This window comes from Kitasatospora sp. NPDC059722 (assembly GCF_042733235.1).
Classification (GTDB): Bacteria; Actinomycetota; Actinomycetes; order Streptomycetales; family Streptomycetaceae; genus Kitasatospora.
Window position 1 is genome coordinate 1 of sequence record NZ_JBHWGD010000033.1, and the last position, 54,018, is coordinate 54,018.

General features: G+C 71.9%; 41 protein-coding genes. 20 read left to right on the forward strand and 21 right to left on the reverse strand.

Translation table 11 applies throughout. The features are described from left to right. Positions 1 to 289: 289 nt before the first annotated feature. On the reverse strand, positions 290 to 505 hold the full coding sequence (locus ACFV4F_RS21510; protein WP_380504670.1) for an e9imm peptide: 216 nt from the start codon (positions 503 to 505) through the stop codon (positions 290 to 292). 1,004 nt (positions 506 to 1,509) lie between these two features. On the opposite strand from ACFV4F_RS21510, the gene ACFV4F_RS21515 reads away from it, so the two are divergent. The 6 genes from ACFV4F_RS21515 to ACFV4F_RS21540 all read left to right on the forward strand — a co-directional run bounded on the left by ACFV4F_RS21515 (position 1,510) and on the right by ACFV4F_RS21540 (position 8,114). Continuing rightward, positions 1,510 to 2,889 (forward strand): MFS transporter, encoded by a 1,380-nt coding sequence (locus ACFV4F_RS21515; RefSeq protein WP_380504582.1) that lies wholly within the window; start codon positions 1,510 to 1,512, stop codon positions 2,887 to 2,889. A 55-nt stretch (positions 2,890 to 2,944) separates the two neighbouring features. Then, a complete protein-coding gene (locus ACFV4F_RS21520) occupies positions 2,945 to 4,882 on the forward strand; it encodes a helix-turn-helix domain-containing protein (RefSeq protein ID WP_380504585.1) in 1,938 nt (645 codons plus the stop codon). A gap of 104 nt (positions 4,883 to 4,986) precedes the next feature. Then, positions 4,987 to 5,784 (forward strand): lipoyl(octanoyl) transferase LipB, encoded by a 798-nt coding sequence (lipB, locus tag ACFV4F_RS21525; protein ID WP_380446950.1) that lies wholly within the window; start codon positions 4,987 to 4,989, stop codon positions 5,782 to 5,784. Between the two features lie 165 nt (positions 5,785 to 5,949). Next, a complete protein-coding gene (gene lipA, locus ACFV4F_RS21530) occupies positions 5,950 to 6,903 on the forward strand; it encodes a lipoyl synthase (protein ID WP_363655648.1) in 954 nt (317 codons plus the stop codon). A 212-nt stretch (positions 6,904 to 7,115) separates the two neighbouring features. Next, positions 7,116 to 7,307 carry a hypothetical protein gene (locus ACFV4F_RS21535; protein ID WP_380446952.1) on the forward strand — a complete coding sequence of 64 codons (192 nt, stop codon included), beginning with the start codon at positions 7,116 to 7,118 and terminating at the stop codon, positions 7,305 to 7,307. Positions 7,308 to 7,415: 108 nt separating this feature from the next. Beyond that, complete coding sequence (locus ACFV4F_RS21540; RefSeq protein WP_380446955.1) at positions 7,416 to 8,114, forward strand: DUF4191 domain-containing protein; 699 nt, start codon at positions 7,416 to 7,418, stop codon at positions 8,112 to 8,114. A 125-nt stretch (positions 8,115 to 8,239) separates the two neighbouring features. Here ACFV4F_RS21540 and ACFV4F_RS21545 read toward each other — a convergent pair whose 3' ends face one another. Next, complete coding sequence (locus ACFV4F_RS21545; protein ID WP_380504588.1) at positions 8,240 to 8,707, reverse strand: RDD family protein; 468 nt, start codon at positions 8,705 to 8,707, stop codon at positions 8,240 to 8,242. 275 nt (positions 8,708 to 8,982) lie between these two features. Between ACFV4F_RS21545 and glnA the strand changes: the two genes are divergently transcribed. Further along, positions 8,983 to 10,395 carry a type I glutamate--ammonia ligase gene (gene glnA, locus ACFV4F_RS21550; protein ID WP_380446960.1) on the forward strand — a complete coding sequence of 471 codons (1,413 nt, stop codon included), beginning with the start codon at positions 8,983 to 8,985 and terminating at the stop codon, positions 10,393 to 10,395. Here the strand turns inward: glnA and ACFV4F_RS21555 are convergent. Further along, the gene (locus tag ACFV4F_RS21555) at positions 10,319 to 11,479 is read right to left on the reverse strand and encodes a hypothetical protein (protein WP_380504591.1); all 1,161 of its coding nucleotides are present in this window, start codon (positions 11,477 to 11,479) and stop codon (positions 10,319 to 10,321) included. The two genes, glnA and ACFV4F_RS21555, sit on opposite strands and share 77 nt — an antisense overlap. 191 nt (positions 11,480 to 11,670) lie before the next feature. On the opposite strand from ACFV4F_RS21555, the gene ACFV4F_RS21560 reads away from it, so the two are divergent. Beyond that, positions 11,671 to 13,083: a hypothetical protein gene (locus tag ACFV4F_RS21560; RefSeq protein ID WP_380504594.1), complete on the forward strand. Its 1,413-nt coding sequence runs from the start codon at positions 11,671 to 11,673 to the stop codon at positions 13,081 to 13,083. Between the two features lie 93 nt (positions 13,084 to 13,176). After that, positions 13,177 to 13,404, forward strand: coding sequence for a hypothetical protein (locus ACFV4F_RS21565; RefSeq protein WP_380504597.1), 228 nt, complete (start codon positions 13,177 to 13,179; stop codon positions 13,402 to 13,404). Positions 13,405 to 13,480: 76 nt separating this feature from the next. On the opposite strand, the gene ACFV4F_RS21570 is transcribed toward ACFV4F_RS21565, so the two are convergent. The 3 genes from ACFV4F_RS21570 to ACFV4F_RS21580 all read right to left on the reverse strand — a co-directional run bounded on the left by ACFV4F_RS21570 (position 13,481) and on the right by ACFV4F_RS21580 (position 17,618). Continuing rightward, on the reverse strand, positions 13,481 to 14,845 hold the full coding sequence (locus ACFV4F_RS21570; RefSeq protein WP_380504598.1) for a hypothetical protein: 1,365 nt from the start codon (positions 14,843 to 14,845) through the stop codon (positions 13,481 to 13,483). Between the two features lie 265 nt (positions 14,846 to 15,110). Continuing rightward, positions 15,111 to 16,148 carry a PP2C family protein-serine/threonine phosphatase gene (locus ACFV4F_RS21575; protein ID WP_380446964.1) on the reverse strand — a complete coding sequence of 346 codons (1,038 nt, stop codon included), beginning with the start codon at positions 16,146 to 16,148 and terminating at the stop codon, positions 15,111 to 15,113. Between the two features lie 252 nt (positions 16,149 to 16,400). Next, positions 16,401 to 17,618 carry a cytochrome P450 gene (locus ACFV4F_RS21580; RefSeq protein WP_380504601.1) on the reverse strand — a complete coding sequence of 406 codons (1,218 nt, stop codon included), beginning with the start codon at positions 17,616 to 17,618 and terminating at the stop codon, positions 16,401 to 16,403. Positions 17,619 to 17,853: 235 nt separating this feature from the next. Between ACFV4F_RS21580 and ACFV4F_RS21585 the strand changes: the two genes are divergently transcribed. After that, complete coding sequence (locus tag ACFV4F_RS21585; protein WP_380446968.1) at positions 17,854 to 18,210, forward strand: arsenate reductase family protein; 357 nt, start codon at positions 17,854 to 17,856, stop codon at positions 18,208 to 18,210. Positions 18,211 to 18,232: 22 nt separating this feature from the next. On the opposite strand, the gene ACFV4F_RS21590 is transcribed toward ACFV4F_RS21585, so the two are convergent. Then, a complete protein-coding gene (locus tag ACFV4F_RS21590; RefSeq protein ID WP_380446970.1) occupies positions 18,233 to 18,703 on the reverse strand; it encodes a pyridoxamine 5'-phosphate oxidase family protein in 471 nt (156 codons plus the stop codon). A 95-nt stretch (positions 18,704 to 18,798) separates the two neighbouring features. On the opposite strand from ACFV4F_RS21590, the gene ACFV4F_RS21595 reads away from it, so the two are divergent. Both ACFV4F_RS21595 and ACFV4F_RS21600 read left to right on the forward strand, forming a co-directional pair. Then, positions 18,799 to 19,347, forward strand: a complete 549-nt coding sequence (locus tag ACFV4F_RS21595; protein WP_380446972.1) for a DUF1697 domain-containing protein — start codon at positions 18,799 to 18,801, stop codon at positions 19,345 to 19,347. Positions 19,348 to 19,467: 120 nt separating this feature from the next. Then, positions 19,468 to 20,013 carry an FHA domain-containing protein gene (locus ACFV4F_RS21600; RefSeq protein ID WP_380446975.1) on the forward strand — a complete coding sequence of 182 codons (546 nt, stop codon included), beginning with the start codon at positions 19,468 to 19,470 and terminating at the stop codon, positions 20,011 to 20,013. 90 nt (positions 20,014 to 20,103) lie between these two features. Here ACFV4F_RS21600 and ACFV4F_RS21605 read toward each other — a convergent pair whose 3' ends face one another. Then, the gene (locus ACFV4F_RS21605; RefSeq protein WP_380504604.1) at positions 20,104 to 21,066 is read right to left on the reverse strand and encodes a DUF1152 domain-containing protein; all 963 of its coding nucleotides are present in this window, start codon (positions 21,064 to 21,066) and stop codon (positions 20,104 to 20,106) included. A 64-nt stretch (positions 21,067 to 21,130) separates the two neighbouring features. Here ACFV4F_RS21605 and ACFV4F_RS21610 point away from each other — a divergent pair, with 64 nt between their 5' ends. Continuing rightward, positions 21,131 to 21,748: a DUF6891 domain-containing protein gene (locus tag ACFV4F_RS21610; protein WP_380504607.1), complete on the forward strand. Its 618-nt coding sequence runs from the start codon at positions 21,131 to 21,133 to the stop codon at positions 21,746 to 21,748. Between the two features lie 183 nt (positions 21,749 to 21,931). Here ACFV4F_RS21610 and ACFV4F_RS21615 read toward each other — a convergent pair whose 3' ends face one another. After that, positions 21,932 to 22,666 (reverse strand): hemerythrin domain-containing protein, encoded by a 735-nt coding sequence (locus tag ACFV4F_RS21615; RefSeq protein WP_380504610.1) that lies wholly within the window; start codon positions 22,664 to 22,666, stop codon positions 21,932 to 21,934. A 241-nt stretch (positions 22,667 to 22,907) separates the two neighbouring features. Further along, positions 22,908 to 23,966, reverse strand: a complete 1,059-nt coding sequence (locus tag ACFV4F_RS21620; RefSeq protein WP_380504613.1) for an alpha/beta hydrolase — start codon at positions 23,964 to 23,966, stop codon at positions 22,908 to 22,910. Positions 23,967 to 24,345: 379 nt separating this feature from the next. On the opposite strand from ACFV4F_RS21620, the gene ACFV4F_RS21625 reads away from it, so the two are divergent. Continuing rightward, complete coding sequence (locus ACFV4F_RS21625; RefSeq protein WP_380504616.1) at positions 24,346 to 25,125, forward strand: SDR family oxidoreductase; 780 nt, start codon at positions 24,346 to 24,348, stop codon at positions 25,123 to 25,125. A gap of 29 nt (positions 25,126 to 25,154) precedes the next feature. On the opposite strand, the gene ACFV4F_RS21630 is transcribed toward ACFV4F_RS21625, so the two are convergent. The 4 genes from ACFV4F_RS21630 to pulA form a co-directional block, all read right to left on the reverse strand. Beyond that, the gene (locus ACFV4F_RS21630; RefSeq protein ID WP_380504619.1) at positions 25,155 to 25,376 is read right to left on the reverse strand and encodes a hypothetical protein; all 222 of its coding nucleotides are present in this window, start codon (positions 25,374 to 25,376) and stop codon (positions 25,155 to 25,157) included. A gap of 113 nt (positions 25,377 to 25,489) precedes the next feature. Next, a complete protein-coding gene (locus tag ACFV4F_RS21635) occupies positions 25,490 to 27,253 on the reverse strand; it encodes a carbohydrate-binding module family 20 domain-containing protein (RefSeq protein WP_380504622.1) in 1,764 nt (587 codons plus the stop codon). 217 nt (positions 27,254 to 27,470) lie between these two features. Next, on the reverse strand, positions 27,471 to 29,807 hold the full coding sequence (locus tag ACFV4F_RS21640; protein ID WP_380504625.1) for a M4 family metallopeptidase: 2,337 nt from the start codon (positions 29,805 to 29,807) through the stop codon (positions 27,471 to 27,473). 603 nt (positions 29,808 to 30,410) lie between these two features. Then, positions 30,411 to 35,912 (reverse strand): pullulanase-type alpha-1,6-glucosidase, encoded by a 5,502-nt coding sequence (gene pulA, locus ACFV4F_RS21645; protein WP_380504628.1) that lies wholly within the window; start codon positions 35,910 to 35,912, stop codon positions 30,411 to 30,413. Positions 35,913 to 36,239: 327 nt separating this feature from the next. Here pulA and ACFV4F_RS21650 point away from each other — a divergent pair, with 327 nt between their 5' ends. Next, positions 36,240 to 37,202, forward strand: coding sequence for a phosphatase PAP2 family protein (locus ACFV4F_RS21650; protein WP_380504631.1), 963 nt, complete (start codon positions 36,240 to 36,242; stop codon positions 37,200 to 37,202). 75 nt (positions 37,203 to 37,277) lie between these two features. On the opposite strand, the gene ACFV4F_RS21655 is transcribed toward ACFV4F_RS21650, so the two are convergent. Both ACFV4F_RS21655 and ACFV4F_RS21660 read right to left on the reverse strand, forming a co-directional pair. After that, complete coding sequence (locus ACFV4F_RS21655) at positions 37,278 to 40,325, reverse strand: bifunctional [glutamine synthetase] adenylyltransferase/[glutamine synthetase]-adenylyl-L-tyrosine phosphorylase (RefSeq protein WP_380443465.1); 3,048 nt, start codon at positions 40,323 to 40,325, stop codon at positions 37,278 to 37,280. A 117-nt stretch (positions 40,326 to 40,442) separates the two neighbouring features. Then, the gene (locus ACFV4F_RS21660; RefSeq protein WP_380443457.1) at positions 40,443 to 41,669 is read right to left on the reverse strand and encodes a glycosyltransferase; all 1,227 of its coding nucleotides are present in this window, start codon (positions 41,667 to 41,669) and stop codon (positions 40,443 to 40,445) included. A gap of 336 nt (positions 41,670 to 42,005) precedes the next feature. Between ACFV4F_RS21660 and ACFV4F_RS21665 the strand changes: the two genes are divergently transcribed. Next, a complete protein-coding gene (locus ACFV4F_RS21665; protein ID WP_380504634.1) occupies positions 42,006 to 42,803 on the forward strand; it encodes a beta-glucanase in 798 nt (265 codons plus the stop codon). Between the two features lie 25 nt (positions 42,804 to 42,828). Here the strand turns inward: ACFV4F_RS21665 and ACFV4F_RS21670 are convergent, their stop codons facing one another. Beyond that, entirely contained in the window at positions 42,829 to 43,545 is a 717-nt protein-coding gene (locus tag ACFV4F_RS21670) for a class E sortase (RefSeq protein ID WP_380499258.1), read from the reverse strand. A 178-nt stretch (positions 43,546 to 43,723) separates the two neighbouring features. Beyond that, a complete protein-coding gene (locus tag ACFV4F_RS21675; RefSeq protein WP_380443451.1) occupies positions 43,724 to 45,085 on the reverse strand; it encodes a glutamine synthetase family protein in 1,362 nt (453 codons plus the stop codon). A gap of 164 nt (positions 45,086 to 45,249) precedes the next feature. Here ACFV4F_RS21675 and ACFV4F_RS21680 point away from each other — a divergent pair, with 164 nt between their 5' ends. Then, on the forward strand, positions 45,250 to 47,004 hold the full coding sequence (locus ACFV4F_RS21680; RefSeq protein WP_380499257.1) for an NAD+ synthase: 1,755 nt from the start codon (positions 45,250 to 45,252) through the stop codon (positions 47,002 to 47,004). A gap of 3 nt (positions 47,005 to 47,007) precedes the next feature. Here the strand turns inward: ACFV4F_RS21680 and ACFV4F_RS21685 are convergent, their stop codons facing one another. From ACFV4F_RS21685 to ACFV4F_RS21695, 3 genes are all read right to left on the reverse strand, one after another. Beyond that, positions 47,008 to 48,072 (reverse strand): endonuclease/exonuclease/phosphatase family protein, encoded by a 1,065-nt coding sequence (locus ACFV4F_RS21685; RefSeq protein WP_380443447.1) that lies wholly within the window; start codon positions 48,070 to 48,072, stop codon positions 47,008 to 47,010. Between the two features lie 212 nt (positions 48,073 to 48,284). Then, on the reverse strand, positions 48,285 to 48,917 hold the full coding sequence (locus ACFV4F_RS21690) for a TetR/AcrR family transcriptional regulator (RefSeq protein WP_380443445.1): 633 nt from the start codon (positions 48,915 to 48,917) through the stop codon (positions 48,285 to 48,287). Between the two features lie 162 nt (positions 48,918 to 49,079). Beyond that, positions 49,080 to 50,690, reverse strand: coding sequence for an MFS transporter (locus ACFV4F_RS21695; protein ID WP_380443443.1), 1,611 nt, complete (start codon positions 50,688 to 50,690; stop codon positions 49,080 to 49,082). 262 nt (positions 50,691 to 50,952) lie between these two features. Between ACFV4F_RS21695 and panB the strand changes: the two genes are divergently transcribed. The 3 genes from panB (at position 50,953) to ACFV4F_RS21710 (ending at position 53,870) form a co-directional block, all read left to right on the forward strand. Beyond that, positions 50,953 to 51,822 carry a 3-methyl-2-oxobutanoate hydroxymethyltransferase gene (gene panB / locus ACFV4F_RS21700; RefSeq protein WP_380499252.1) on the forward strand — a complete coding sequence of 290 codons (870 nt, stop codon included), beginning with the start codon at positions 50,953 to 50,955 and terminating at the stop codon, positions 51,820 to 51,822. Positions 51,823 to 51,999: 177 nt separating this feature from the next. Next, positions 52,000 to 53,043, forward strand: a complete 1,044-nt coding sequence (locus ACFV4F_RS21705; RefSeq protein ID WP_380504638.1) for an ATP-binding cassette domain-containing protein — start codon at positions 52,000 to 52,002, stop codon at positions 53,041 to 53,043. After that, positions 53,040 to 53,870 carry an ABC transporter permease gene (locus ACFV4F_RS21710; protein ID WP_380443437.1) on the forward strand — a complete coding sequence of 277 codons (831 nt, stop codon included), beginning with the start codon at positions 53,040 to 53,042 and terminating at the stop codon, positions 53,868 to 53,870. The genes ACFV4F_RS21705 and ACFV4F_RS21710 overlap by 4 nt, the downstream gene beginning before the upstream one ends. Positions 53,871 to 54,018 lie beyond the last annotated feature (148 nt).

Sequence of the window (54,018 nt, forward strand, 5' to 3'; positions counted from 1 at the left end):
GGCCGGGGGGCCCGGGCGCGGCCCCCCCCCCCCCACGCTTAGACACAGGGCGGCCGACCCCCCCCGTGGGGCGGATGCGGCCTGGCCCCCGCGCCACCGGAACGAATTTCTCGCCGCTTTGGGGCTTCCCCTCAACGCGCAACCTCTTCTTCCACATGGGAAGTCGGCTCCGCCGACTTCCTGCGCAGAAGGGGCGAACACCACCCGGTGCCGAGGTAGATCCGCGTTTCTTGTATCGCGCTGAGGCCGCTCCGGCGCGCGCTTGCGCTCGGCGGAGCGGTCGTCATTCTCACAGTGCGAACGGCCTGTAGGCGAGGGCTAATTCGACAACCTCAGCCGTTGTCGGCTCCGGCCCGTCGGGCCAGTAGATCAAGTTGCTGACATAGCCACTCGGACAGCCAAGACCCCTGTCCAGCGCCTCAAGTGCGCGGTCGATCTCGGCGTCGTCGGCGCAGTCCCCATCCATGATCTTCTGCACCATCGCAACGGCCGACTCACGAGTCATCACCGCTCCAGCCACCCCCTCCAGGATAGTGAGACCTTAGCGAGCTATGTGATCGACCGGACAAGCCCCGAACCATGCTCGCCGCCTCCCCCAAGTGCGCAACTCCCCCTTCCGCGCAGGAAGTCGGCTGGGCCGACTTCCTGCGCAGAGCGCGAGGCATCGACGTGAACGTCTACTTGAGGCTGGGCCTGCGCTTCACGCGCGGGCCCAGATCGTTTTTGGCCAGCAACGGCGCTGCTTCGGTCCTGCCGAAGCGGCGCCGAGACAAGGCGACAGAAGTAGGAAGACGGGCTGGTGAGCTCAAGTCCGAACCTCTGCGCAGGAAGTCGACCAGTCCGACCTCCTACGCAGAAAGGGCGGACACCCACCGGTGCCACTTCGGCGAAGCGACACTGGCACGAACCGCGCCTCGCCCGTCTGAGGCTTCCCTTCAACGCGCAGCCTCTTCTTCCGCATGGGAAGTCGGCTCCGCCGACTTCTTGCGCAACATCATGAGTAGATCGAAAACGGTCTGGGCCTGCGCGGGAAGCGCAGGCCCAGACCGTTTCTGGTCGGCAACGAGACAAGGCAGCCGGGCAGGAGTAGCGGGAAGGCTGGTGAACGTCCTCTTGGCGGACAGCACTAAGCCAGCACCGCCCTTCGGGCTCAGACCCCTTTCTGCATGGGAAGTCGGCTCCGCCGACTTCCTGCGCGCAGCGTGGGCCGTCGGCCCGGCCCGATCTTCGTCGGCAACCTCGCTGGAACGTTTCTTCTCCTCCCGGCCCTGCGACTTCCGGTGCTGCTTCGGCGGGCACCGAAGCAGCACCGGAACGGGCAACAGGAGCGGGAGCAGGGGGTGGGGGTGCGGGGCGAGGGGTGGGCAGCGGTCCTCTCGGGCTGGGCTGGTTATGGGGTGGAGGGCTGCAAGATGCCGGTGGACTATGTGGGTTGGGCACATGGGCCTCGGGCGCCGGGCTTCCTACGTTGTGGCGACATCGTCGTCCCCGGACCGGAAGTGGTGACCCATGGCAGCATCGGTTGAGAGGCGCTCACTCCCTCGGGTAGTGGCGGCGAGTCTGATCGGGACCACCATTGAGTGGTACGACTACTTCCTGTACGGAACAGCGGCTGCGCTCGTGTTCGGGAAGGTGTTCTTCCCCAACAGCGATCCGCTGACGGGCACGCTCCTCGCGTTCCTCACGTACGCGATCGGGTTCGCCGCGCGGCCGCTCGGGGCGCTGGTGTTCGGGCACTTCGGGGACCGGGTCGGGCGCAAGCGGCTCCTCGTCGTGAGCCTTCTGCTCATGGGCGGATCCACCACCCTCATCGGGGTGCTGCCCACGTACAGCAGCATCGGTGCCGCCGCGCCCGTGCTGCTGACGGTGCTTCGGCTGGTGCAGGGGTTCGCCCTCGGCGGGGAGTGGGGCGGGGCCGTCCTGCTGGTGTCGGAGCACGGGGACCAGCGCCGGCGCGGCTTCTGGGCCTCGTGGCCGCAGGGCGGCGCGCCGGCCGGAAACCTGCTGGCGGCCGGGGTGCTGTCGCTGATGACGGCGGTGCAGTCGGACACCGCGTTCCTCGCCTGGGGCTGGCGGGTGCCGTTCCTGCTGTCGGCCGTGCTGGTGGGCGTGGGCATGTGGATCCGGCTCGCGGTCGACGAATCACCGCTCTTCCAGGCCGCGTTGGCCGCGCAGAAGAACCGCAAGACCGTCGAACAGCCGCCGCTGGTCGCCGTCCTGCGGCACCACTGGCGGGAGGTCCTCGTCGCGATGGGGGCTCGCATGGCGGAGAACATCTCGTACTACGTCATGACCACCTTCGTCCTCGCCTACGCCGTCAGCCACGCGCACTTCTCCAAGCAGACCGCGCTCAACGCCGTACTGATCGGCTCGGCCATCCAGTTCGCCCTGATCCCGCTGTTCGGCGCGCTGTCGGACCGCGTCGGCCGCAAGCCGGTGTACCTGGTGGGTGCGGTCGGCGTCGGGGTCTGGGCGTTCGTCTTCTTCGGCCTGGTGGACACGAAGTCGTTCCCCGCCCTCGTCGTAGCCGTCACGGTCGGCCTGGTCTTCCACAGCGCGATGTACGCGCCCCAGGCCGCCTTCTTCTCCGAGATGTTCGCCACCCGGATGCGCTACTCGGGCGCCTCGATCGGGGCCCAGTTCTCGTCCGTCGCCGCAGGGGCGCCGGCTCCCCTCATCGCCACCGCGCTCCTCAAGGACTACGGCAGCCCCACGCCGATCGCGGTGTACGTGGCTGCGGCGGCGGCACTCACGGTGCTCGCCGTCCTCTGCGCACGCGAGACGAAGGGACAGGACCTGGCAGAGACCGGCGCCGAGACCGACGCCGAGACCGACGCCGAGGCCCCGGCGGCCGATACCACCCCGGTCGGCAAGCCCGCCACCGCGTGACGGCTCAGCCGCTACTATCGCGCTCCCGCCCCACTGCCGATTGGCGGCACGCACCATGAACGACCCCCAGACCGGCGCCGCGCCCGCCCTGCGGCAGTTGCTCGACCTGCTCGGATCCGGCGCCGCCACCGAGGACTTCGCCGAGGTGCTGGCCGACGCCCGCCGCCGGGGGGCGCCGGCCGCGGTGCTGCAGGAGATCGACGACGCCACCTGGCAGGCCCTGCGGGTGCACCGCACGCTGCGCCAGCACCGGCGCCGCGAGGCCGAGTTGACGGCGCTGTTCGACACCGCCGGCGACCTCGCGGCGTCGCGCGACCTGGACACCGTGCTGCAGGCGATCGTCCGCCGCGCCCGCCTGCTGCTCGGCACCGACACCGCCTACCTGACCCTCCCGGACGAGGCCGCCGGCGACACCTACATGCGCGTCACCGACGGCTCGGTGTCCGTCCTCTTCCAGACCCTGCGGCTCAGCCTCGGCGACGGCCTCGGCGGCCTGGTCGCGCAGACCGCCCGCCCGTACGCGACCCCCGACTACCGCACCGACGACCGCTTCCACCACACCGGCACCATCGACGCGGGCGTACTCGACGAGGGCCTGGTCGCGATCATCGGTGTGCCGCTGCTGCTCGGCGGGCAGGTCATCGGCGTCCTCTTCGCCGCCGACCGTTCGCCGCGCGCCTTCTCCCCCGACGAGGTCGCGCTGCTCTGCTCGCTGGCCGCGCACGCCGCGATCGCCCTGGACACCGCCAAGTCGCTGGCCGACACCCGCGCCGCGCTCGCCGAACTGGGCGCCGCCAACGAACTCGTCCGCGCCCACTCCGCCGCCGTCCAGCGCGCCGAACAGGCCCACGACCGGCTCACCGACCTCGTCCTGCGCGGCGCCGAGGTGCCGGACGTCGCCGCCGCCGTCGCGGCCCTGCTGGACGGCGAGATAGCGGTCCTGGACGCCGAGGGCGAGCCGCTGGCCGGCCGCGTCGCGTCCGCCGCCGGGCTGGCCGAGGCGGTCGCGGCCTCGCGCGCCGAGGGCCGGTCCGTCCGCCACGGCGGCCTGTGGGTGTGCGCCGTCCTCGCCGGGCAGGACGCGCTCGGCGCGATGGTCCTGCGCGGCCGGCCCGGCCTCGACGACGCCGACCGCCGGCTGTTCGAGCGGGCCGGCGTGGTCACCGCGCTCCTCCTGCTGCTGCGCCGCTCCGTCGCCGAGACCGAGAACCGCGTCCGCGGCGAACTGCTCACCGACCTCCTGACCGCCCCCGACCGCGACCCCGCCGGGCTCACCGCGCGCGGCCGGCGGCTCGGCGTCGACCTCGGCCGCCCGCACCTCGTCCTGGTCGCCGAACCCGCCGAACCCGCCAGGGCCGCCGGGGCCGCCGGAGCCGCCGGGAGCGCCGCCACCACCGACCGCGGCCGGCTCGCGGGCGCGGCCGGGCGCTACCTGTTCGGTTCCCGGGGCATCGCCGCCGAGAACGGCGAGACCGTCGTCCTGCTGGTGCCCGACGGCGGCGACCCCGAGGAGACCGCCCGGCAGGCCGCCGAACGGCTGGCCCGGCTGGCCGGCTTCCCGGTGACCGTCGGCGCGGGCCGCCCGGCCGCGGGCCCGCCGGCGATCGCCGCCTCGTACGCCGAGGGCCTGCGCTGCCTGCGGGCGCTGCGGGTGCTCGGCCGCGCGGGCGAGGGCGCGTCGGCGCGGGCGCTGGGCTTCCTCGGGGTGCTGCTCGGCGACGGGCACGACGTGGACGGCTTCGTCGGCGCGACGCTCGGCCCGCTGCTCGACTACGACGCCCGGCGCGGCACCGAGCTGGTCCGCACCCTCCGCGCGTACTTCGACTGCGGGGGCAGCCTGACGCGGGCCAAGGACGAGCTGCACGTCCACGTGAACACGGTGGTCCAGCGGCTGGACCGGGTCGAGGCGCTGCTCGGGCGGGACTGGAACGTGCCGGAGCGGTCGCTGGAGCTGCAGTTGGCGCTGCGGCTGCAACTGCTGGCGGAGGCGTGAGTCCACGGTGAGGGGTGGGGGGGGCGGACGGCTGACAGGTCCGATCGGGCTTGGGCGTACAGTGGCGAGGTTGGTCTCGAACGCCCGGCAAGGAGCGGCAAACGGTGAGCGAGAACGTACGTTTCGTTTCGTTGGGCATAGGCGAGCGCACGGTGCCCTACCAGGAAGCCTGGGAGGAGCAGCAGCGCCTGCACGCGCTGCGGGTCGCGGACGAGATCCCCGACACCGTGCTGCTGCTGGAGCACCAGTCCGTCTACACGATGGGCAAGCGCACCAACCCGGCCGACCTCCCGCTGGACGGCACGCCGGTGGTCGAGGTCAACCGCGGCGGGGAGATCACCTGGCACGGCCCCGGCCAGCTGGTCGGCTACCCGATCGTCAAGCTGCCCGACCCGATCGACGTCATCGCCTACGTCCGCCGGCTGGAGGAGGCGCTGATCCGCGCCGCCGCCGAGTTCGGCGTGGGGACCACCCGGGTCGAGGGCCGCAGCGGCGTCTGGGTGCTCGGCGACACCATCCCGGACGCGGTCGTGGACCCGTCCCAGGTGGTCGACATCGGCAAGCTCACCCTGCGGCTGGGCCTGCCGCTGGGCATCGACCCGCGGCTGGCCGGCCCCGAGTACGCGCCGTCCAACGCCGGGCAGCGCGGCGACGACCGCAAGCTCGCCGCGATCGGCGTGCGCGTCGCGCGCGGCGTCACGATGCACGGCTTCTCGCTGAACTGCGCCCAGGACATGACCTTCTTCGACAAGATCGTGCCGTGCGGCATCCGGGACGCGGGTGTGACCTCGCTCTCCAACGAGCTCGGCCGCGAGCTGTCCGTCGGCGCGGCGCTGCCGGTGGTCCAGCGGCACCTGGCGGACGTGCTCGCCGAGCTGCCGGAGCCCGCGCTCAGTCGCTGAGGCTCCCGGCCACGGCCCCCGACGACCCGGGACGACCGGTGATCGCCGGGGAATCTACTGGCCGGTAGCTCTGTTGCCCTGCGATTGCAGGGCGGCACGCCCGGCGAAGCCCGTACAACCACAGGCGTACCCTGGGGGTACCCCGTCTAGTTCTAGGAGTCGCACGTGTCCGCTGTCGCACCCGACGGCAGGAAGCTGCTCCGCCTGGAGGTCCGCAACAGCGAGACCCCCATCGAGCGGAAGCCCGAGTGGATCAAGACCCGCGCGAAGATGGGCCCGGAGTACAACGCCCTCCAGTCGCTGGTGAAGAAGGAGGGGCTGCACACGGTCTGCCAGGAGGCCGGCTGCCCCAACATCTTCGAGTGCTGGGAGGACCGCGAGGCGACCTTCCTCATCGGCGGTGACCAGTGCACCCGCCGCTGCGACTTCTGCCAGATCGACACCGGCAAGCCCGCCGAGTTCGACCGGGACGAGCCGCGCCGCGTCGCCGAGTCCATCGTCACCATGGACCTCAACTACGCGACCATCACCGGCGTCGCCCGCGACGACCTGGAGGACGGCGGCGCCTGGCTGTACGCCGAGACCGTGCGCCAGGTGCACGCGATGACCGCCGACCGCGAGGCCGGCCGCACCGGCGTCGAGCTGTTGATCCCCGACTTCAACGCGGTGCCCGAGCAGCTGGCCGAGGTCTTCTCCTCCCGCCCCGAGGTGCTCGCGCACAACGTCGAGACGGTCCCGCGCATCTTCAAGCGGATCCGCCCGGCGTTCCGCTACGAGCGCTCGCTGGACGTCATCACCCAGGCCCGCGCGGCCGGGCTGGTGACCAAGTCCAACCTGATCCTGGGCATGGGTGAGACCCGCGAGGAGGTCAGCCAGGCGCTGGCCGACCTGGTCGGCGCCGGGTGCGAGCTCATCACCATCACCCAGTACCTGCGGCCCTCGCTGCGCCACCACCCGGTCGAGCGCTGGGTGAAGCCGCACGAGTTCGTCGAGCTCCAGCAGGAGGCCGAGGAGCTGGGCTTCGCCGGGGTCATGTCGGGCCCGCTGGTGCGCTCCTCGTACCGGGCCGGCCGGCTGTACCGGCAGGCGCTGGAGCGGCGCGAGCAGGCGTCGGTCTGAGAGCAGTCCTGAGCAGTCCTGAGCCATCGGAAGGGCGGAGCTTCGGCTCCGCCCTTCCGTTTTCACCAGGTTTTGACCGCCGGATCACGGACTGGTAACACGGGGTGGTGACGATGGACCCGACGAGGCCGTTCGGTCCTTGGCCGTTCGGTCCGTCGTCGTTCGGTCCTTCGTCGTTCGGTCCTTCTCAGCCACGAGGGGAGTTGCCCGGGATGCGCATGCGGATCCGGTCGGTCGGAGTTGCAGTGCGGTTCGCCGAGAGCGTCCTGATGGCCGGCGGGCAGCAGCACGCCCGGCGCAACGCCTGGGCGGCGGTCTGCGAGAACCGCCGGCACGCGGCGGACCGGCACCACGACGCCGCGGCGCCCGCCGGTGGTGCGGCGGCACAGCCGGCCCGGAGCTGACGGAAGCGGGCGTTTCGTCGCTGTCAGCGACGACTGCCCGGCACACGGGTCACGGTTCGGTGCGAACGGGTACCCGGGCTTGGAGTTCCCGTACCCGTGGCACGTACCATGAGCGTTATGGCGAGGGAAACATCCGAGAACCCCGGGCGGCTGAAGCAGATCCGCCAGGCGTACATCATGACCAAGAAGGTCGACACCAAGATCGGCCTGATCATCGCCGGCGTCGGCCTGCTGACCTTCGGCGTGTTCCTCGCCATCGGCTTCGCAATCGACCACCCCGTCTATCTGGGCATCCTGGGCTTCATCGTGGCCTTCCTGGCCATGGCGATCGTCTTCGGGCGCCGGGCCGAGCGCGCCGCGTTCGGGCAGATGGAGGGGCAGCCGGGCGCCGTCGCGGCGGTGCTGAACAACATCAAGCGTGGCTGGAGCTCCAACTCCACCCCGGTTGCCGTCACCCGCAACCAGGACGCGGTCTACCGCGCCGTGGGCCGGGCCGGCATCGCGCTGATCGGCGAGGGCAACCCGAACCGGGTCCGCCAACTGCTGGCGTCCGAGAAGAAGAAGATGGCCCGTGTCGTCGGCGACGTGCCGGTGCACGACATCGTCGTGGGCAACGGCGAGGGTGAGATCCCGCTGAAGAAGCTGCAGATCCACCTCATGCGCCTGCCCCGCGCCATCACCCCGGCCCAGGTCACCGAGACCAACGACCGCCTGCGCGCGCTGGGCGACCTGCTCTCCAAGGCGCCGATCCCCAAGGGCCCGATGCCCAAGGGCGCCCGGATGCCCAAGGGCGGCCAGGTCCGCTGATCCCCTCCCCCGTCGACACGAACGGCCCCGCCACTCCTCTGGAGCGGCGGGGCCGTTCGGCGTTCGCGAGCCTCGGCGTTCGCGGGCCTCGGCGTTCGCGGGCCTTGACCAGATCCGGGCCTCGGCTAGATCCGGACCTCGACGGTGCCGACCGCCTTGTCGTGCAGGCCGCGGGTGTCACGGTCCCACACCAGCGGCGGCACCAGGAGGCAGAGCAGCAGCGTGCGCAGCAGCACCTGCGGGATCGTCGCGCGGCGGCCGTCCTGCCGGACCACCCGCAGTCCGAACAGCCGCTTGCCGACCGTCGTGCCGGAGGTGGCGAGCAGCAGTGCGGTGACGCCGAAGAACAGCGGCGTCGTCCACAGGTTGGCCGAGGACGCGGTGCCCTTGCCGAGCAGTCCGTAGGCGACCAGGGAGACCAGCCAGCCGTCCACGAACAGGGCGCCGATCCGGCGGCCGGGGCCGGCCATCGAGCCGGGGCCCTCCTTGGGCAGTCCGAGGCGCTCGCCGCGGTAGCCGAAGTCGGCGCCCATCTTCTCGGCGGCCGCCTTCGGGCCGTCGATCCACGATCCCAACGCTTCTCTGGTGTCCACGAATCCACACTAACCGGGCGGTCGCCGCGCGCCGCCACCGGCTCCCCCGTCGTCCGCGAGCCTTCCCCGACCGAGTGAATCCCGGTGACCGGGCTTACCGAATGGTCCAGACCACTTATCGGAAGACCTGCAGGCCGGTGGGGTGTTTTGCCCTGGACCGTACGACTTTGCCGCCCGTTCGGCGGGTGTGGTTAACATCTAGGAAACGAGCGGGTCACCGGTCGGAAACGGACCGTTCCTAGGGTGAGCCGCATTCGCACGCCGAGGAGGATGCTTTGTTCAACAACGCCGCCGAAGTGAAGCAGTTCATCCAGGACAACGACGTCAAGTTCGTCGATGTCCGCTTCTGCGATCTGCCGGGCGTCATGCAGCACTTCTCCGTACCTGCGGCGACCTTCGACCCGTCCGAGACCCTGATGTTCGACGGTTCGTCGATCCGCGGCTTCCAGGCCATCCACGAGTCCGACATGGCCCTCGTCGCGGACCTCGCCACGGCCAGGCTCGACCCGTTCCGGGCCGAGAAGCACCTCAACATCAACTTCTTCATCCAGGACCCGGTCACCGGCGAGGCCTACAGCCGCGACCCGCGCAACGTCGCCAAGAAGGCGGAGGCCTACCTCGCCTCCTCCGGCATCGCCGACACCGCGTTCTTCGGGCCCGAGGCCGAGTTCTACGTCTTCGACTCGGTGCGGTTCGACACCAGCGCGAACGCGTCCTTCTACCACATCGACTCCGAGGCCGGCGCCTGGAACACCGGTGCGGCCGAGGGCGACGTGCGCGGCTACAAGGTCAAGTACAAGGGCGGCTACTTCCCCACCCCGCCGGTCGACCACTTCGCCGACCTGCGCGCCGAGATGTCGCTGGAGCTGGCCAAGTCCGGCCTGGAGGTCGAGCGCCAGCACCACGAGGTCGGCACCGCCGGCCAGGCCGAGATCAACTACAAGTTCAACACCCTGCTGCACGCGGCCGACGACCTGATGCTGTTCAAGTACATCATCAAGAACGTCGCGTGGCGCAACGGCAAGACGGCCACCTTCATGCCGAAGCCGATCTTCGGCGACAACGGCTCGGGCATGCACGTCCACCAGTCGCTGTGGACCGAGGGCTCGCCGCTCTTCTACGACGAGCAGGGCTACGCCGGACTCTCCGACACCGCCCGCTACTACATCGGCGGCCTGCTGCGGCACGCGCCGTCGCTGCTGGCGTTCACCAACCCCTCGGTGAACTCCTACCACCGCCTCGTCCCGGGCTTCGAGGCGCCGGTCAACCTGGTCTACTCCCAGCGCAACCGCTCGGCCGCGATCCGCATCCCGATCACCGGCTCCAACGCCAAGGCCAAGCGCATCGAGTTCCGCGCGCCCGACCCTTCCTCCAACCCGTACCTGGCCTTCTCGGCGATGCTGATGGCCGGCCTCGACGGCATCCGCAACAAGATCGAGCCGCTGGAGCCCGTCGACAAGGACCTCTACGAGCTCGCCCCCGAGGAGCACGCGAACGTCCCGCAGGTGCCCTCCTCCCTCCCGGCGGTCCTGGAGGCCCTGGAAGCCGACCACGAGTACCTCCTCGCGGGCAACGTCTTCACGCCCGACCTGATCGAGACGTGGATCGACTTCAAGCGCACCAACGAGATCGCCCCGATCGCCCTCCGCCCGCACCCGCACGAGTTCGAGCTGTACTACGACCTGTAAGAGGCACGTCCCGCCCGCGGGAACGCAGTTCGATCTCCCTCTGTTTCCGCAGGTCAGAACCTCGCTGACCTGCGGAAACGCGTATGTAAGGGCGAGCATCGAGGGCTGACGGGTATCGGGATTTCTCCGCAGAAGGTTCGGGAACGCGCCAGAGGATGGGAAAGCGATCCGCGTCCGGCAGGCTGAGCGGGCCGGGTGGGCCTATCTGCTTGATCAGATAGCCGAAGACCATGTGGTGGGCCTCCTCGGACACGTCGTCCCAGGTGTCCGGGGTCACGATCATGACCTCTCTCATCAGGCTCAGATCCGACTCGTTCTCAAGCATCTCCGCCCGGTCCTCCCGGTCCATCGTCTCGTCGGCCCGCATCGCGCGAATCGACTCCGCGAGGAGATTGGGCTCCGCCCGCAAGCGGCGGCGCACTTCCCGGCAGCCGTACTGGAAGGCCGCGTACGCGTCCATCGCCTCCCGGTCCATGTCCTGGTAGCCGAACGGCGTGCCTTCGACGGCTCCGATGTAGTCGCCCTTCAGTGTGTGCAGCAAGACCCTCAGCGCGTGTTCGGCCCCGTCCTCCTCGATGAACTTCTCCATCGCCCGGATCCACACGTCCTCGGAGATGATCGGTTCGTGCGGGGCGGCGAGCCCGGGGGCGATCTGGATGGCGCTGAACGGGTTGACCAGGATGCCCATGAGCATCTCGGGCGTCCATCTGCCGTCCTCACCGCCCCAGCCACTGTTGGCCAGTTCCTGAAACGACTTCCGGGCGCCTTTCTCCCCTTCGCGGACTGCCCGCCACAGCAGCAGGAACCTCCCGACCTCGGCTTCCTCGTCCCGAGGGGGGCTGCACAGGCCCGCCAGCACCATGACGATGTCGTGCACCGTCTCCCAGCGCGGCACCTGCTTTCCATTGATCGCGGACCGCACGGTCTCGTGGCTGGGTCCGGACAGCGGGTCCTCCCGCTCGCGGATCAGCGTGCTCACCTTCCGGAAACTCAGCTGACCTGCCGCCCGGTGCAGTTCCTGCAACGCGTCGACCAGTTCCCGATGCCAGCCCTCCGGCCGGGATTCGTCCGGGGTGTCTGCCACTTCGATCCTCCTGTTTCGGGGCCGGTGAACGGGCTCCGGTCAAGGGTGTCAGGTTTCGCCGCCGCAGCGTACGACGCAGTCAGCTTTCGTCAAGTTCGGCGCCCAATATTCCACTTGGTGACTAACGACTGAACGCCCAGGTGAGCATGGTGAGGACACCAGCGGAGCACGACACCCGAGGAGTTCGCCCCGTGCACATCCCTGCCTACGCACACGGCACGATCCGTGCCGCCCTACCCGCCGTACCGACGGGCCGGCAGATGGCGAGCCTGGACTGCTGCGTCTGCGGCGCCCCGTTCGGCCGGGATCTCGGGGCGGTGCCGCTCTGCCCCGCTCCGGAGGCCGGTCCGTCCGGGTGCCGCCCGTGTCTGAGCCGACTGGTCACCCTGGCGCGAGAGACCCGGGACGCCGGCCTGGCACGGAACGCCGAGCAGGTCCGCAAGGATTCCGAGGCCTGGGAATCGGTCCGCGACCACTACTTAACCCGGCTCGACGCGGTCCGGCGGGCCGCGGAGGAAGTCGCCGAGTTGGCAGGGAACGAGGAGGTCCCGCCGTTGCGGATCGCCTGGCTGTCGATATCGCTGGAGTCGGCCCACACCTGGATCCCCGACGCCCCGGAGCCCCCCGCCTCGGTCGACCGGGAGGACCACCTACTGACGAACGCGAGGATGCTGATGGGCAGCGCCATGATCACGGCCCGCGGGATCGTGGCTGACAGGCTCGTCTACCACCTGGTCAATGAGGCGCAGCCCGAGGAACCGGAGATGTGCGAGGAACTGGAGTGCCCCGAGGACTGCTCGGGGCGGCATGACTCGTCGCACATCGACTGCGGACCGGACGCCATTTTCGAGGACCTCCTGAAGTACGGCGTCTTCGTCGAGGAGCCCGGCCCGGCTCCCCTGTCCCCGCGGCTCGCCGCACTCTTCGCACCGCGGCCCGAGGAGCCGCCTCCGTTGTTCCCGAGGTTGGAGGAGCAGGCCTCAGCAGCGCTCCCTCGTCTCGGAATTGATCCCAGCGACCCGGAGGTCCTGCTGAGCGCGGCGGCTGCCGGGCTGGCCGCCGAAGCCCTGTTGAACGAACCACTCGACACAATCCGTGCGGCACCCGGCGGGCCGGACGCCGGCGATGTCTTCGCGCAGGGCGTCGACTTGTACCGTCGGGCCCGCAAGGCGCTCGTCGCCGCCCGTGACGGCGGGCCTGAACGACTGGGTGCATTCACGGCCGTCGCCTCGGACCTGGACCTCCCGTGGGCAGGCGGCTCCCGTTTCACGCTGCGAGCCGCGTCCGGACCGGTGGCCGACTTCGTCCGGAACATCGAGGAACAGGTCTGGATCACAGAGGAGTTGATGCGTCGGCAGGGCTGGCGCGACGCCCTCCTGCACCGGGCGTTCACAGCTGCCTTCAAGGCCACACACCACTTCGGCATGCCCGGCTGGCCCGCCGTCGTCGACGCCGCGATGAAGCGTCTTGCCTCGCTGGACCGACTGTCCGCACCCCCGGAGCTCGCCGATCTCGGTGACGTGGAGATCGCACTGCTCCAGGAACCGGACCGGTTGGGAGTGAACGTGCTCGGGTGGCTCGCCCGTCATGCCCTCCTCGGCTAGCGGCCGGCCGCCTCGCCGGCCGCGGAACCAGTCGTGCCGGCAGAAGGTGCGGAGTGTCGACATGTCCAGCACCACTACCACGAGGGGAGCACGGTGAGCTGGGATCAGGTGACTCTGCTCGTTCTCGCGTCGTCCGGCTGCGTCACCTTGCTGCTGACGCAGATCAGCGAGGTGCTGTCGAAAGCGCCTCCGATCATCCGTGCTTGGCGGCGGGTCCAGGACGAGCTGCGCCGCAGCGGCCACGACCGTTCGACTGCCGACCGGCCCGACCCGGAGGAACCCTCGGAGGAGGGAGAAGAAGAGAGGGAAACCGTGGAGTAGGGCCACTCCCGTATGTGCAGGCCGGCGATCCGTCGGCCTGCACATACGTCGTTCCGGGGTCCGGCGGCTGGGCGGTTCAGACCTTCCTGCCCAGCGTGTCGGTCTCGGCCAGGATCGTTCCGGTGACGGCGAGGTTGCCCTTGATCGTCATCCCGCCCATACCCGTGCCCGCCGAGACGTAGTTGAGCTCGTCGATGTGGACGTAGATGCCGTTGTGGAGCTCGAGCACGCCCTCGATGTCGCCGCCTCCGGAGACCGACAGCCCGTTGTACACCTGAACCCCGCTGTCGGTGGCTTCCAGCGCGCGCTCGCCTTCGTCGCTGACCTCCAAGCCGCCTTGGACGACGAGGCGGCCCTTCACCCGCCCCTGGCCGGCGAGCAGGTCGTCCAGGTCGGCCTTCCCGGCCTTGACGGTGCCCAGGTCGTTCTGTCCGTCCCGGACCCGGATTCCGGCCTTCGGGAAGTCGATCCAGCCGTCGTCGGAATCCCGGCCGTGCACCGACCCGGTGTTCACGCGCTCCACGTCCGCCGTACCGGCCGTGACGGTCCCCCGAGCGCCGGTCCCGTTCCGGATCTCCACCCCTTCCGGGGAGAAGTCGACGCGGCTCCTGCTCGGCGTCCCCTCGACCCACGGAGTGCGCGTCCCGCCGTCGAACTCGGGGACGAGCGCATGGACCGTGGTGGTGAGGAAGTAGCCCTGCGACTGTTGCCCGGCACCGGCCGTCCCGGCGATGAGGACGTAGGTGGTGCCTCGCTTCGGCGGGGTGGGCGGCGACCAGGTGTAGGACTGCTGAGTCACCTGCGGTCCCTTGGCCGCCGACTGGACGAGCAGCTCGTTCCCCTGCGGATCGCGGATCCAGTAGTCGAGGTTGTCCGGCCCGTCCCACCGCAGAACGACGTTCCGGCCCGCGTCCACGTCCACCAAGGAGTTGCTCTCCGGGCGGAAGTTGCGCGGGATCCTCGGAGCCTGCTTCACCACTCCGAGAGTGGTGGTGAAATTCGCCCGCCGGATGGGGATGTTGTCGTCACCGCCGCCGGACCGCTCGTGGATCTTCAGGCGGACCGGTCCCGCCAGGTCGGAAACGGGGATGTTCTCCAGGACCAGGACCAGCGACTCCTCGTCGGGCAGGGTCAGCCTCCCCCCGGAGGGGGCATGCGCTCTGAAGCGGCCGAGGGTGCCGTCCCAGCCGAAGGTCGGGTCTTCCTCCCGCCAGACCGTGTAGTCCTTCTCGATGCTCGCACTGATCGCCGTCGGATCACCCGTCAGGTCGTCGCGGCCGCTGCCCACCGGTATCTCCACGTCGATGAAGTCCCACTTCACCTCGGACTGATGGGTGTTGGAGACGATCACGTACACCGTTCCCACCGACGGTGCCCCCGGCAGCGACGCTTGCAGCGAGGTCGGATCCGTGACGACGGCGTAGTGCAGCAAAGAGGGCACGATGAGGACTCCCTACCTCGGCGTTTCACACGATGCGGACGAAAGACACGCAGTGGAGGCTCGGTGTTGGCGGGTGCACGATCGGTGCGGTGACAGCATCGCGCGGGACGCTGGAAGTTCCGGGGCAGGCGCACGGCGCCGACACCAACAGGATTGTACGGATGGGCAGTTGAGGATCCACGATCCTGTATGACTGGCTCGAACACGGCTCCTGGTGACCGAAAGCCGAAGCAGAGGACACGCGCGGTACGGAGCCCGGCCCGGGTCAGGTGGGCTCGGGGGTGAGGGCCAGGAGGGCGAGGTCGTCGGCGAGGAGGCCGGCGTACTCGTGGACGTCCTGGGCGAGGAAGGCGACCACGCGGTCCGGGGACGTCGTGCCGAGGGCGGCGAGGCGTGGGGCCAGGGGGTAGAACGTGCCGGTGGCGTCGCGGGCCTCGCTGACGCCGTCGGTGTAGAGCAGGACGGTGCTGCCCGGCGGCAGGGCCACGGCGGTGGGCTTGCCGTGCTCGTCGGCGGGCGCCAGGTTGCCGAGGCCGAGCGGGAGTTCGTCGGGGCAGGCGATCGGGGTGATGGTGCGGCCGGCGAGCAGCAGCGGGGTGGTGTGGCCGCGGTTGACGATCTCCACGCAGTCGGAGCCCGGGCGGTACTGCAGCAGGACGGCGGTGGCGAACAGTTCGTCGTCGCCGCGGTCGGCGGCGTCACGGAGCACCGCGCGGTCCAGCTGGTCGGCGATCTCGACCAGGTCGGGGGTGTCGTGCGCGGTGGCCCGGAAGGCGCCCAGCACGTCCGCCACCGTCCGTACCGCGCCGAGGCCCTTGCCGCGGACGTCGCCGAGCAGCACCCGCACGCCGAAGCGGGTGTCGCACACCTCGTACAGGTCGCCGCCGACCAGCACCTCGGCCTGGGCCGGGCGGTAGAGGCCGGCCACCCGCAGGCCGCCGGCGCGCTCCGGGACCGGGCGCAGCACGGTGCGCTGGAGCGTCTCGGCGACGGTGCGGGCGTGCAGCAGGTTGCGGTTCTGCCGGATCCGCTGCCAGGACAGGGCGGTGCCCATCACTCCGGAGAGCAGCGTCGCGATGTACACCCAGACGTGGTGCTGTTCGTCGATGTGGCCGGCCCGCAGGGCGAGGACGAGCTGCAGGGCGACCGAGCCGACGGTGGTCGCGGCGGTCACCGCCGGGCCGTAGCTGAACGCCGCGACGACGGGCAGCGCGGTGAGCAGGAACCCGGCGGCGACGGCGTCCGGGACGATCGCCTCGGTGAGGAGGTCCAGGACGAGCAGCAGGACGGGGAGCCAGGGCACCCAACGCGGCACCCTGGATTCCACGGCCGCCCGGAACGGCGGGCGGGGCGCTGCGGGCACGGCGGGAACCTCCTGGACCACCGGGCGGAATGACCCGGTTCGTCCCTCCATGCTCCACCACGGTGGACCCCGCCACGAATGGTCGAACGTCCCGGATGCGTGCGGTCAGGGGCGGGCGGCGGAGGGTGACGGGCGGAGGGCCGGTCGGCGCAGGGCCGGTCGGCGGCGGAGGGTGACCGGCCCCGGCGGGGGTCAGCGGACGGTGACCGGGAGCGTCTCGTAGCCGCGCAGGACCAGGCGGTCGCGGCGGGTGGGCACGCCGCCCGGGGCGAGCCGGGGGAAGCGGTCGAGCACGGCCGCGACCGCGATCTCGGACTCCAGGCGGGCCAGCCGGGAGCCCAGGCAGAAGTGCGGCCCGGCGCCGAAGCTGAGCGGCTGGCTGCCGGTGCGGGTCGGGTCGAAGACCTCCGGGCGGTCGTAGCGGGCCGGGTCGTGGTTGGCGGCGCCGATCATGACGAGCACCGTGCTGCCGGGCGGCGCGGGCAGGTCGTCGACGGTGAGGCCCTCGGCGAGCGCGATCCGCGAGGTCAGCTGGACCGGTGCGTCGTAGCGCAGCACCTCCTCGGTGAAGGCGGCCGGGGAGAGCGCGCCGGTCCGCAGGGCGGCGGCCGTGCCGGGGTGGCGGAAGAGCAGGGCGAGGCCGTTGCCGAGCAGGTTGGTGGTGGTCTCGAAGCCGGCCACCAGGAGGAGCACCAGGTTGGCCAGCAGCTCGCGGCCGGTCAGGCGCGCGGGGTCGTCCGCGGCGATCCGGGCGAGGTCGGTGACGAGGTCGTCCTGGGGGTGGCGCAGGCGCTCGGCGACCAGCCCGGTGAAGTACCCGGCCAGCTCGTCGGCGGCCTCGTCGGCGACGTCGAGCTCGGCCGGGTCCTGGACGAACTCCAGGGCGACGGTGAGGTCCGCGGCGAGGCCGCGGAAGAGGTGGCGGTCGCCCTCGGGGACGCCGAGCAGTTCGCAGATCACGCCGACCGGGAGCCGGTGGGCGAAGGCGTCCATGAAGTCGACCGGCGAGCCCTCCGCACCGGTCCCGGCCATCTCGTCGAGCAGCCCGGCGACCGCGGCCTCGACGGCCGGCCGCAGCGCGGCGACCCGGCGGGCGGTGAACACCGAGGCGATCAGCGAGCGGACCCGCGCGTGGTCGGGCGCCTCGCGCTCCAGGATCGAGCGGCCGAACAGGTCCAGCGAGGAGTGCTCGGCGAACTCGGGGGCCAGGCCGGCCTGCATCTCGGGGGTGGCGACGCCGAAGCCGGGGGTGCGCAGCACCCGGTCGGCGGTGCCGTGGCCGAGCGCCAGCAGGAATCCGGGCCCGGCCGGGGCGGCACCGCCCAGCTCGTGCGCCCGCGCGTACAGCGGGTACGGATCGGCCCTGCCCTCGCTGGTCAGAAGGTGCTCGACGATCGCCGCGCCGTCCATCCGCTGCTCCCCTCCCCGGCCGGTGTCCCGGGCCCGGACCGCTGTCTCCGGTTCGTGAACCACCGCCAGGTGCCCGGGAGTTCCCGGGGCACGGCCGGTTCGGGTCCGCGGCCCGGACCGGGAGCGCGGCCGGTTCGGGTCCGCTGTCCGGGCCGGGAGCGCGGCCGGTTCGGGTCCGCGGTCCGGGCCGGAGCGCGGTCCGTCGGGCACGGCGGCGCTCGGTAGGGTGGGCGGCATGGAGATCTGGATCAACCCCCGCTGCGGCAAGTGCCGGTCGGCGCTGACCGAGCTGGAGGCCGCCGGGGCCAAGTACACCGTGCGGCGCTACCTGGAGGACCCGCCGAGCGCGGCCGAGCTGGAGGCGGTGCTGGAGCGGCTCGGCCTGGAGCCGTGGGACATCACGCGCATCGACGAGCAGGTCGCCAAGGACCTCGGGATGAAGCAGTGGACCAAGGAGCCCGGCGACCGGGCGCGCTGGATCGCGGCGATGGCCGAGCACCCGATCCTCATCCAGCGCCCGATCATCACCGCGGACGACGGCCACGCCGTCGTGGCCCGGACCCCCGAGGCGGTCAAGTCCGTCCTGCCGTAGCGCGGCCCGGCGCCCGGGCCGGTCAGTGGAGCATGGTGCGCTCCACCGGCCGGCCGGGGTGCCAGCTGAAGACCCACAGGTGGCCGTCGGCCAGGCCGGTGTGCACCACCTGCTCCAGGTCGAGCCGGAACGCGTGGAACGGGCCGGGCGGCGGCTCGGGCAGATCGGCGACGTAGGCGGTGAGCTCGGCCTCGTCGGTCAGCTCCACGGCGCGGCCGGACAGCTTGGAGTCGCCGCCCGCCATGGTCTCGTCGCCCGGGTGCGAGTGCAGCGCGAAGCGGCCGTCGCGCTGGAGGTCGCGGGCCTTCATCGAGCCGTACATCGACCCGAGCATCGCGTCGGCGCCGATGAAGTCGACCTCGCTGCCGCTCACCCGGGGCGATCCGTCCTTGCGCAGCGTCGCCAGGACGTGGTGCTTGTTGGCCTCGAACCGGGCCCGTACCAGGGGCGCGATGTCGGGGGCCTCCTGCTCGAAATCCTGCCAGGTAGCCATGGCGCCAGTCTGGCACCGGGTGCTGACAACCGCCCCGCCCGCCGCCCCCCGCCCGCCGCGAAGGCCTTGTCGGTGGGCGGTGCCAGACTGGCCGGGTGACCACCACGACCACGTACATCGCGTTCCTGCGGGCCATCAACGTCGGCGGCCGCACCGTGAAGATGGAGCGGCTGCGGGCGCTCTTCACCGAGCTCGGGCTGGCCGGCGTCCGCTCGTACATCCAGACCGGCAACGTGTTCTTCACGACGGACGAGCCGGACCGCGCCGCCCTCACCCGGCGCATCGAGCGGCACCTGGCGGAGTCGCTCGGCTACCCCGTCCCGGTGATGCTGCGCACGGTCGACGAGGTGGCCGCCCTGCTGGCGGCCGAGCCGTTCCGGGGCGTCGAGGTGACGCCGGACGTCCGGCTGGTGATCGCCTTCCTCTCCGAGCCGCTGCCCGCGGACCTCGCCGCGCCGCACACCTCGCCGAAGGGCGACTACGACGTGCTCGGGGCGGACGCCGGCGCCGCGTACGTCGTGGTGCACCTGAAGGACGGCAGGTGGGTCACCAACGACCTGTTCGACAAGCGCTACCAGGGCTCGGTCACCTCCCGCTTCCTGCACACCACGGAGAAGATCCTGGCCGCCGCCAGGAAATCCTGACCGGACCGCGGAACCGCCGGCCGCCCGGTGGTGTCCTGCTTCCCGGGGGGAGGCGGGAACACCGGGCGGCTGGCGGCCGGAACCTGGACAGCCGGGCACGGCGCCGCCGACAATCGGGACATGACGCAGCCTGAGATCCGGACGCACGCCGTCCGGCCGTCCGAGGACGAACGGGACCGGGCCCTCGGGGTGCTGCGCGACGGCGCGGGCAGCGGCCGGCTCTCGCACGACACCTTCCTCGGCCGGATGGAGGTCGTCCTCCAGGCCACCAGCCGCGCCGAGTTGGACGCCGTGATGGCCGACCTGCCCACCGGCGGCCCGGTGGAGCGGTTCGTGCTGCGGACGGTGGGCCGGATCTCCGCGTTCGGCGAGCGGATCGGCCGGGCCTGGCGCATCGAGAGGCTGCCCGGACTGAACCTCCCGCAGGCCGGCGCGACGCAGTTGACGATCGGTCGGATCCCCGGCTCCGGGCTGCGGCTGCACGACGCCTCGGTCTCCCGCCACCACGCCGAACTGCGGCACGAGGGCGGCGGCTGGGTGCTGTACGACCTCGGCTCGACCAACGGCACCCACGTGAACGGGCACCGCATCGCGGGCGGTGTCCGGGTGCGCCCGGGCGACCAGGTCCGGTTCGGCAACCTGGAGTTCCGCCTCGCGAACGGCTGAGCCCACGGATGAGCGCACGGATGAGCGCACGGCGGGGCCCGCGGATGAGCGCACGGCTGAGCGCACGGCAGGGCCGGCGAGCCGCAGCGGTCAGTGCGGGAACTGCCGGGGCGGGCGCAGCTTCGGCAGCTCGTCCTGGAACTCCCCGACGACGGTGCTGATCTGCCGCGTCAGCACGGTGCGTTCGAGCCGGTCCAGGTAGCGGTGCTCGGCTGCCAGGGCCTCGACCGTGACCCCGAAGTAGATCGCCATCAGCGGGTTCACGAAGAGCTCGCCGTCCTTGGTGCGGTCGGTGAAGCGGACGTCGCCGAACTCGCCGCGCAGCGCCGCCGCCACCGAGCCGTTGACGATGCTGGGGTGCTCGGGGAACGCGGCCCTGGCGTGCTCGACGGCGTCCAGGTAGAGCGCGCCCTCGCGGCTGTCGCGGGGGACGGAGAAGGCGCCGAGGTAGCCGCCGGCCCGGTCGAGGGCGGCGAGGTTCTCCAGCACCAGCGAGTGGTTGACGCCGTGGTAGGCGTCGACGCCGAAGCCCAGGCAGGCGACCAGGCGCTCCGGCACCTCGGTGAGGCCGGCCACCGCGCCGAGGCTGGCCATGTCCTCCTCGGGGGTGCCGAGCCCGGCCTCGTCGCCGCGCATCAGGATGTCGGTGCCGCCGTCGACGAGGAGGACCGCGTCGACGCCCAGGTGGTCGATGAGCAGCCGGTAGGCGTCGCGCAGCGGTTGGACGCCGACCGAGGGGAACGCCCAGACGGTGTCGGGCATGCCGTGCAGGTGCAGCCAGCGGGCGAGGGTGCGCTCCGGGAAGTAGCCCTCGGGGGCCGCGGTGTCCGGGCCGATCCTGGCCACGTCGGGCTCGAACCACACCTCGCCGGGCAGGCCGTAGAGGTGGGTGAAGGAGAGGTTGGCCAGGTGCACCTCCTTGCCGGCGGCGCGCAGGGCGAGCGCGATGGGGAGGCCGGCGTAGACGTCGAAGCCGCCGCCGGCGCCCGCGACGAGGATGCGGTCGGCGGCCAGCAGGCGGGTGATCAGCGGGGGTTGCAGCAGCGAGGTCACCGCCGGGACGGTAGCAGGCCCGTGCGACCGGGGCGCTGTCGGTGGCGGGTGCGAGGATGCGGGCATGACGCAGGAGACGCCGATGCCCGAGCTCGACCCCGAGGTGCTCAGCGAAGCCCGTGACCGGGCCCGCGAGTTGATCCGGTGCGGCTTCCAGGAGCCGGACGAGATAGCCGGGTCCCTGGCCGAACTCCTCGACGACCAGGGGCTGACGGAGGAGGAGGCGGAGCTGATCGTGGCTCCGCTCTGGGAGGAGCGGCTGGCCGAGCAGGCCGGCTGGCCCGAGGTCACCGACGTGGACCGGCTGGGCGCGGCCTTCGACGCTCTGGAGGGGGAGGGCGTCGTCGCGGCGATGGACTTCACCTGCTGCGCGAGCTGCGGCTACGCGGAGATCGGCGACGAGGCCGACGAGGACTCGCGCGGTTTCGTGTTCTTCCACCAGCAGGACACCGAACGCGCCGCCGCCGGGCAGGGTCTGATGCTGCGCTACGGCGGATTCCGGGCGGCCGGCGGGCCGGACGGGGAGGGCTCGGCGGACGCGGCGGCGCTCCGGACGGTGGGGATCGGGCGGGAGGTGGTGGTCGCGCTGACGGCGGAGGGCCTGTCGGTGGAGTGGGACGGCTCGCCGGACAGGGCGATCCTGGTCGCCCCGCTGGAGTGGCTGAACCGCCTGCCGGAGTAGCCGCCCACGCGTGCCCCGCATGCCCGCGCCTGCCCAGGCGTGCCCCGCATGCCCACGCGTGCCCCGCCTACCCCCGCCTGCCCACGCGTGCCCCGCCTGCGCCGGGGCCCGCACGCGGGTCACCGCATATGCCCGTGACACTGCCACGCGCGTAGATCGACGGCCTGCGAAAGGGCCCCGGGCTCAGTCGGGAAGGATCCCCCAGTCGCCCACCGGCCCCCACAGCGGCGAGGTGCAGCGCTCGTAGGTCGCCCGCCAGTGCGGCCAGGAGCGGGCCACGTCGTCGTCGCACTCGGCCAGCAGCCGGTCGACGACGGACGGCTCCACGCCCTCCAGCAGCCAGGCCAGCGCGTCGGCCGAGCCCGGGCCGTCGGCCGAGCGCAGCAGGTCCAGCAGCTCGGGCAGGCCGCCGACCCGCGAGTTGTCGGCGAACACCCCGGCCATCCGCGGGAGCAGCTGGCGCTCCTCGATCCGCAGGTGCGTCTCCAGCCGGGCCGCCAGGTCCTCGATCGCGTACGCCACCGGCCAGACGCTCCCGGTGTCCCGGCTGGCGATCCGGACCAGCGTGGTGACCCGGGTGAACGAGTGGTCGAGGTTGTGGTGGTCCGACTCCAGCCAGTTGAGCAGCAGCCGCAGCTCGGGCGCGAAGCGGCGCACGATCGGCCAGATCCGGGTGTCCTGCTGCTCGTGGTGGCAGGTCAGCATCGCCGTCACGAAGTCCCAGTGCCGCAGCAGCGCCTCGCCCTTGGCGTCCTCGCCGGGCTGCAGCAGCCGCAGCGCGTTGGGCAGGCGGGCGAGGTCGCGGCGCAGCGCGGCGTGCACCAACCGCAGCCCGGCGAAGCGGACCGCCTGTGGCTCCTCGTCCTCGGTCCGCTCGGGTGCGGTGGCGGACGGCGGCGGCAGCAGGTGGATCGGCATGGCACTCTCTTCACGAATCGGCGGGTCGTGCGGATCACGGCCCCCGGAAGGCGGCCCCGTTCACTGTGCGTGCAGTCGATCAGAGGTGAATCAATGTCCGATTGACGCGCAGGTCACAGCCTTTTGCGCGGCCCGGCCGACGGCGGTGCCGCACGGCCGGGGAGAGTGCCGGATGAAAAGAACCGCCGGTGCCGGGGATCGCTCCCCCGCACCGGCGGTCGGTGTGTCCGCACGGACGGCGTCAGTCGGCCGCCGGGCCCGCCAGGTTCTTGGTGAGCCACTGCAGCGTGTCCGGGATCATCTTCTTGAAGTCCGAGGTCAGGTGCTTGCCGCCGGGCTGCTCGTAGTACTCGATGGCGACCGGCGGGGCGGCCTTGGCCACCCAGCTCTTGACCACGCCCTTCTCGTAACCGTTGGCGCCGCCGGCGGTGACCAGCATCTTCACGTCGGCCTTGCCCTGGGTGACCAGTACGTCGGGGTTGTTGGCCATCCGCTCGGCGTCGTGGCCCTTCCACAGGTGGGAGTCCGGGATGAAGTAGCCGTCGATCGGGACGGCGGCCTTGTACACGTCGGGGTACTGGAGCGAGAGCTTGGCGCTGCAGAACCCGCCGGTGGAGGCGCCCATGATGCCCCAGCTGTCGCGGCCCTTCAGGGTGCGGAAGTTGGCGCGGACCCAGTCCGGGATGTCCTGGGCCATCCAGGTCGCCATCTTGGGCTGGCCGGGGATGTCGGAGCAGTCCAGCGCGTTGTTCTCGTCGCTGTTGAAGTTCTGCACCGGCATGATCATGATGAACGGATGGGCCTTGCCGGCCTTGGCCAGCTGCTCGTCCTCCTCCTGGATCGGCAGCTGGTTGTCGGTCCAGGTGTTGTAGCCGTTGCTCTGGCCGCCCGCGTAGAGGGTGAGCACCGGGAAGCCGGTCTTCGCGTACTTGGGGTCGTTGTACTCGGGCGGCAGCCAGACCCACACCTGACCGGTGACGCCGGACTTCGGGCCGGCCAGCTTGGTCATCATGATCGGGCCGGCGGCGGTGTCGCGGACCTTGGTCAGCGAGGGCTGGCCGGTCGGCATCTGGACCTTGCCGCCCGAGGCCGGGGCCGCGCCGGTCGGCGCGGGGGCGCCGGTGGCGGCGGCCGGGTCGCCGGGGACCGAGCTCGTGCCGGCCGCGCTCGGGGTGCCGGCCGCCTTGGCGCTGTCCCCCTTCCCGCCACCGGAGCTCCCGCAGGCGGCGAGCGAGGCAGCCAGGGTGAGCACGGCGGCACCGGTCAGGACGGCGCGGGAACGGGACGACTGCCTAAGCACGGTGAGGACTCTCCGACCGATGACGCGCCCGGGCCGGCTGGCCGGGCGGCGGCCCCCGGGTGGGGCCGGACAGGCCCGGGGGCGCCTCGGCGCGGCCCCCGGAAGTGCGGCTCGCCGCAGCGCGCCGTCCTGCGATCTTATGACGTGGGCCGGGGCGGGCCGGTTGCGCGTCGGCCACCGGAAATCCAATGTTTGTTCGCGATCAGGTAAAACCCCTCACATGTCCCGTGCGGCCCCCGCCGGACGGCGGGGTACACAGCGGACAATGCGCCGAGCGACGCGATCTTTGGGTCCTTGCACCAGTGACGGCGGCCCCGCCGATCGGCGACGATCGGCTCAGAACCGAGCCGGCTCGGACCCGAGAACGAGGAGCGCCGCCATGTCCCAGCAGACCGCCGCCGACACCGGAACCGCCGCCGGCACCGGGACCGCCGTCGTCACCGGAGCCGGCAGCGGGGTCGGCCGGGCCGTCGCGGTCGAGCTGGGCGCCGCCGGCTGGCGGCTGGTCCTGGCCGGGCGCCGCGAGGAGCCGCTGCGGGAGACCGCCCGGCTGGCCGGCGGCCCGGCCGCCGTCGTGCCGACCGACGTCACCGACCCGGCGGCGGTGGACGCGCTGTTCGCGGCCGCCGCCGAGCGCTTCGGCCGGGTGGACCTGCTGTTCAACAACGCGGGCGGCTTCGGCCCGGCCGTCCCGGTGGACGAACTGGCGGTGGACGCCTGGCGCGCGGTCGTCGACCTCAACCTGACCGGCGCCTTCCTCTGCGCCCGGGCCGCCTTCCGGCAGATGAAGGCCCAGGACCCGCAGGGCGGCCGGATCATCAACAACGGCTCGATCTCCGCGCACGTCCCGCGCCCGCACTCGATCGCCTACACCGCGACCAAGCACGCCGTCACCGGGCTGACCAAGTCGCTCTCGCTGGACGGCCGCCCGTACCGGATCGCCTGCGGGCAGATCGACATCGGCAACGCGGCCACCGACATGACGGCGGCGATGAGCGCCGGGGTGCGGCAGGCGGACGGGCGGATCGCGCCGGAGCCGACGATGGACGTGGCCGACGTCGCGCGCACGGTGCGGCACATGGCGGCGCTGCCGCTGGAGGCGAACGTGCAGTTCGCGACGGTGATGGCGACCGCGATGCCGTACATCGGACGCGGCTGACCCACCACTGTCACGTCACGCGTCACTCGTCACTCGTCGTGCGAGTGGCGGTAGCGCAGCTCCCCGCCCTCCCCGCCCAGCCGGTAGACGCTGGTGGTGGGCCAGTACTCGCCGCTCTCGGCGCTGGGCAGCTGGACCCGCAGGAGCATGCGCAGCGAGGGCGGCGGGGCGGCGGCGTTGACGCGTTTGCGGTGGCCGTCCCAACGCCCGCCGCAGAGTTCGACGTCGAGGACGACGGGGGTGGTGCTCATCCCGCGATGGTGTCAGCGCTTTCGCCCGAAACGGGGGTTTGAAACAGTCGGTCCACCCGCAGGAGGGATCCCCGTCACACCGCGCTGACGCGGCCGACGGGGATCCCCGACCGCTACGGCCGCCAGGTGTCGTTCAGCGCGACCGTCCCCGAGGAGGGCACCGTCGCCGTCCGGTTGGCGCCGGACTCCCAGGTCACCGCCCCGCTCGCGTCCTTGCGGACGTACTTGTACTGGAAGGACGTGCCGGCCGGCAGGGACAGCGCCAGCGACCAGACCGGGTAGCCGGAGGACGAGAGCGGCAGCGCCTTGGCCGGGTCCCAGGCGCCCAGCGCCGGGTTGTCGCCGACGACGTAGACGTTCTGGCCGTACGAGGTCGTCGCGTTGACGTTGAACGAGGCGCCGGAGGCGTTCGTCCCGGGCTGGACGTACAGCGCGACCGCGTCGCCCGCGCCGACCGTCGCGGTGAACTGCCCGTTCGCGCCGACCTGGTAGGTCGGGCCGGTGCAGCCGCCGCCCGGCTGCGGGTCGCCGTGCTGGACGTCGCAGTAGGTGCCGGCGGGCAGGCCGGTCTGGAAGGTCTGGGTGATCGCGCCGGTCTCGTGGTTGATCGCGACGTAGCCCCGGTTGCCGCGGCCGAAGGCGATCGCGTTGTTGCCGTTGGACCACCAGTCGGTGACGCCGGTGCCGGCGACGGCGTTGCGGAAGCCGACCATGTTGGCGATCTGCCGCCAGGCGTGGGTGCAGTTCCAGCCGTCCTGGTAGCAGGCGTTCACGGTGCCGCCGTTGGGCGGGCCGTCGTCGTTGTTGGTGAACGCGTAGCCGGAGTAGACGTTGGGCGAGCCGTAGGTCGAGGCGAGCAGGAACACGTTGGCCAGCGTGTAGGTGTTCCCGTAGGTGTAGTTGAGGGTCGAACCGTTGCGCTCGGTGTCCCAGTTGTCGATGAAGCTGCGCGCCTGGCCGCTCGGCAGGTAGCCCCAGGAGGCGCCCCAGCCGTTGAGGTTGGCGAGCTTGTCACCGGTGAAGACGCGCTTGAGGTCGGTGCCGACGCGGAACTCGTCGACGTCGCCGTTGCCGGTGTACTCGGACGGCTGGATCGGCTCGCCCGCGCCGTAGATCACCTCCTGCACCCAGAAGGCGTTGGGGTTGGCCATCTTGGCCTTGATCGCGGCCAGGTCGGAGGCGGCGATGTGCTTGGCGGCGTCGATCCGGTAGCCGTCGACGCCGAGCGAGGCCAGGTCGTCCATGTAGTGCGCGATGGTCTGCTGGACGTACGCGCTGCCGGTGTCCAGGTCGGCGAGGTTGACCAGCTCGCAGTCCTGCACGTTGGTGCGGTCCTGGTAGTTGCTGACCGGCTGGCGGCAGGTGTGGAAGTCCTGGTCCTGGTAGACGCCGGGGTAGTTGTACTTGGTGTAGGCGGTGCCGCCGGTGCCGGTGCCCGAGCCGGCCGTCATGTGGTTGATCACCGTGTCGGCGACGACCTTGACGCCGGCCGCGTGGCAGGTGTCGACCATGTTCTTGAACGAGGTCCGGTCGCCGAGCCGTCCGGCGATCCGGTAGCTGACCGGCTGGTAGGAGGTCCACCACTGGGGGCCCTGGATGTGCTCCTGGGGCGGTGAGACCTCGACGAACCCGTAGCCCTTCGGGCCGAGGGTGCTGGTGCAGGCCTGGGCGACGGAGTCGAAGCGCCACTCGAAGAGGGTCGCGGTGACGTCCTTGCCGTTGTCGGCGGGCGGGGCGGCCTGGGCGGTGGGGGCGCCGAGGCCCGCGGTGAACGAGAGCGCCAGCGCCGCCGAGGCGGCGAGCGCTCCGGCCGCGCGGGCGGGCCGGCGGGTCCTCCCGGCCGAAGGCCGGGGGAGGGTGGGGGCGGTGGTGACCACGTCGTCTCCAAGGGGGGCGGCTGGGGTGGGGCAGCCAAGGTGCAGGAAGTTTCTGTAACTTGCCGGAAACTTGCAGCGAACTTAGAGCCGCCGGGAGACACCGTCAAGGCACGGGACGAAACGTTTCCGCATCAGTAGCCGCAGCCGTCGGAGAACCGGGACACGACGAGGGCCCGGCAGCCGCCTCGGCTGCCGGGCCCCGCCTACCGACCGAAGGTCAGCCGGTCTGGATGGAGGTGTCGTCGATCACGAAGCTCGTCTGCAGCGAGGCGTCCTCGGTGCCGGTGAACTTCAGCGTGACGCTCTTGCCCGCGTACGCCGACAGGTCGAAGGTCCGCTGCTGGTAGCCGGCCGCCGCGTCCACGTTGCTGTACGTCTTCAGCGTGGTCCCGTTGACCGACACCGTCAGCTTGTCGTACGCCGTCGTGCCCGTCTCCGCGGTGTCGATGTGCAGCCAGAAGCTCAGCGTCGCCTTGCAGCCCGCCGGGATCGTCACCGTCTGCGACAGCGTGTCCGTGTGCGCCGAGCCGTAGCCGTCCAGCCACGCCTTCCAGCTGCCGCCGTGCGCCGCCTGCGACGCGCTGTTGTCGATCACACCGCTCGACGCCGTCCACGGCGCCGCCGAACCCGTCTCGAAGCCCGCGTTGCCCAGCAACTGCGCCGGCGTGCAGCCGCCGCCACCGCCGGAGACGGCCCAGGAGAAGCTGGTCGTCGCGGTCTTGCCGCCCGCGTCGGTGACCGTGACGGTCGTGTTGTAGTTGCCCGCGGTGGAGGCCGTGCCGGAGATCACACCGGTCGAGGAGTTGATCGACAGGCCGGTGGGCAGGCCGGTGGCGGCGTACGACAGCGGCGCGGTGCCGCCCGAGGCCTGGATCTGCAGGTTCACCGAGCCGTTCAGCGCGGTGGACTGGCTGCCCGGGTTGGTGACGCTGACGCCGCCCGGGTTCGGCGGCGCCTGGCCGACGTTGACGCCCGCCCACGCGAGGCCCACCTGGTAGACCTCGTTGCTGTTCGCGCCGTAGAGGTCGGTGGCCGCGCTGACCGTCGCCGTGCGCGCGGCGGCGTAGTCGGTGGTCGAGGTCATGTAGGCGGTGAGCGCCTTGTACCAGATCTGCTTGGCCTTGTCCCGGCCGATGCCCGCGACCGTGACGCTGTTGGCCGTCGGGCTGTTGTAGTTGAACCCGTTGATGCTCTTCGCGCCGCTGCCCTCCGACAGCAGGTAGAAGAAGTGGTTCGCGACGCCGGACGAGTAGTGGACGTCCAGGTTGCCGACGCCCGAGTACCACGAGTCCGCCGAGGAGCCGTCCTTGGAGGGCTGGTCCATGTAGCGCAGCGGGGTGCCGTTGCCGTTGATGTTGAGCTGGATGCCGATGAAGTAGTTCGGCGGGGTGGAGGCCAGGTTGGCGTTCCACTCGACCATCTTGCCCATGATGTCGGAGGTGGCCTCGTTGAGGCCGCCGGACTCACCGGAGTAGTTGAGCGCGGCGGTCGCGGCGGTGACGCCGTGCGTCATCTCGTGGCCGGCCACGTCGAGCGCGGTGAGCGGGTGGGTGTTGCCGGAGCCGTCCCCGTAGGTCATGCAGAAGCAGGAGTCGTCCCAGAACGCGTTCACGTAGTTGTTGTCGTAGTGGACGCGGCTGTACGCGCCGACACCGTCGTTGCGGATGCCGTTGCGGTTGAAGGCGCTCTTGTAGAAGTCCCAGGTCGCGGCGACGCCGTACTGGGCGTCCACGGCCGCGGACTCGCCGTTGCTGGCCTGGCCGTTGCCCCACGTGTCGGTGGACTTGGCGTACAGCGTGCCGTTGCCGGACGTGCCGTTGCTCATGTTGGTCGTGTACTGGCCGCCGCGGGTGCCGTCCTTGAGCTGGTACTGCCCGCCGCTCTGGGTCGTGGTGAGCGGCACGTTGCCGACGTACACGCCGGTGCCGGTGCCGGTCTCGATGGTCTCGTTCTTGCCGAGCACCTCGCCGGTCGCCGCGTCGGTGACGACGTGCAGGCGGCTCGGCGTGCCGTCGTCGCCCTTGCCGGTGACGACGGTCTCGTACGCGAGCCGCGGGGTGCCCTTGGCGGCGAAGACCACCAGGCGCGGTGCGGCCTCCAGCGCGGCGCCCGACTCGGCGGCCAGCGCGCTCTCCTGGGCCTTCGGCGCGGCGAGCGCGGGGGTGGTGTCCAGGCCCGCCAGGACGGCGTCGCTGGCCTTGGTCACGCCCTTCGTGGCGCCGGCCGCGGTCTGGTGGACGACCAGGTCGCCGCCGAGGACCGGGAGGCCGGCGTAGGTGCGCTCGTACCGCAGGTGGCGGTCGCCGTTGGTGTCCTGGACGGCGTCCTTGGCGACGAGCTTCTCCTGGCCGCTCAGCCCGATGCTCTGGGCGAGGCTCGCGGCCTGCTGGTTCGCCGACGAGAGGAGCTCCGCACGGGCGGAGAGCTGCTGGGCGACGACCGTCGGCGCGTCGGGGGCGGCCGCCTGGGCGATGACCGGGATGCCGGTCACCAGCAGCGCGGTGGTGGCGGCCATGACGACCGCCGCCTTCCGGGCGTGGGCGTAGCGGGACATGCGGACTCCTTAACCGACCGGCGCGGGTGTGCGCACGGTGGAGGGCGACCTGGGCCGCGGGGTTGCGGCGCAGTGGGGGCCCCCGGCGGCGGTGTGCGCCAGGGGTGCAGCGGTGCTCACAGAGTCAGGTGCAGAGGAGTGCAGGTGTGCGGTGCGTGCAGAGGTGCGCACGGGGAAAGCCGCCGCGGGGAGGGAGAGTTGGGGGGTCCCTCGTCCGCAGCAGGGGGAATCGTGGCAGCAAATGAGCCGTTAATGACAGATGCATGCCATGGTTTGGCCGATTCGAGTCCGCACCGGGCAATCGCGAAGTGCTTCAACCGCGTTACAGGTAAAGGCACTTACAACAACGGTTTTCATGAGCGCCAAATTGTTCGGGTCCCCCGCACCGGCACTGACCAGCGCTCAGGCCGACGTCGGACCGCCCGGCCGGGGCGCAGCGTCCGCGGGGCCCGACACGTCACCATTCCGGCCGTGCCACCGCGCGGTTCCGGCCATTTCGAGCGGCCCCGGGAACGAACCCGGCACGAGCCCGGAACGAGCCCGGAACGGACCCGGGCCCGGCACCGCCACAACGGCGGTACCGGGCCCGGGAGTCGGAGGTCGTCAGCCCTGGACGAACACCGCCACGGTGCGGCCGGGCACGGTGAACGTGCCGGTCGCGGCGTCGAAGCCGGACTGCTTGACCACCGGGTCCGCGCCGCCCGCCTGGACGGGGTGCAGCGCCTGGGCCGTCCCCTTCAGCGCGGAGACCGTCTGGCTCTGCGCCGTGGGCGTGGCGTTGAAGACCACGGTGACACCCTTCTCGGCGCCGGCCAGACCGGTGCCGTCCAGGTGCAGGGTGATCACCCCGGGCGTCTCGGCGGCGGTGCCGGAGAGCGGGTAGGACAGCCGCTGCTGGACGTCGGCGAGGGTCGGCAGGGAGAACAGCGGCGAGGACTGCTTGATCCGCAGGAAGTCCTGGAACTGCGCCGTGGTCGCCCGGATGTCGTCCGCGCCGACGGTCAGCTTCGGGTTGGCCAGGAGCGATTGGGCCGTCGGCCAGAGCTCCTTGTTGTCCGCCGCCATCGGCAGGCCGCGGCCCCAGCCGTTGCCGTCCGCGGCACTCCAGTGGATCGCGTTGAACCAGTCGCCCGAGTTGTAGGAGTTCGAGTCGAGCGACTTCGAGCGCAGCAGGTCGCTGCCCGCCTGGGCGAAGCCGGCGCCCTGGGTGAGCGCGGTGAGCGAGAGCCCGAGCGCCTGCATCCGGGCCCGGTCGGCGGGGGCGGTGCCGGTGGGCAACTTGTAGGCGAGGGCGTCGAACAGGTCGGTGTTGTCGTGGGCGTCCACGTACTCCACCGCCTCGCCCGGCCTGCTCGCGTACCCGGTCGGGGAGCCGTTGTAGTCGACCTGGGCGCCGGTGACGGGCTTGCCGGAGCTGTCGGTGAACGCGTAGCCGGCCAGGTTGCCGGTCAGCCCGACCTTCAGCTGGTCCATCTCGTGCAGGAGCCGGGCCTTCTGCTGGTCGGGGGTGCCGTTGGCGGGCGAGCCGTTCGGGTCGGTGTACAGGCCCGAGGCGAAGCCCTGCTGCGGCGCGGAGCCGAGCATGAAGTTGCCGCCGCGGGCGGCGTCGCGCATCCGGTCGTCGAAGGTCGCGATGCCGGTGCCGGCCATGTTGGCCTGGGTGGCCTGGACGAACCGGGCGTCGTTGGCCACCGTGCCGAAGTTCCAGCCCTCGCCGTACAGGAAGACGTTCTTCCCGTCGACGCCGTCCGAGTCCGGCGTCATCTTCCGCAGCGCGGCCTGCACGTCGAGCATGGTCGACTTCGGGTCGAGGCCCATCAGGTCGAAGCGGAAGCCGTCGACGCGGTACTCGCGCGCCCACAGCGTGACCGAGTCGACGACGAGCCGGTTCATCATGGCGTGCTCGGGCGCGGTGTCGGAGCAGCAACTGTCCGTCGTCACCTTGCCGTTGGCGTCCAGCCGCTGGTAGTAGCCGGGCACCACCCGGTCCAGCACCGAGTTCCCGTCCTGGCCGCTGGCGGCGGTGTGGTTGAAGACGACGTCCAGCACGACGCGCAGCCCGGCCTCGTGCATGGCCTGCACCATCCGCCGGAACTGCACCGTGCGGGCGGTCCCGGTCGGGTCCGTGGCGTACGTGCCCTCCGGCACGTTGTAGTGCAGCGGGTCGTACCCCCAGTTGTACGCGTCGTCCGCGGCGACGGCGGCCACGCACTCCTGCTGCTTCGGGCCGTCCGGCGGAAGGGACTTGAGGTCGCAGGGCGGCAGCTTCTGCCCGGCCTTGTCCTTCGGGATGGACGCGATGTCGAAGGTCGGCAGCAGGTGGACCGTGGTCACACCGGCCTTGGCGAGGTCGCGCAGGTGCTGCATCCCGGCCGAGTTCGACTCGGTGAACGCCAGGTAGGTGCCGCGCTCGGCGGCGGGGACGGTGGCGTCCTCGACCGAGAAGTCGCGGACGTGCAGCTCCTGGATCCGCTGCTGCGCCGGCGGGACGGCCGCCGGGACGTTCTGGTCCTCCCAGCCCTCGGGCTTGAGCTCCTTGGCGTCGAGGTTCGCCACCAGGCTGCGCCTGGAGTCGGCGGACAGCGCGACCGAGTACGGGTCGGTGACGGTGTTGACGACGGTCTGCTGCACCGAGGGCGCCCAGACCTTCACCTGGTACAGGTAGTACTTGCCGTCCAACTCGGCCTTGTCGCGGACGACTTCCCACACACCGGTCTCGTCGTCCGGCTTCAGCGGCAGCGTCCTGGGCGTGCCCCCGGTGGCGCTGTCGAAGACCTGGACGGACACGTCCTGCGCGGTCGGCGCCCACACGGACAGCGCGACCTTGCCGTCGTAGTAGGCCGGGCCGAAGTCCACCCGGCCGGCCTTCCCCGCGTACAAGTCGTCCAGCACGCCCGGGATCTGCACGCCGGTCGCGGCCAACGCGGCCCCGCTCGGCAGGTGTTCGGTGAACAGCAGCTGGCTGCGCAGCGCGGCGGGCACGCGCGCGGCGTCCCGGGCGTCCACGGTGAAGGCCCGGTAGCCCGCCAGGTGCGGGAACTTGGCCTTCTGCACGTCGGTCAGCCCGCCCTGGGCGGGGGTGAGCCGGATCCACTTGCCCGGCTTGGTCAGCACGCCCTTGTCGGCGCGGATGCCGCCCGCGGGGTCGTAGACGAGCTGGGCGCTGGTGCCGCCGGCGAGCGCCGCGTCGGCGGCGCCGTAGTTCGCGGGGACGACGACGGTCTTCGCGTCGATCCACTGCGCCTTGGCGGTGCCGGGGTCCAACTGCGAGGAGGCGGCGGCGTTCTGGGGCAGGAGGTAGCCCTCGCGGCCGCCGAGGATCCACACTTCCCGGCCGTTGAGCGCGAAGTCCAGCGACTGGTCGCCCGGGAGGTCCTTGTCGTTGCCGTTGTGGAGGATGTAGCTGAGGCTGGTCGCCCCGGGGGCGAGGGGCACCTCGAAGACGTCGCCGAAGGCGTCGCGGCGGGCCGGCATCAGCGGTTTGCCCCAGTCGGTGGGGTTCGCGGCGCCGGTCCAGTCGTGCAGGCCCCAGCCGTCGTAGGCGCCGTCGGCCCGGTTGTAGTGGATGACGGCGGTGCCGGCCGGCGGGGTGCTCGTCGGGCCGGGGTCGGTGGTCCGCACGGTCGGGTCGCCCTGCTTGACCCAGACCTCGCCGGTGCTGCCCACGTCGATGTGCCGGTCGGCGTCGACGTCCTTGACGCCGTCCTTCTCGACGATGAACCCGACGTCCGAGGCGCCCGGCTTGAGCCGCACGTACGCGAAGGCGCCGTACGCGTCCCGGCCGGTGAAGCCGTGCCCGGCCGGCCACTGGGTCGACTCGCCGTCCGCGAGGTCGCCCCAGGCGTAGAGGTTCCAGCCGTCGTAGTTCCCGTCCGGCCGGTTGTAGTGCACGACGGCGTACGGGCGCGCGGTGGCCGTGGGTACGGGCTTGGGCGCCGGGGTGCCGGTGGTGAAGCTCGCGGTGGCGGAGCGCAGGTGCCCACTGGAGTCCTGCACGACGGCCTTGTAGCGGACGACCGTGCCGGGGGCGACGGCGCTCAGGTCCTGGGTGACGGCGTACTTCCCGGTGTCGGCGGTGCCGAGCGTCTGCCAGGGCCCGTCGCCGATCTGCCCGGTGAACGTGACGCGGTTGAAGCCGCCGTCCGTCTTCGCGCCGATCGTCACGAGCCCGGTCGAGCCGTCCGCGGGCGGCTGCACCGAGAGCTGCGGCGCGGCGGCGACCGGCGCGAGCCTGGCGCCCGCCTTGTAGACGACGGACGACAGCGCGGGCACGGTGACGGTCGCCTTGCGGTCGGCGCCGCTGGTCAGGTGCTCCCCCGCCGACGGGTAGATGCGGTCGAAGCCCATCCCGGCGGAGAACGTGTCCAGGGTGACCGTCTTCGCCTCGGTGGCGTTGTTGACCGCCACCAGGTACTCGACCTGCTGCCCGGCGTCGATCCGGGAGAACGCGTACACGCCCGCGCCGTCGGCGGCGTACCGCTCGATCTGGGCGCCGTCGGCGAGCGCCGGGTTGTCGCGGCGCAGCTTGGCGAGGCCGGCGATGCCCTGGTAGAGCTCGCCGCCCTGCCCGTACCGGTCGGCCGGTCCAGGGGCGCCGCCGAGCACGCGGTCGGCGTTGTAGGACGCCGTCCGCGAGGCGAACATGTCCTGCCGGGCGTCCTTGTCGCCGCCCGCGCCGGTGAAGCCCTGCTCGTCGCCGTAGTAGACGACGGGCTGCCCGCGGGTGAGGAACTGCAGCTCGTTGCCGAGCCGGTCCTTCTTCAGGAGGGTGGTGTCGTCGGCGCCCGGGTTGTCGGCGAGGAGGAAGGAGCCGAAGCGGCCCATGTCGTGGTTGCCGAGGAAGGTCGGCAGCTCGTACGCGTCGGTGTCGGCGCTGGTGTAGCGGTAGTCCTGGCCGTAGACGTCGGCGAGGTTCTTCGCCGAGCCGCCCTGCGAGACGTACGAGCGCGCGGCGCCCTGGAACGGGAAGTCGAGCGTGGCCTGGAGCCGGCCCTTGGTGACGTACGGCGAGGTGACCGCCGGGTCGCCGGAGTAGACCTCGCCGAACATGAAGAACTTCTTGTTGCCCTGCTTGGCGGCGAAGTCCTTGAGCGCCGGCGCCCACTGCTGCCAGAAGGCCATGTTGACGTGCTTGACGGTGTCGATCCGGAAGCCGTCCACGCCGGCGTCCTTCACCCACTGCTCGTAGACCTTCTCGAAGCCCTTCACCACGCGGGGGTTCTGGGTGTCGAGGTCGTCGAGCCCGCTGAAGTCGCCCTCGGTCGCGGACTCGCCGACGAAGGTCGAGTCGCCGCGGTTGTGGTAGAGCGACGGGTCGTTGAGCCAGGACGGGCTCTTGGCGGTCGCGTCGGCGGGGGTGCGGAAGACCGGGGTGTAGGGGAAGGAGTCCTTGGTGATCTTCGGCCAGGGGGCTCCGCTGTCGGCCACGGCCGTCTCGTCGACCGGGTTGCCGTCGGCGTCGAGCGTCGGGTAGGCGCCGGTCGAGCGGTAGGCGTGCTGCTGCTCGGCGTCGTCGATGACGTCGGCGGTGTGGTTGGTGATGACGTCGAAGAAGACCTTGATGCCGCGGGCGTGCGCCTTGGCTATCAGCTCCTTCAGCTGGTCGTTGGTACCGAAGTGCGGGTCGACCTGGGTGAAGTCGGTGATCCAGTAGCCGTGGTAGCCGGCGGACGCCTGGTCCCCCGTGCCCTGCACGGGCTTGTTCTTGAAGATCGGCGCCATCCAGATCGCGGTGGTGCCGAGGTTCTGGATGTAGTCGAGCTTCTGGATCAGGCCGGCCAGGTCGCCGCCGTGGTAGAAGCCCTTGTCGGCGGGGTCGAAGCCGTTGTCCAGCCGCCCGCCCGTGATGCCGCCGGTGTCGTTGGCCTGGTCGCCGTTGGCGAAGCGGTCGGGCAGGACGAAGTAGTACTGCTCGCGGGTGAGGTCGTGCCGCCCGGCGGTGGCCGCCAGTGCGGCGTCCGACGGCGGGGCGGGCGGGGCGGCGGCGAGGGCCGCGGGGGCGCCGCCGAGGGTGGCGGCGGTCAGTGCGGCGGCGAGCAGGACGGCCGTGCGGCCGGGTCTGCGTCGTGGGGTGCTCCGCCGGGGGCTGAGCGGCGTATCGGCCACTGAGGGCTCCCTTAGGGGAAGGGGCGGTCGAGTTCCCTGGAAGCTAGCGGCCTGCAATATGTTTCAGCAAGATGCAGAAACGGTTTCGTGCCGGGAAAGTGCAGCGCACGACCGATCCGCGCACGCCTCGGGCACCCCGATTGCGCGCCCCGCACCGGTCGGCGTGACAATGGGACGTATGCCAGTCCCACCGGTAAGCACCAGACCCGACCTCACCCCCTACCCCGGTGGGAGTCGCCCCCTAACCCTCAAGGGGGACAGCCGGTGAAGAATCCACTTCCAGAGGATGAGCGGACGGCTACGGGACGTCTGGCAGACTTCTCGTCCATGGGGGAACCGACCGAGATCCAGCAAGCCGGCGCGCGGCGCGCCGACCAGGCGCACGGTGGTGGTTCCGGAGCTCGCCAGGCCCCGTCCGGCGGCCCCGACGGAGCCACCCGGGCCGTCCGCTCGCGCACCGCCGCCCTGCGCGACCGCGTCCGCGACCAGCGCCGCTCGCCGGCCCGGCCGCGGATCTGGTTCGAGCTCGCCCTGATCGGCATCAGCTACTGGCTATACTCGATCGTCCGGAACGCCGTTCCGGAGCAGGCGGCGACAGCCCAGAAGCACGCCCGCTGGATCTGGGACCTGGAGCAGAACCTCGGCGTCGCGGTCGAGCGCTCGGTCAACCACGCCGTGGACGGCGTCGGCTGGCTCATCACGGGCATGAACTACTACTACGCGACGCTGCACTTCGTCATCACGATCGGCGTGCTGGTCTGGCTCTACCGCAGCCACCCCGGCCGCTACGTCGCCGCCCGCACGGTGCTGTTCGTCACCACCGGGATCGCCCTCGTCGGCTTCTACTTCTTCCCGCTGGCCCCGCCGCGGCTGATGACCGACGGCGGCTTCATCGACACCGTGAAGGCCCACGGCACCTGGGGCTCGATGGCCTCCGGACCCGCCGCGCACGTCTCCAACCAGTACGCGGCCATGCCCTCGATGCACATCGGCTGGTCGATGTGGTGCGGTCTGGCGATCTTCTTCCTGGCCCGCCGGACATGGGTCCGGGTGCTCGGCCTGATGTACCCGCTGGCCACGCTGGTGGTCATCATCTCGACCGCCAACCACTTCTGGATGGACGCCGTCGGCGGCGAGATCTGCCTGACGGTGGGCTTCCTCGCCGCCCGCTGGATCTACCAGGAGTGGGTCTACAAGCTGCCGCGGGTGCCCGCCCGGGAGACGGCCGAGGAGCCGATCACCGTCCCCGAGCAGTGGAGCGAGCCGGCCGTCGGCAGCGGCCGCCGCTAGACCGCGAAGAGACGTACGGAGGGGCCCCACGAGGGGCCCCTCCCGCGTTTCCGGCCCACCCCGGCCCACCCCGGCTCAGCCGTAGAACAGCCGCTCCACGACCGCCCGGGCCCGCCGGGTCGTCCGCCGGTAGTCGTCCACCAGCTCCCCGCTGTGCCCGGCGCCGTACCCGAGGTAGCGCGCCACCCCGGACAGCTCCCTGGCCTCCCCGGGGAAGCTGTCCCCCGGCCGGCCGCGCACCAGCATCACCGCCGCGCGCACCCGGGAGGCCAGCACCCAGGCCGCGTCCAGCACGGCCGCGTCCTCCTCGCCGATCAGCCCGGCCCCGGCCGCGGCGGCCAGCGCCGCACGGGTCCGGGTGGTGCGCAGCCCCGGCAGCTCGTGCCCGTGCTGGAGCTGGAACAGCTGGACGGTCCACTCGACGTCCGCCAGCCCGCCACGGCCGATCTTGGTGTGCGTGGTCGGGTCGGCGCCGCGCGGCAGCCGCTCGGCCTCGATCCGGGCCTTGATCCGGCGGATCTCCAGGAGGTCCCGCTCCGGCACCCCGTCGCCGGGGTAGCGCAGCGGGTCGATCAGCCGGCGGAACCGCGCGCCGAGCTCCTCGTCCCCGGCCACCGGCTCGGCGCGCAGCAGCGCCTGGCTCTCCCACGCGTGCGACCACCGGCGGTAGTACGCCGCGTACGAGGCGAGGGTGCGCACCAGCGGGCCGCTGCGCCCCTCGGGCCGCAGGTCGGCGTCGACCAACAGCGGGGGCTCGGTGGACGGCGCCGCGAGCAGCGTGCGCAGCTCGTTGCAGACCGCCTGGGCGGCCTTGGCGGCGTCCTGGTCCAGCGAGCCGAGCAGGGGCTCGTGGACGAAGAGCACGTCCGCATCCGAGCCGTAGCCCAGTTCGTGGCCGCCGAACCGACCCATCGCGATGACGGCGATCCGGGTGGGCAGGTCCCCGTGCTCGGCCTCCCAGCCGGCGACGCAGGCCCGCAGCGCACCCTGCAGGGTGGCGGCGTTGAGGGCGGTGAGCGCCTCGCCCGCGGTGTCCAGGGCCTCGGCGGGGTCGTCGCCGAGGCGGCCGAGGACGTCCGCGGCGGCCGTGCGGAACAGCTCGCGGCGGCGTACCGAACGGGCGGCGGCGACGGCCGCGGCGGTGCTCCCAGCGCGGCCGACGGCGGCCAGTATCTCCTGCTCCAGGGCGGCCCGGCGGCGCGGTTCCAGGCCCTGCGGGTCGCCCAGCATGGCCACCGCCTCGGGTGCGCGCAGCAGCAGGTCGGGGGCGAGCCGCCCGGCCGACAGCACCCGGGCCAGGTGCTCGGCGGCGGCGCTCTCGTCGCGCAGCAGGCGCAGGTACCAGGGGGTGCGCCCGAGCGCGTCGGAGACCTGGCGGAAGTTGAGCAGTCCGGCGTCCGGGTCGGCCGAGTCGGCGAACCAGCCGAGCATCACCGGCAGCAGCGTGCGCTGGATCGCCGCCTTGCGGCTGACCCCGGAGGCGAGTGCGGTGAGGTGGCGCAGCGCGGCGGCCGGGTCGGCGTAGCCGAGCGCCTCCAGCCGGGCCCGGGCCGCGTCCGGGGTCAACCCGGCCGCGCCGGGCGGCAGTTCGGCGACGGCGTCGAGCAGCGGGCGGTAGAACAGCTTCTCGTGCAGCCGCCGGACCTCGACGGCGTGCCGCTTCCACTCGCGCTGCAGCGCGGCGACCGGGTCGGTGCGGGTGTCGCCGTTGATCAGCCCGGCGAGCGAGCGGGCCAGCCGGCGCAGGTCCTCCTCGCCGGTCGGCATGAGGTGGGTGCGGCGCAGCCGGTGCAGCTGGATGCGGTGCTCCAGCGAGCGCAGGAAGCGGTAGGCGGTGTCCAGCGAGGCGGCATCGGCCCGGCCGACGTACCCGCCGCGGGAGAGCGCGGCCAGCGCCTCCAGGGTGTTGCCGCTGCGCAGCGCCGGATCGGTGCGGCCGTGCACGAGCTGGAGCAGCTGGACGGAGAACTCGATGTCGCGCAGCCCGCCGGGGCCGAGCTTGAGCTGGCGGTCGACCTCGGTCACGGGGATGGAGTCGATCACCCGGCGGCGCATCTGCTGCACGTCGGCGACGAAGTTCTCCCGGGTGGCGGCCTGCCACACCATCGGGGCCAGCGCGTCCACGTACGCGGCGCCGAGCTCGGTGTCGCCGGCCACCGGGCGGGCCTTGAGCAGCGCCTGGAACTCCCAGGTCTTGGCCCAGCGCTGGTAGTACGCGACGTGGCTGGCCAGGGTGCGCACCAGCGGGCCGTTGCGGCCCTCGGGGCGGAGGTTGGCGTCCACCGGCCAGATGGTGCCCTCGCCGGTGGTGTCCGAGCAGAGCCGGGTGAGCGCGGCGGCCAGCCGGGTGGCGGCCTTGACGGCCTCGTGCTCGTCGACGGCCCCTTGCCCGTCGACGCGGTCGGGCGGTTCGGCCACGAAGATGACGTCCACGTCGGAGACGTAGTTGAGCTCGCGCCCGCCGCACTTGCCCATGCCGATGACGGCGAGCCGGCAGGCCGCGGCGGCCTGCGGGTCCTGCTCGGCGGCGAGGTCGAGGGCGGTCTGCAGGGTGGCGCCGGCGAGGTCGGCGAGTTCGGCGGCGGTCTGCGCGAGGTCGGTGGTGCCGGAGAGGTCGCGGGCGGCGATCGCGAGCAGGCAGCGGCGGTAGGCGACGCGCAGCGCGTCGGCCGGGCTGCGGGCCGCGCCCGTCCGGACGCCCTCGGCGAGGGCCCGCCGGAAGTCCTCCGGGCCGGGGTGCATGTCCCGCAGCTCGAAGGTGACCAGGGCGTGCCAGTCGTGCGGGTGCCGGGCGAGGTGGTCGCCGAGCGCGGTGGAGGCGCCGAGGACGCCGAGCAGGCGGTCGCGCAGCGGCTTGGAGGTGGTGAGGGTGTCGCGCAGGGTGTGCCGGTCGGCCTCGTCGGCGGCCTCCAGCAGCCGGGCGAGGCCCAGCAGGGCGAGGTCGGGGTCGGCGGTGGTCCCGAGCGCGTCCAGCAGGACGGGGTCGTCGGCCAGGCCCTCCAGGCCCGGCCCCGCCAGCAGCCGGACCGCCCGCGCGGGATCGGTGAATCCGCGCCGCACCAGCCGGATCTCCGGCCGGCTGACCCGGCTCCCGGCTCGCTGTCCCTCCTCCGCCATCGCCATCGCCATGCCCTCCCGGCCCGCCCGGTCGCCCGCGCGGGTGCGCGGTCCCTGGACCTACCTTCCCAGGAGCCGGACCACCCGCGCCACGGGGGCCGTGGCGCGGGTGGGGTCAGGGCGTCAGGCTTGCTCCTGCGTCCGGTTCACCAGGTACCAGAGCACGGCCGCCAGCAGGACCGAACCGCTCGCGGCCGTGCCGGTCAGGACCAGGGAGTCGCGGTTCAGCAGGGTGCCGGAAGCCGTGCCGAGAAGGCCCGCGCCGACACCCGCGAGGGTGAGGCCGAGCCGTCTGCGCTCCGACATCCGGGTGATGACGACCCGCCGCCCCTGGCGACCGGTCCAGGAGGTCAGGTGCCGGCCCAGCACCCATTCCCGGAACATCACCCAAAGGGAAACCACGGTTCCCATGGTGCCCACCACGAGATATGCCGGATAGCAGGTGAGCGTCCGCCGGACGCCGATCTGCAGGGCAGCCGTCCCGAAGGTCAGGGCGACCATCATCAGGAACCAGACGCCCATCCAGCGGAAAGCGTCGAAATGGGTGAACCTGGTGGCCAGCTGGTAGAGCAACGAAAGGTATCCAATGGCCATCAGGGCACTGTCCACGAGCATGGCACCGAATACCCGAGCGAATCCCCAGCTGCGGAGGAAAAGCCCGCGGTGCTTGTACAGCGCCTGCGCCCAGCCGGCCGCCCAGCGGTGGCTCTGCGCCCAGTAGACGGACCAGCTGCCCGGGTCGCGCACGCACACGTAGGCGCCCGCCACGAAGCCCGCCTTGCGCCCCGCCCGGTTCATCTTGAGCGCGAGTTCGACGTCCTCGCAGAGGCTGTCGGTGGACCAGCCGCCGACCGCCCGGACCGCCTCCGTGCGGTACACGCCCGCACAGCCGGACAGTACGGCGACCCAGCCGTGCCAGGACTCCACCGTCCGGGACATCCGGTGCGCCGCCGCCCACTCGATCATGCGGGAGCGCTGGAACACGCCCTTCACGCTGTGCGGCGTGACGGACATGCAGACGCCGCCGTAGTCCTTGGCGTTCATCCGCTCCAGGCACGTCTCCAGCGCCCGGTCGGAGGCGAAGTAGCCGTCCCCGTCGAGCAGGGCCACGAACTCGGTGGTCACCTGCGCGAGCGCGAGGTTGAGCGCCTCCGGCTTGCTCCCCCGGTCGACCTCCAGCACCTCGGCACCGCACCGCCCGGCGATCGCCGCCGTGTCGTCGGTGCAGGCGTCCGCGATGACCAGCACGGTGCGCGGCACCACCGTCTGGGCGAAGGCGGACTTCACCGCGTCAGCGATGAAGTCCGCCTCGTTGTGTGCCGGGATCAGCACGGTCAGCGACTCGGTCACCGCCGGGCGAACCACTTCACGGCCGCACCGATCGCGGCGGCGGCACCGCCGGTCGCCAGCAATGCCAGCGAGGCGACACCGGTATGAGCGAGTCCGTACATAGATATTCCTCACTGCTGGTCCGAACCCTTGCGGTGAATTCACTCGCGAATTCAGAGGGAATTAACGAGCATTGGGCCACCGTCATAAAACCCGCATGATTTCTACCACGGCCCGGGCCGGTCCACAGCATTAACACACCAATCCGCGACGGGCGAACCGGGGCGGGAACGAGGAATTCATCCGGACGGCTCCACCCACTGCGCGGGCCGATCGTCCGACGGCGATCCTGACGCCATGGATCTTCGAATACTGATGGCGATGGCGGTGACGGTCGTCGCGACATGCACGGCCACCCCGTCGTCGGCCGCCCCCCTCTCCCGGCCGGTACGGGACACCACGGTGCTGCTGGAACGGTTCGACACCCTCGACGTCGGACCGGGTCGGTCCTGGGGCTGGAAGACCGCCGCGTATGCCAACTGCACCGACAATCCGAACAGTTGGAAACAGGATCGGCTGACCACCGACGCGCTGAGCACCGCCTCCGGGCACCTGACCATCACCGCCACCCACCCGGAGGACGGCTCCTGGAACACCGGCCTGCTGACCACCGGCGACTCCTGCGACTCCGGCGGCAGCGGGTTCCGGCTCCGCACCGGCGACCTCGTGACGGTCCACGTCCGGCTGCCCGCCGCGGACACCGGTGCCTGGCCCTGCCTGTGGACCTGGCAGGACGGCGGCCACGAGCTCGACCTGTTCGAGTGGTACGCGGACCACCCGGACCGGATCGAGTTCGTCAACCACCTGCGCCCCAGCAGCACCGTCTACTCCGGCCCGGACATCGGCCCCGAACGCTGGGTGTACGTGGCGGTCAGGCTCGGCGCCGACACGGACACCTGGTACGTCGGGCCCTCCCAGGACCGGCTCACCGCGGTCTGGTCCGACGGGACGGGCGTCGGACCGGACTTCGCCGCCTACCTGATCCTCAACCTCTCGATCGGCGACGGGACCTTCCACGCCCCGCCGTCCCGCACCGACCCGGTCACCATGGAGACCGACCTGATGAAGGTCGACCGTCCCCTGAAGGGACGCTGACCGCGTGGTCCGGGCGGGGTGCCGCTCAGCGCAGCTCCGCCGGCAGCACCCGCCCGGGTGTCATCGCCTCCTCCCGGACCAGGCTCCCCCAGACCACCAGACGGTAGAGCGAGGTGTAGGCCGGCGTGCACGTCGTCAGCGTGATGTAGCGCCCCGGCGAGGTGTAGGGCGAGCCGACGGGCACCGGCGCGATCACGCCCACGTCGTCCGGGGAGGTCTCCGGCAGGACGCCGTCGACCCGGTAGACGTACCAGCGGGTCCTGGTCTCGACGACCACGGCGTCGCCCGGACCCACCCGGTCCAGGTCGTGGAACTTGGCCCCGTGGCCGTCCCGGTGCGCCGCCAGGGCGAAGTTCCCCTCGCCCTCCCACGGCGGTACCGAACGGTGCGGCACGGTGTACGCGCCGGCCACGCCCTCCGCCAGGATCTCGTCGTCCGTGCCGAGCCTGATCAGCACCTGGTAGTCCCGGCCGAGGGCCGGCACGTGCAGGAACCCGAGATCGCCGTGGTCCGGCGCCGGCTCGGACCCGGGCGCCGGCGTGGCGGGCGGGGCCGCGGCGACCGCCCAGTCGCCGCGCAGCCGGGCCGCGGCCCCGTCCGCCTCCCGGTTCGCCACCAGGTCGGTCCACCAGACCGAGTACGCCGCGAACAGCACCACCACCACGCCCAGGGTCAGCAGCAGGTCGCCCAGCCCTCGCACCCCCGCCCGCACCACCGCACCGACGTTCCGCCGCTCCGCCACCCCGGCCCTCCTTCACGCCGTCGGCCCGACCATCGCCGTCACTCCAGCGGCCCCGCTCGGCCACCGCAAGCCGACACACGCCCGCGCGGCGGGACCGCCCCGGATGCAGTAACCCGCCGCGCCGGAACATGCGAAGGCCCGCCCGGCAGTGGGTCGCCGGGCGGGCCTGGGAGCCGGTTCAGAGCACCTGGAGGTTCTTCCGCAGCTCGAACGGGGTGACCTCGGAGCGGTACTCCTCCCACTCCTGGCGCTTGTTGCGCAGGAAGAAGTCGAAGACGTGCTCGCCGAGCGTCTCGGCGACCAGCTCGCTGCGCTGCATCAGGTCGATCGCCTCGCCGAGGTTCTGCGGCATCGGCTGGATGCCCAGGGCGCGGCGCTCGGAGTCGGTGAGCGCCCACACGTCGTCGTCGGCGCCGGGCGGGAGCTCGTAGCCCTCCTCGATGCCCTTGAGGCCGGCCGCGAGCGTCACCGCGTAGGCGAGGTACGGGTTGCAGCCGGTGTCCAGCGAGCGGACCTCGACCCGGGTCGAGCCCTGCTTGCCGGGCTTGTACATCGGCACCCGGATCAGCGCCGAGCGGTTGTTGTGGCCCCAGCAGATGTACGACGGGGCCTCGCCGCCGGCGCCGGCGGTGCGCTGGGAGCCGCCCCAGATGCGCTTGTAGGAGTTCACCCACTGGTTGGTGACGGCGGCGGTCTCGGCGGCGTGCTTCAGCAGTCCCGCGATGAAGGAGCGGCCGACCTTGGAGAGCTGGTACTCGGCGCCGGTCTCGTGGAACGCGTTGCGGTCGCCCTCGAACAGCGAGAGGTGGGTGTGCATGCCCGAACCGGGGTGGTCCGAGAACGGCTTCGGCATGAAGCTCGCGTGCACGCCCTGCTCCAGCGCGACCTCCTTCATGACCAGCCGGAAGGTCATGATGTTGTCGGCCGTCGACAGCGCGTCGGCGTAGCGCAGGTCGATCTCCTGCTGGCCGGGCGCGCCCTCGTGGTGGGAGAACTCCACCGAGATGCCCATCGACTCCAGCATCGTGATCGCCTGGCGGCGGAAGTCGTGGCCGACGCCGCGCGGCGTGTGGTCGAAGTACCCGGACTGGTCGGCGGGGATCGGCGGGGTGCCGTCGCCGGGCAGGTTCTTCAGCAGGAAGAACTCGATCTCCGGGTGCGTGTAGAACGTGAAGCCCTGCTCTGAGGCCTTCTCCAGGGTGCGCTTGAGCACGAAGCGCGGGTCGGCGAAGGAGGGCGAGCCGTCCGGCATCAGGATGTCGCAGAACATCCGCGCGGTGCCCGGCGTCTCCGAGCGCCACGGGAGGATCTGGAAGGTGGTCGGGTCCGGCTTGGCGATCATGTCGGACTCGTACACCCGGGCGAAGCCCTCGATCGCCGACCCGTCGAAGCCGATGCCTTCCTCGAAGGCCTGTTCCAGCTCGGCCGGTGCCACCGCGACCGACTTCAGGAACCCGAGCACGTCGGTGAACCACAGCCGGACGAACCGGATGTCACGCTCTTCGAGCGTCCGAAGCACGAACTGCTGCTGCTTGCCCATGGGGACAGTCTCACCTCTGCTCTTTACGCTCGTGTTACGCGCGGAAGACCCCCGAGGGACCCAGGGGAAGCGACTGCTCCCATCATGGCCGATCATCGGCCGCGAGGGCAGTGCCGACCCCCCTGCCAGGACATTGCGTCAGTTCGACGATTACACTGCGGACCATGCCCAATCTCCGTCTCGCCCTGAGCCAGATCGACCCCTGGGTCGGTGACCTCGCCCGCAACAGCGATGAGGTGGTGCGCTGGACCAAGCAGGCCGTGGAGGCCGGCGCCCAGCTGGTCGCGTTCCCCGAGATGGTCCTGACCGGCTACCCGGTCGAGGACCTCGCGCTGCGCCGTTCCTTCGTCGAGGCGTCCCGGGCCGCACTGGTGGAGCTGGCCGGGCGGCTGGCCGCCGAAGGGCTGGGCGAGGTGCCGGTCGTGGTCGGCTACCTCGGGCGCTCCGAGCACGCCTCCCCGCGCCTCGGCCGCCCGGCCGGCTCGCCGCAGAACTGCGCGGCCGTGCTGCACGGGGGCGAGGTGGTGACCCGCTTCGCCAAGCACCACCTGCCCAACTACGGCGTGTTCGACGAGTTCCGCTGGTTCGTCCCGGGCGACCAGCTGCCGGTACTGCGGGTGGACGGCGTGGACGTCGCTCTGGCGATCTGCGAGGACATCTGGCAGGACGGCGGCCGGGTCACCGCCGCCCGCGAGGCCGGGGCCGGCCTGCTGCTGGTGATCAACGGCTCGCCGTACGAGCGGAACAAGGACGACCAGCGGCTCGACCTGGTGCGCCGCCGCGCCGCCGAGGCGGGCTGCACCCTGGCCTACGTCAACATGGTCGGCGGCCAGGACGAGCTGGTCTTCGACGGCGACTCGATCGTCGTCGGCGCGGACGGCGAAGTACTGGGCCGCTCCCCGCAGTTCGAGGAGCACCTGATGGTGCTGGACCTCGACCTGCCGGCCGCGAGCAGCGACCACACCGACGGCCTGCTGCTGACCGACGGCCTGCACCTGGTGCGCACCGAACTGAGCGGCGAGCCGCGGCCCGCCCCCGCGGAGAAGCTCGCCGCCGAGGTGGCGCCGCGGATCTCCGACGAGGCCGAGATCTGGGCCGCGCTGGTCTCCGGCACCCGGGCGTACGCCACCAAGAACGGCTTCACGTCCGTACTGATCGGCCTCTCCGGCGGCATCGACTCCGCGCTCGTCGCCTCGATCGCGGTCGACGCGATCGGCGCCGAGAACGTGTACTGCGTCTCGATGCCGAGCCGCTACTCCTCCGAGCACTCCAAGGACGACGCGGCCGACCTGGCCCGCCGCACCGGACTGCACTTCCGCACGGTCTCCATCGCCCCGATGTTCGACGCCTACCTGGCCGCCACCGAACTGACCGGCCTGGCCGAGGAGAACCTGCAGTCCCGCCTGCGCGGCACCCTGCTGATGGCGATCTCCAACCAGGAGGGGCACATCGTGCTCGCGCCCGGCAACAAGAGCGAGCTGGCGGTCGGCTACTCGACCCTGTACGGCGACTCGGTGGGCGCGTTCGGCCCGATCAAGGACGTCTACAAGTCGCTGATCTTCCGCCTCGCCCGCTGGCGCAACGAGGAGGCCGAGCGGCGCGGCGAGGCGCCGCCGATCCCGGAGAACACGATCACCAAGCCTCCGTCCGCCGAGCTGCGCCCGGACCAGGTGGACAGCGACTCGCTGCCCGACTACGACCTCCTGGACAGCGTGCTGGCCCGCTACATCGAGGGCGACGAGGGCCGGGACGCGATCGTCGCGGCCGGCTTCGACCCGGCGGTCGTGGACCGGGTGGTGCGGCTGGTGGACACCGCCGAGTACAAGCGGCGCCAGTACCCGCCGGGCCCGAAGATCTCGGTCAAGAACTTCGGCCGGGACCGCCGCCTGCCGATCACCAACCGCTGGCGGCGCGGCTAGGGATCACTGGAACCGGTAGGCGGCGGCCACCGCGAGGTGGTCGCTGCCGTCCCGGGGCAGGGTGCGGGACTCGACCGGGCGCAGGCCGCCCTTGCTCATGATCTGGTCGATCCGCGCCATCGGGAAGGACGACGGCCAGCTGAAGCCGAAGCCGTCCCCCGCCGCGCCCTGGGCCGAGCGCATCTGCGAGGTGACGGGCGCCAGGCTGCGGTCGTTCATCGTGCCGTTGAGGTCGCCGAGCAGCAGCACCTTCTTGAGCCGCTCGGCCTGGATCGCGTCCCCGAGGGCCTGTGCGCTGACGTCCCGCTGGGCGACGGTGAAGCCGCCCTCGGCCTTCAGGCGGACGGACGGCAGGTGCGCGACGTACACCGCGACCGGGCCCTGCGGGGTGGTGACCTCGGCCCGGAAGGCCCGGGTCCAGCCCATCCTGAGGTCCACCGGCTGGACGTCGGCGATCGGGTACTTCGACCACAGGCCGACGGTGCCCTCGACCGCGTGGTACGGGTACGCCGGCGCGAGGCCGGTCTCGTAGCCGCGCAGCGCCTTGCCGGCCAGCTCCTGGAGGGCGACGATCTGCGCGCCCGAGTCCACCAGGTTGCGGACGGTGCCCGGCACGTCGGTGTTGCCGGCGGCCACGTTGTGGGTGACCACCGTCCAGTCGCCCTGGCCGCCGCTCTTGTCGGTGACCAGGCCGCCGAAGAGGTTGACCCACAGCACCGCGGGCACCAGCAGGGCGATCAGCGCGGTGGCCGAGCGCCGCAGCAGCGCGGGCACGAGCAGCACCGGCACGGCCAGGCCGAGCCACGGCAGGAACGTCTCCAGGAGGCTGCCGAGGTTGCCGGGACTGTTCGGCACGTCGGCGTGGAAGCCCAGCAGGAGGCCGGTGACCAGGGCCAGCGCGGCGACGACGAGACCGCGCCGCCACGCGGTGGCACCGCGGCCGTCCCGGCCCCAGTGCCGCAGGCCCAGGAAGCGTCCGCCCAGGTCCCCCCGGACGCGCGCGGCACCCGCGGGGGCCGGGGCACTCTCCTCGCCCCTCACCCGGTCGGTCCTGTCCGCCTGCGTCATCCGTGGCTCCCGTTCGCTCGTGCCCTCGCCCGTCCGCCGCCCGGCCCGTGGGGGTACGGGCGGCATGCCGGACTGGTGCCGGTTTGATCGGATCCCGGCTCAGCCTATGCCGGGACAGACGCGGGGCCGCCGGAGCGGGTTCCGGCGTGGCCCGCTTTGGTGAGCGAGGCCACGCCGGGGGCGGACGGGAACGGACGGGGACGAACCGGCGTTCAGGCGCCGGGCGCGAGGCCGTCGAGCAGGGCGTCGATCATCTTGCCGGCCAGCTCCGGGTCCTCCAGGTCGGAGTCGTCCCACAGGATGCTGCGGTAGAGGATCGGGCCCATCAGGAGGTCGCCGAGCAGCTCGATGTCGAGGTCGGCGCGGAGCACGCCCTCGTCGACGGCCCGGCGCACGAGCGCGAGCGCGGCCTCGCGCCGGGGCCGCACCACCCGCTCGTGGTAGGCCTTGTGCAGCTCGGGCAGGCTGTGCATCTGGCCGAAGGCGGCCTTGAGGATCCAGCGGCTGCGCTTGGCGAGGCCGCGCCGCCGCATGTAGTCGATCATCGCGACCAGGTCGTCCCGGGCGCTGACGCCGGTCGGCTCCGGCATCGCGATCTCCAGCCGGCTGACCACGTCGACCAGCAGGGCCTCCTTGTTGGGCCAGCGCCGGTAGATGGTGGCCTTGCCGACGCCGGCGGCGGTGGCGATGCCCTCGATGGTCAGCTCGGACAGGTTCGCACCGCCCGCCATCAGGTCCTCGACCGCGGTGAAGATGGCCAGCTCGGCGGCCTCGCTGCGCGGACGGCCGCGGCGGACGGCCGCGCAGGTCGGCGCGGCCTCGGCGGTCGGGGTGTCCGTCTTCATCCCGCTGGTCTCCCTGGATGTGCGCGGGCGCGGGGGCGCCGTTCCGTTGTCTCCGATGGTGGTCCGTGGCGGCGGACCGCTGCCCTGCCGCGCCGGGTGCCCCCGGGGCGGCAGGGCTCGGGGCCCGTCTTCGGACTCATTGTCGCTCAGGCCGGCCGCCGGTCAGGCGTCGGCCACCGCGCTCTCGCGGCGGTCGGCGACCTCGGGCGCCGCGGCACCGGGCCCGCCGGTGGGACCGGCGGCCTTGCGCGGGAGCAGGAACCAGGCGATCAGCGCGCCGGCCACGGTGATGCCCGCGGAGAGCGAGGCGACCACGTGCATGGCGCTGATGAACGCGTCGTCGGCGGGACCGAGCAGCGCCGCGCCCTTGGGGCCCATCCGGCCGGCGATGGCCAGGGTGGCCTCCAGGGACTCGCCCGCCTTGTCGCGCAGCTCCGCCGGGAACCCGGCGAGGGTGTCGCTCATGTGGTCGCGGTAGACGGTGGAGAGCACCGCGCCGAGGACGGCGACGCCGAGCGAGCCGCCGACCTGGCGGAAGGTGTTGTTGACGGCCGATCCCGCGCCCGCCTTCTCGCGGGGCAGCGAGCCCATGATCGCGACGGTGACCGGCGGCATGACGTGGGCCATGCCGGCGCCCATGAGCAGGCCGAGCACGATCAGCACCCAGATCGGCGTGGTGGCGGTCAGCACGGCGTAGCCGACGAAGCCGGCCGCGATCAGCAGCATGCCGACGGCGGCGGTGGCGGCGACGCCGAAGCGGTCGACCACGAGCCGGGCCCGGGGCGCGAACACCAGCTGGGCGGCGGCCAGCGGGAGCATCAGCAGACCGGCCTGCAGCGCGCTGTAGCCGCGCACGCTCTGGATGTAGAAGACGCCGAAGAACGAGACGCCCATCAGCGCGAAGAACACGACGCCGACCACGACCACGGAGGCGCTGAACACCTTGTTGCGGAACCACGTGACGTCCAGCGCGGGGTGTGCGGTGCGGCGCTCGAACCAGACGAACGCGGCCAGGGCCACCAGGCCGATCAGCACCGGCCCCCAGGCCTGCACGTCGGTGAAGTCGGCGAGCTCGCCGCCCTTGATGATGCCGAAGATCAGCGCGACCAGGCCGATGATCGACAGCAGTACGCCGACCGGGTCGAGCCGGCCCGGGTTCGGGTCCTTGGACTCCGGCACCAGGATCACCATCGCGATCACCGCGACGATGACGATCGGCACGTTGATCAGGAAGACCGAGCCCCACCAGAAGTGCTCGATCAGGACGCCGCCGGTGATCGGGCCGATGGCGATGGCGAGACCGACCGCGCCGGCCCAGACGCCGATCGCCTTGGGCTGCTCGGAGCGCTCGAAGACGTTCATGATGATGGCCAGCGTGGCGGGCATCGCGAGCGCGGCGCCGACGCCCATCAGGGCGCGGAAGCCGACGAGTTGGCCGGGCGTGCCGGCCATCGCGGAGAGCAGCGAGGCGATCCCGAAGACGACCATGCCGGCGAGCAGCGCGCGCTTGCGGCCGAAGCGGTCGCCGAGCAGGCCCGAGGTGAAGAGCAGCCCGGCGAACACCAGCGTGTAGGAGTTGATCGACCATTCCAGGTCGCTCTGGGTGGCGCCGAGTCCGACCGGCGCCGGGGTCGCGATGGTCTTCATCGCGACGTTGAGGATCGAGTTGTCGAGCACGACGACGAGCAGGGCGAGCACCAGGGTGCTCAGGATCGCCCAGCGGCGGCGGTGGATGGCTTCCGGCACGCGGGGCGGCGCGGCTGCGGTGGTCATTGGTCTTCCCGTCCGTGATGGTGTGGCACTGGCGGGCAATTCCGAGCCGCGGACGTCTCGTAACCCCCCGAACAGCGTAACCGCATTTTCGATACGAGACGACGCCGTATCGCAAAATGGCGGCAAAGGCCCCCGGTGTGCCGCAGATCGCACCGGGCCCCGTGCACCCGTCTTTGCGCAGCCGTCCGGGCGTGCAAGCATGGAGGGGATCCGGGGACGCCGTACGGCGCCACGAGACGACAACCCTTCAGGAGCCTGTTCGATGAACGCTTCTTCGCCTTCGCCTGCCCAGAACCAGGCGTCGCCCGCCACCCTCTACGGCGGGGTCACCAACCGACGCGTCACCGTCCGCGACCTCGCCGCCGCCAAGCAGCGCGGCGAGAAGTGGTCCATGCTCACCGCCTACGACGCCCTCACCGCGGGCGTGTTCGACGAGGCCGGCATCCCCGTCCTCCTGGTCGGCGACTCGGCCGGCAACTGCCACCTCGGCTACGAGACCACCGTGCCGGTGACCATGGATCAGATGGTGATGCTCTCCGCCGCCGTCGTCCGCGGCACCAAGCGCGCGATGGTCGTCGCCGACCTGCCGTTCGGCTCCTACCAGGAGTCCCCCGCCCAGGCCATGCACAACGCCGCCCGCCTGATGAAGGAGGCCGGCGTCGGCGCGGTCAAGCTGGAGGGCGGCGAGCGCAGCGCCCGTTCGATCGAGCTCCTGACCGAGGCCGGCGTCCCGGTGATGGCGCACATCGGCCTCACCCCGCAGTCCGTGCACGCCCTCGGCGGCTACCCGGTCCAGGGCCGCGGCGACGAGGCGGCGCACCAGCTGCTGCGCGACGCGAAGGCCGTCCAGCAGGCCGGCGCCTTCTCGGTCGTGCTGGAGGCGGTGCCCGCCGAGCTGGCCAAGCAGGTCACCGAGCAGCTCGCGATCCCGACCGTCGGCATCGGCGGCGGGCCCGACACCGACGCCCAGGTCCTGGTCTGGACCGACATGGCCGGCATGACCGCCGGCCGGGTGCCCAAGTTCGTCAAGCAGTACGCCAACCTGCGGGCCGTCCTCGGCGACGCCGCCCGCGCGTACGCCGAGGACGTCCGCGCCGGCACCTTCCCCGCGGCCGAGCACAGCTTCCACTGACGCGCCGCCGGCCGGCCCCGCTCCCCGCCCCGGGAGCGGGGCCGCAGCCGTTTCCGGGGGCCCGCACCGGCGGCGCTGTCACGCCCGGCCGCCCGTGACAGCGGGGTGACAGCGCCGCGCCGGGCCCTCCCCCGCGATGACAGCCCGCTGACAGCCGGGCCGGACACCCTTCGGGGCATGACACGAATCGCCACCGCCCCGAACGACCGGCCCGGCTCCCGGCAAGCCGTCGCCGCGGGCAACGCCGTCGAGGTCCGCGGCATCGTCAAGCACTTCGGTGACACCAAGGCCCTCGACGGGGTCGACCTCACCGTGGCCGAAGGCACCGTCCGCGCCCTGCTCGGCCCCAACGGCGCCGGCAAGACCACCCTGGTGCGGGTCCTGTCCACGCTGATCAAGCCGGACGCGGGCACCGCGTTCGTCGGCGGCTACGACGTCCTGCGCCAGCCCAAGCAGCTGCGCCGCACCATCGGCCTGACCGGCCAGTACGCCTCCGTGGACGAGCTGCTCTCCGGCTACGAGAACCTCTACCTGATCGGCCGGCTGCTCGACCTCCCCGGCCGTGAGGCCAAGGCCCGCGCCACCGAGCTGCTGGAGCGCTTCTCGCTCACCGAGGCCGCCAAGCGGATCGCCAAGACCTACTCCGGCGGCATGCGCCGACGCCTCGACCTGGCCGCCAGCATGATCGGCCGCCCCCGGGTGCTCTACCTGGACGAGCCCACCACCGGCCTGGACCCGCGCACCCGCAACGAGGTCTGGGACGAGGTGCAGCGGATGGTCGCCGAGGGCAGCACCGTGCTGCTGACCACCCAGTACATGGAGGAGGCCGAACAGCTCGCGAACGAGCTGACCGTCATCGACCGCGGCCGGGTGATCGCCAACGGCGGCGTCGCCGAGCTCAAGGCCAAGGTCGGCGGCCGGATCCTCCAGGTCCGCCCGGCCCACCCGGCCGAACTGCCGGAGATGGCCCGCTGCCTGCACGAGAACGGCGTCTCCTCCGCCACCTTCTCCCCCGACGACGGCCTGCTCGCGGTACCGCTCGTCGACGAGCAGCAGCTCACCACCGTCATCGGGGTGCTCGGCGGACGCGGCTTCGCGATCGCCGGCATCGACACCAAGGTGCCCAGCCTGGACGAGGTCTTCCTCGCCATCACCGGCAAGCCCACCGCCGACGCGGCCACCACGGCCGCCGCCGGCCTCGTCAAGGAGCCCGTCGCATGACCACCGCCACGCTCGCCCCCGCCCGGGTCGAGGACTCCGGCGCCGACGACACCCGGATCGGCCTGGCCGGCACCCTGCGCCACATCGGCGCGCTGACCCGCCGCAACCTGATGCGGATCAAGGCCGACCCGGAGTCGATGTTCGACGCCGTGCTGATGCCGATCGTCTTCACCGTGCTGTTCGTCTACGTCTTCGGCGGCGCCGTGTTCGCCGGCGACCAGGACAAGTACAAGCAGTTCATGATCCCCGGACTGCTCGGGCAGACCGGCATGACGCTGGCGCTGGCCGTCGGCACCGGCCTGAACACCGACTTCCAGACCGGGGTGATGGACCGCTTCCGCACCCTGCCGATCGGCCGGGCCTCCGTCCTGCTCTCCAAGATCGTGGCCGAGACGCTGCGGGCCCTGCTCTCCTCCGCGATCCTGCTGACCTTCGCCTTCATCCTCGGCTTCGAACTGAAGACCGGCGTGCCGGAGCTGCTGGCCGCGATCGGCCTGTCGCTGGTGTTCGGCATGTCGATCGTCTGGATCTCGATGCTGCTGGGCATGTCGCTGCGCAGCGCCCAGGCCGTCCAGGGCGTCTCCATGCTGGTCCTGATGCCGATGCAGTTCGGCAGCTCGATCTTCGCGCCGACCAGCACGATGCCGGGCTGGCTGCAGGCCTTCACCAAGGTCAACCCGCTGTCCGCGCTGGCCGACGCCTCCCGCGCGCTGCTCAACGGCGAGGGGGCGGTGGCCCACCCGGTGATGATCGTGCTGATCTGGTCCGCCGCGTCGACCGCGATCTTCGCCCCGCTCGCGGTGGCGCGGTTCCGCAAGCGGGTGTGACGGCCGGCGGCCGGCCCGCCGCGGGGGGGGGCGGACCCCCCCCCCCCCCCCCCCCGGTGGGGGCGGGAGAGCCGTCCCAGGGGCCGGGGCCCAAGCCGAGCCGCCCGTACCGGCCGGCGCGCGGAGGCGGCGGGGGCCAGCCGGGGCC

Coding starts and splice junctions, on each gene's coding strand:
- ACFV4F_RS21510 (WP_380504670.1), bottom strand. CDS start 505: ATGACTCGTGAGTCGGCCGTTGCGATGGTGCAGAAGATCATGGATGGG.
- ACFV4F_RS21515 (WP_380504582.1), top strand. CDS start 1,510: ATGGCAGCATCGGTTGAGAGGCGCTCACTCCCTCGGGTAGTGGCGGCG.
- ACFV4F_RS21520 (WP_380504585.1), top strand. CDS start 2,945: ATGAACGACCCCCAGACCGGCGCCGCGCCCGCCCTGCGGCAGTTGCTC.
- ACFV4F_RS21535 (WP_380446952.1), top strand. CDS start 7,116: ATGCGCATGCGGATCCGGTCGGTCGGAGTTGCAGTGCGGTTCGCCGAG.
- ACFV4F_RS21540 (WP_380446955.1), top strand. CDS start 7,416: ATGAGCGTTATGGCGAGGGAAACATCCGAGAACCCCGGGCGGCTGAAG.
- ACFV4F_RS21580 (WP_380504601.1), bottom strand. CDS start 17,618: ATGGACGGCGCGGCGATCGTCGAGCACCTTCTGACCAGCGAGGGCAGG.
- ACFV4F_RS21585 (WP_380446968.1), top strand. CDS start 17,854: ATGGAGATCTGGATCAACCCCCGCTGCGGCAAGTGCCGGTCGGCGCTG.
- ACFV4F_RS21590 (WP_380446970.1), bottom strand. CDS start 18,703: ATGGCTACCTGGCAGGATTTCGAGCAGGAGGCCCCCGACATCGCGCCC.
- ACFV4F_RS21600 (WP_380446975.1), top strand. CDS start 19,468: ATGACGCAGCCTGAGATCCGGACGCACGCCGTCCGGCCGTCCGAGGAC.
- ACFV4F_RS21610 (WP_380504607.1), top strand. CDS start 21,131: ATGACGCAGGAGACGCCGATGCCCGAGCTCGACCCCGAGGTGCTCAGC.
- ACFV4F_RS21615 (WP_380504610.1), bottom strand. CDS start 22,666: ATGCCGATCCACCTGCTGCCGCCGCCGTCCGCCACCGCACCCGAGCGG.
- ACFV4F_RS21625 (WP_380504616.1), top strand. CDS start 24,346: ATGTCCCAGCAGACCGCCGCCGACACCGGAACCGCCGCCGGCACCGGG.
- ACFV4F_RS21630 (WP_380504619.1), bottom strand. CDS start 25,376: ATGAGCACCACCCCCGTCGTCCTCGACGTCGAACTCTGCGGCGGGCGT.
- ACFV4F_RS21640 (WP_380504625.1), bottom strand. CDS start 29,807: ATGTCCCGCTACGCCCACGCCCGGAAGGCGGCGGTCGTCATGGCCGCC.
- ACFV4F_RS21650 (WP_380504631.1), top strand. CDS start 36,240: ATGGGGGAACCGACCGAGATCCAGCAAGCCGGCGCGCGGCGCGCCGAC.
- ACFV4F_RS21655 (WP_380443465.1), bottom strand. CDS start 40,325: ATGGCGATGGCGGAGGAGGGACAGCGAGCCGGGAGCCGGGTCAGCCGG.
- ACFV4F_RS21665 (WP_380504634.1), top strand. CDS start 42,006: ATGGATCTTCGAATACTGATGGCGATGGCGGTGACGGTCGTCGCGACA.
- ACFV4F_RS21675 (WP_380443451.1), bottom strand. CDS start 45,085: ATGGGCAAGCAGCAGCAGTTCGTGCTTCGGACGCTCGAAGAGCGTGAC.
- ACFV4F_RS21680 (WP_380499257.1), top strand. CDS start 45,250: ATGCCCAATCTCCGTCTCGCCCTGAGCCAGATCGACCCCTGGGTCGGT.
- ACFV4F_RS21685 (WP_380443447.1), bottom strand. CDS start 48,072: ATGACGCAGGCGGACAGGACCGACCGGGTGAGGGGCGAGGAGAGTGCC.
- ACFV4F_RS21690 (WP_380443445.1), bottom strand. CDS start 48,917: ATGAAGACGGACACCCCGACCGCCGAGGCCGCGCCGACCTGCGCGGCC.
- ACFV4F_RS21695 (WP_380443443.1), bottom strand. CDS start 50,690: ATGACCACCGCAGCCGCGCCGCCCCGCGTGCCGGAAGCCATCCACCGC.
- panB (WP_380499252.1), top strand. CDS start 50,953: ATGAACGCTTCTTCGCCTTCGCCTGCCCAGAACCAGGCGTCGCCCGCC.
- ACFV4F_RS21705 (WP_380504638.1), top strand. CDS start 52,000: ATGACACGAATCGCCACCGCCCCGAACGACCGGCCCGGCTCCCGGCAA.
- ACFV4F_RS21710 (WP_380443437.1), top strand. CDS start 53,040: ATGACCACCGCCACGCTCGCCCCCGCCCGGGTCGAGGACTCCGGCGCC.